The 57,671-nt window shown below is 51.2% G+C and carries 48 protein-coding genes and 5 pseudogenes (2 of these 53 running past the window's edge); 27 read left to right on the top strand and 26 right to left on the bottom strand.

All coding sequences use genetic code 11. The features are described from left to right. The 8 genes and pseudogenes from AC0L73_RS05960 to AC0L73_RS05925 all read right to left on the bottom strand — a co-directional run. Positions 1-346 carry the 5' portion of a DsbA family protein gene (locus AC0L73_RS05960; RefSeq protein ID WP_473655113.1) on the bottom strand. 254 nt of this gene lie to the left of the window's left edge, so only the first 346 of its 600 coding nucleotides appear in the window; its start codon is at positions 344-346; the stop codon falls past the left edge of the window. A gap of 22 nt (positions 347-368) precedes the next feature. Beyond that, a pseudogene (gene glpK, locus AC0L73_RS05955) lies at positions 369-1,861 on the bottom strand (glycerol kinase GlpK). Between the two features lie 93 nt (positions 1,862-1,954). Next, a complete protein-coding gene (locus AC0L73_RS05950; RefSeq protein ID WP_473655112.1) occupies positions 1,955-2,803 on the bottom strand; it encodes a class III extradiol dioxygenase family protein in 849 nt (282 codons plus the stop codon). Beyond that, complete coding sequence (locus AC0L73_RS05945) at positions 2,796-3,161, bottom strand: protocatechuate 4,5-dioxygenase subunit alpha (RefSeq protein ID WP_227949347.1); 366 nt, start codon at positions 3,159-3,161, stop codon at positions 2,796-2,798. Before AC0L73_RS05945 ends, AC0L73_RS05950 begins: the two co-directional genes overlap by 8 nt. Positions 3,162-3,174: 13 nt before the next feature. Further along, positions 3,175-4,062: an amidohydrolase family protein gene (locus AC0L73_RS05940; protein WP_473655111.1), complete on the bottom strand. Its 888-nt coding sequence runs from the start codon at positions 4,060-4,062 to the stop codon at positions 3,175-3,177. 10 nt (positions 4,063-4,072) lie between these two features. Beyond that, positions 4,073-5,127: pseudogene (locus tag AC0L73_RS05935) on the bottom strand (4-oxalomesaconate tautomerase). Continuing rightward, positions 5,120-5,791 (bottom strand): 4-carboxy-4-hydroxy-2-oxoadipate aldolase/oxaloacetate decarboxylase, encoded by a 672-nt coding sequence (locus AC0L73_RS05930; RefSeq protein WP_227949354.1) that lies wholly within the window; start codon positions 5,789-5,791, stop codon positions 5,120-5,122. Before AC0L73_RS05930 ends, AC0L73_RS05935 begins: the two are co-directional and overlap by 8 nt. Next, entirely contained in the window at positions 5,791-6,528 is a 738-nt protein-coding gene (locus tag AC0L73_RS05925) for a PIG-L deacetylase family protein (protein ID WP_227949356.1), read from the bottom strand. Before AC0L73_RS05925 ends, AC0L73_RS05930 begins: the two co-directional genes overlap by 1 nt. Before the next feature lie 155 nt (positions 6,529-6,683). Here AC0L73_RS05925 and AC0L73_RS05920 point away from each other — a divergent pair, with 155 nt between their 5' ends. From AC0L73_RS05920 to AC0L73_RS05890, 7 genes and pseudogenes are all read left to right on the top strand, one after another. After that, positions 6,684-7,901 carry a LysR family transcriptional regulator gene (locus AC0L73_RS05920; RefSeq protein WP_227949358.1) on the top strand — a complete coding sequence of 406 codons (1,218 nt, stop codon included), beginning with the start codon at positions 6,684-6,686 and terminating at the stop codon, positions 7,899-7,901. 117 nt (positions 7,902-8,018) lie between these two features. Further along, the gene (locus AC0L73_RS05915; RefSeq protein WP_473655110.1) at positions 8,019-8,933 is read left to right on the top strand and encodes an NAD(P)-dependent oxidoreductase; all 915 of its coding nucleotides are present in this window, start codon (positions 8,019-8,021) and stop codon (positions 8,931-8,933) included. Continuing rightward, positions 8,930-9,877 (top strand): Gfo/Idh/MocA family oxidoreductase, encoded by a 948-nt coding sequence (locus AC0L73_RS05910; RefSeq protein WP_473655109.1) that lies wholly within the window; start codon positions 8,930-8,932, stop codon positions 9,875-9,877. Before AC0L73_RS05915 ends, AC0L73_RS05910 begins: the two co-directional genes overlap by 4 nt. 74 nt (positions 9,878-9,951) lie before the next feature. Beyond that, positions 9,952-10,704, top strand: a pseudogene (locus AC0L73_RS05905) (MFS transporter); the annotation flags it as partial. Continuing rightward, positions 10,589-11,170, top strand: coding sequence for an MFS transporter (locus AC0L73_RS05900; protein ID WP_473655418.1), 582 nt, complete (start codon positions 10,589-10,591; stop codon positions 11,168-11,170). The pseudogene AC0L73_RS05905 and the gene AC0L73_RS05900, both read left to right, overlap by 116 nt. Before the next feature lie 241 nt (positions 11,171-11,411). Beyond that, positions 11,412-14,054 carry a VWA domain-containing protein gene (locus tag AC0L73_RS05895; RefSeq protein ID WP_473655108.1) on the top strand — a complete coding sequence of 881 codons (2,643 nt, stop codon included), beginning with the start codon at positions 11,412-11,414 and terminating at the stop codon, positions 14,052-14,054. A 145-nt stretch (positions 14,055-14,199) separates the two neighbouring features. Further along, positions 14,200-14,745 (top strand): hypothetical protein, encoded by a 546-nt coding sequence (locus AC0L73_RS05890; RefSeq protein ID WP_227949369.1) that lies wholly within the window; start codon positions 14,200-14,202, stop codon positions 14,743-14,745. A gap of 14 nt (positions 14,746-14,759) precedes the next feature. Here AC0L73_RS05890 and AC0L73_RS05885 read toward each other — a convergent pair whose 3' ends face one another. Continuing rightward, positions 14,760-16,376: a helix-turn-helix domain-containing protein gene (locus AC0L73_RS05885; RefSeq protein WP_473655107.1), complete on the bottom strand. Its 1,617-nt coding sequence runs from the start codon at positions 16,374-16,376 to the stop codon at positions 14,760-14,762. A 205-nt stretch (positions 16,377-16,581) separates the two neighbouring features. Here AC0L73_RS05885 and AC0L73_RS05880 point away from each other — a divergent pair, with 205 nt between their 5' ends. The 9 genes from AC0L73_RS05880 (at position 16,582) to AC0L73_RS05840 (ending at position 27,412) form a co-directional block, all read left to right on the top strand. Continuing rightward, positions 16,582-17,934, top strand: coding sequence for an ABC transporter substrate-binding protein (locus AC0L73_RS05880; protein ID WP_227949373.1), 1,353 nt, complete (start codon positions 16,582-16,584; stop codon positions 17,932-17,934). Between the two features lie 109 nt (positions 17,935-18,043). Continuing rightward, entirely contained in the window at positions 18,044-19,060 is a 1,017-nt protein-coding gene (locus AC0L73_RS05875; protein ID WP_227949376.1) for a branched-chain amino acid ABC transporter permease, read from the top strand. Further along, a complete protein-coding gene (locus tag AC0L73_RS05870) occupies positions 19,053-20,210 on the top strand; it encodes a branched-chain amino acid ABC transporter permease (protein WP_227949378.1) in 1,158 nt (385 codons plus the stop codon). Before AC0L73_RS05875 ends, AC0L73_RS05870 begins: the two co-directional genes overlap by 8 nt. An 11-nt stretch (positions 20,211-20,221) precedes the next feature. Next, a complete protein-coding gene (locus tag AC0L73_RS05865) occupies positions 20,222-20,980 on the top strand; it encodes an ABC transporter ATP-binding protein (protein WP_227949380.1) in 759 nt (252 codons plus the stop codon). Next, on the top strand, positions 20,980-21,705 hold the full coding sequence (locus tag AC0L73_RS05860) for an ABC transporter ATP-binding protein (protein WP_227949382.1): 726 nt from the start codon (positions 20,980-20,982) through the stop codon (positions 21,703-21,705). Before AC0L73_RS05865 ends, AC0L73_RS05860 begins: the two co-directional genes overlap by 1 nt. 130 nt (positions 21,706-21,835) lie before the next feature. After that, positions 21,836-23,776, top strand: coding sequence for an acetate--CoA ligase (gene acs / locus AC0L73_RS05855; protein WP_227949384.1), 1,941 nt, complete (start codon positions 21,836-21,838; stop codon positions 23,774-23,776). Between the two features lie 182 nt (positions 23,777-23,958). Continuing rightward, on the top strand, positions 23,959-24,351 hold the full coding sequence (locus AC0L73_RS05850; protein WP_227949387.1) for a response regulator transcription factor: 393 nt from the start codon (positions 23,959-23,961) through the stop codon (positions 24,349-24,351). A 41-nt stretch (positions 24,352-24,392) separates the two neighbouring features. Further along, positions 24,393-24,662, top strand: coding sequence for a hypothetical protein (locus AC0L73_RS05845; RefSeq protein ID WP_473655106.1), 270 nt, complete (start codon positions 24,393-24,395; stop codon positions 24,660-24,662). Further along, positions 24,662-27,412, top strand: a complete 2,751-nt coding sequence (locus AC0L73_RS05840; RefSeq protein WP_227949389.1) for a sensor histidine kinase — start codon at positions 24,662-24,664, stop codon at positions 27,410-27,412. Before AC0L73_RS05845 ends, AC0L73_RS05840 begins: the two co-directional genes overlap by 1 nt. Before the next feature lie 6 nt (positions 27,413-27,418). Here AC0L73_RS05840 and AC0L73_RS05835 read toward each other — a convergent pair whose 3' ends face one another. Then, positions 27,419-28,261 (bottom strand): sulfite exporter TauE/SafE family protein, encoded by an 843-nt coding sequence (locus AC0L73_RS05835; RefSeq protein ID WP_473655105.1) that lies wholly within the window; start codon positions 28,259-28,261, stop codon positions 27,419-27,421. 69 nt (positions 28,262-28,330) lie between these two features. On the opposite strand from AC0L73_RS05835, the gene AC0L73_RS05830 reads away from it, so the two are divergent. The 4 genes from AC0L73_RS05830 (at position 28,331) to AC0L73_RS05815 (ending at position 32,420) form a co-directional block, all read left to right on the top strand. Next, positions 28,331-29,335: a zinc-dependent alcohol dehydrogenase family protein gene (locus AC0L73_RS05830; RefSeq protein ID WP_227949393.1), complete on the top strand. Its 1,005-nt coding sequence runs from the start codon at positions 28,331-28,333 to the stop codon at positions 29,333-29,335. A 29-nt stretch (positions 29,336-29,364) separates the two neighbouring features. Beyond that, positions 29,365-30,210 carry a fumarylacetoacetate hydrolase family protein gene (locus AC0L73_RS05825; protein ID WP_473655104.1) on the top strand — a complete coding sequence of 282 codons (846 nt, stop codon included), beginning with the start codon at positions 29,365-29,367 and terminating at the stop codon, positions 30,208-30,210. A gap of 32 nt (positions 30,211-30,242) precedes the next feature. After that, positions 30,243-31,460: a serine hydrolase domain-containing protein gene (locus tag AC0L73_RS05820; RefSeq protein WP_227949398.1), complete on the top strand. Its 1,218-nt coding sequence runs from the start codon at positions 30,243-30,245 to the stop codon at positions 31,458-31,460. A 123-nt stretch (positions 31,461-31,583) separates the two neighbouring features. Further along, complete coding sequence (locus tag AC0L73_RS05815; RefSeq protein WP_227949400.1) at positions 31,584-32,420, top strand: GNAT family N-acetyltransferase; 837 nt, start codon at positions 31,584-31,586, stop codon at positions 32,418-32,420. On the opposite strand, the gene AC0L73_RS05810 is transcribed toward AC0L73_RS05815, so the two are convergent. The 11 genes and pseudogenes from AC0L73_RS05810 to uraH all read right to left on the bottom strand — a co-directional run bounded on the left by AC0L73_RS05810 (position 32,417) and on the right by uraH (position 45,982). Next, a complete protein-coding gene (locus tag AC0L73_RS05810; RefSeq protein WP_473655103.1) occupies positions 32,417-33,616 on the bottom strand; it encodes a urate hydroxylase PuuD in 1,200 nt (399 codons plus the stop codon). The two genes, AC0L73_RS05815 and AC0L73_RS05810, sit on opposite strands and share 4 nt — an antisense overlap. Before the next feature lie 9 nt (positions 33,617-33,625). Then, positions 33,626-34,873: a cysteine desulfurase family protein gene (locus tag AC0L73_RS05805; RefSeq protein ID WP_227949404.1), complete on the bottom strand. Its 1,248-nt coding sequence runs from the start codon at positions 34,871-34,873 to the stop codon at positions 33,626-33,628. Positions 34,874-34,876: 3 nt separating this feature from the next. Then, a pseudogene (locus AC0L73_RS05800) lies at positions 34,877-35,883 on the bottom strand (adenosine deaminase). 86 nt (positions 35,884-35,969) lie between these two features. Next, positions 35,970-37,046 carry a BMP family ABC transporter substrate-binding protein gene (locus AC0L73_RS05795; protein WP_227949409.1) on the bottom strand — a complete coding sequence of 359 codons (1,077 nt, stop codon included), beginning with the start codon at positions 37,044-37,046 and terminating at the stop codon, positions 35,970-35,972. 33 nt (positions 37,047-37,079) lie between these two features. Beyond that, on the bottom strand, positions 37,080-38,009 hold the full coding sequence (locus tag AC0L73_RS05790) for an ABC transporter permease (RefSeq protein ID WP_227949411.1): 930 nt from the start codon (positions 38,007-38,009) through the stop codon (positions 37,080-37,082). Next, positions 38,009-39,085, bottom strand: a complete 1,077-nt coding sequence (locus AC0L73_RS05785) for an ABC transporter permease (RefSeq protein WP_473655102.1) — start codon at positions 39,083-39,085, stop codon at positions 38,009-38,011. Before AC0L73_RS05785 ends, AC0L73_RS05790 begins: the two co-directional genes overlap by 1 nt. Then, positions 39,075-40,628 (bottom strand): ABC transporter ATP-binding protein, encoded by a 1,554-nt coding sequence (locus AC0L73_RS05780; protein ID WP_227949415.1) that lies wholly within the window; start codon positions 40,626-40,628, stop codon positions 39,075-39,077. Before AC0L73_RS05780 ends, AC0L73_RS05785 begins: the two co-directional genes overlap by 11 nt. A 76-nt stretch (positions 40,629-40,704) precedes the next feature. Further along, a complete protein-coding gene (gene xdhC, locus AC0L73_RS05775; RefSeq protein ID WP_227949418.1) occupies positions 40,705-41,766 on the bottom strand; it encodes a xanthine dehydrogenase accessory protein XdhC in 1,062 nt (353 codons plus the stop codon). After that, complete coding sequence (gene xdhB / locus AC0L73_RS05770) at positions 41,763-44,177, bottom strand: xanthine dehydrogenase molybdopterin binding subunit (protein WP_473655101.1); 2,415 nt, start codon at positions 44,175-44,177, stop codon at positions 41,763-41,765. Before xdhB ends, xdhC begins: the two co-directional genes overlap by 4 nt. After that, positions 44,110-45,576, bottom strand: coding sequence for a xanthine dehydrogenase small subunit (gene xdhA / locus AC0L73_RS05765; RefSeq protein WP_473655100.1), 1,467 nt, complete (start codon positions 45,574-45,576; stop codon positions 44,110-44,112). Before xdhA ends, xdhB begins: the two co-directional genes overlap by 68 nt. A 52-nt stretch (positions 45,577-45,628) precedes the next feature. Further along, a complete protein-coding gene (gene uraH, locus AC0L73_RS05760; RefSeq protein ID WP_473655099.1) occupies positions 45,629-45,982 on the bottom strand; it encodes a hydroxyisourate hydrolase in 354 nt (117 codons plus the stop codon). Positions 45,983-46,144: 162 nt separating this feature from the next. On the opposite strand from uraH, the gene AC0L73_RS05755 reads away from it, so the two are divergent. The 5 genes from AC0L73_RS05755 to AC0L73_RS05735 are packed head-to-tail and all read left to right on the top strand — an operon-like array spanning position 46,145 to position 49,871. Next, positions 46,145-46,900 carry a GntR family transcriptional regulator gene (locus tag AC0L73_RS05755; protein ID WP_473655098.1) on the top strand — a complete coding sequence of 252 codons (756 nt, stop codon included), beginning with the start codon at positions 46,145-46,147 and terminating at the stop codon, positions 46,898-46,900. Then, a complete protein-coding gene (puuE, locus tag AC0L73_RS05750; protein ID WP_473655097.1) occupies positions 46,897-47,829 on the top strand; it encodes an allantoinase PuuE in 933 nt (310 codons plus the stop codon). The genes AC0L73_RS05755 and puuE overlap by 4 nt, the downstream gene beginning before the upstream one ends. Beyond that, positions 47,826-48,338 carry a 2-oxo-4-hydroxy-4-carboxy-5-ureidoimidazoline decarboxylase gene (uraD, locus tag AC0L73_RS05745; RefSeq protein ID WP_473655096.1) on the top strand — a complete coding sequence of 171 codons (513 nt, stop codon included), beginning with the start codon at positions 47,826-47,828 and terminating at the stop codon, positions 48,336-48,338. The genes puuE and uraD overlap by 4 nt, the downstream gene beginning before the upstream one ends. 34 nt (positions 48,339-48,372) lie before the next feature. Beyond that, a complete protein-coding gene (gene alc, locus AC0L73_RS05740) occupies positions 48,373-49,386 on the top strand; it encodes an allantoicase (RefSeq protein ID WP_473655095.1) in 1,014 nt (337 codons plus the stop codon). Beyond that, positions 49,383-49,871 (top strand): ureidoglycolate lyase, encoded by a 489-nt coding sequence (locus tag AC0L73_RS05735; protein ID WP_473655094.1) that lies wholly within the window; start codon positions 49,383-49,385, stop codon positions 49,869-49,871. The genes alc and AC0L73_RS05735 overlap by 4 nt, the downstream gene beginning before the upstream one ends. On the opposite strand, the gene AC0L73_RS05730 is transcribed toward AC0L73_RS05735, so the two are convergent. Beyond that, a complete protein-coding gene (locus AC0L73_RS05730) occupies positions 49,866-50,612 on the bottom strand; it encodes a GNAT family N-acetyltransferase (RefSeq protein WP_473655093.1) in 747 nt (248 codons plus the stop codon). The genes AC0L73_RS05735 and AC0L73_RS05730 overlap by 6 nt on opposite strands. Before the next feature lie 86 nt (positions 50,613-50,698). On the opposite strand from AC0L73_RS05730, the gene AC0L73_RS05725 reads away from it, so the two are divergent. Together AC0L73_RS05725 and hrpB are read left to right on the top strand one after the other, a co-directional pair. Then, positions 50,699-52,822: an efflux RND transporter permease subunit gene (locus tag AC0L73_RS05725; RefSeq protein ID WP_473655092.1), complete on the top strand. Its 2,124-nt coding sequence runs from the start codon at positions 50,699-50,701 to the stop codon at positions 52,820-52,822. Beyond that, on the top strand, positions 52,819-55,338 hold the full coding sequence (gene hrpB, locus AC0L73_RS05720; protein ID WP_473655091.1) for an ATP-dependent helicase HrpB: 2,520 nt from the start codon (positions 52,819-52,821) through the stop codon (positions 55,336-55,338). Before AC0L73_RS05725 ends, hrpB begins: the two co-directional genes overlap by 4 nt. Positions 55,339-55,351: 13 nt before the next feature. On the opposite strand, the gene cobS is transcribed toward hrpB, so the two are convergent. From cobS to AC0L73_RS05700, 4 genes and pseudogenes are all read right to left on the bottom strand, one after another. Next, positions 55,352-56,140 (bottom strand): adenosylcobinamide-GDP ribazoletransferase, encoded by a 789-nt coding sequence (cobS, locus tag AC0L73_RS05715; protein ID WP_227949444.1) that lies wholly within the window; start codon positions 56,138-56,140, stop codon positions 55,352-55,354. Positions 56,141-56,146: 6 nt separating this feature from the next. Further along, entirely contained in the window at positions 56,147-56,659 is a 513-nt protein-coding gene (cobU, locus tag AC0L73_RS05710) for a bifunctional adenosylcobinamide kinase/adenosylcobinamide-phosphate guanylyltransferase (protein ID WP_227949447.1), read from the bottom strand. A gap of 1 nt (position 56,660) precedes the next feature. Next, entirely contained in the window at positions 56,661-57,179 is a 519-nt protein-coding gene (locus AC0L73_RS05705; protein WP_473655417.1) for a hypothetical protein, read from the bottom strand. An 11-nt stretch (positions 57,180-57,190) separates the two neighbouring features. Then, positions 57,191-57,671: pseudogene (locus AC0L73_RS05700) on the bottom strand (cobyrinate a,c-diamide synthase) (its annotated part continues 305 nt past the right edge of the window); the annotation flags it as partial.

The raw sequence follows: 57,671 nt of genomic DNA, 5'->3' as shown, positions 1-57,671 counted from the left end.
GCATTTCATGAGAAAGCCTGTCAATGTTGAATCCCTGGAGCAATCCGGCGATGAGCATGCAATTAGACAGAGTGATATCATGATGGTGATAGGTCGGAGTGTGATCTAGGACAGGGATATTTCTGTACTCTGCCCATCGGGCAATCTCTCGCCCGAAGAAATAGTCTTTGTGCGCTTGTGACCGATTCCCGAATGCGGTTGTTCCGGTCGCCTCTATCAGTTTGCGTAAATCGAACGGACGGTGATCAATCTCTCTTCCCGCGGCTTTTGCAATCCGCAATAATTCGGCATGTCCTAGGTAGGCGTAAGCGGAATAGCCAGCGTAAAAATATTCAATTGTCGCCATGATGTTTTAATCTTTCTTCGTTCTACGGGTAACTTGTTAAAGTACGCCGAACGGCATCTTGCCAGTTGGCATAAGCTGTGTCCCGTTCCGTCGCAGTGATGGCCGGGGAAAAACGTTTGTCGCGGTGCCAGCTTTCAGAGAATTCGTCAATACTGGGGTAAAATCCTGTCTGCAGGCCCGCGAGATAGGCAGCGCCAAGCGCCGTGGTTTCCGCTGAAGCGGGGCGATCGACAGGCGCGCCCAGAATATCGGCAAGCCGTTGCATCGTCCATTCGGAGGCAACCATTCCGCCATCAACACGCAAAACTGTTTCATGACCGTCTGTGAAATCGGCTTGCATGGCGGTGAGGAGGTCGCGCGTTTGAAAGCAAACACTCTCCAACGCGGCGCGCGCAAGTTCTTTTGGTCCGGTGGCGCGGGTTAGGCCGAAGATAGCCCCCGGCAATCTGTATCCCAATAAGGGGCGCCAATCCCAACGAAGGCGGGAACCATGATGACATTCTGACCCTGGTCTGCCAGTTCCGCAAGCTCGCCCGACTGCGCCGCATGTTCAATTATGCCAAGGCCATCGCGAAGCCATTGGACGGCCGCGCCAGCAACGAAAATAGAGCCTTCCAAAGCATAGGTTGGTTTGCCGTTCAACTGATAAGCAATTGTTGTGAGAAGTTTGTTCTGGGATTTGACCGGATCGTGTCCCGTGTTCAGAAGAGCAAAGCAGCCAGTTCCATAGGTGGATTTCATCATTCCAGGCTGGAAACAGGCTTGTCCGACGGTTGCTGCCTGCTGGTCCCCGGCGATCGCAGCAATTTTGGTGGAGCCGCCTAGAATACCTGGATCCAACGCGCCGTAATCAGCGGCGCAATCGCGTACTTCAGGCAGCAGTGATTTAGGAATTCTCAGGATATCCAGAAGGTCATCGGACCATTCCCCGCGGTGGATATCGTAAATCAGTGTTCGGCTGGCATTTGTTGCGTCGGTTGCATGAATCTTGCCATCTGTCAGTCGCCAGAGCAGGAAACTGTCAATGGTCCCGAAGGCAAGTTTGCCCTTCTCCGCTGAGGCGCGTGCACCCTCAATATTATCAAGAAGCCACGCAATTTTAGTGCCGGAAAAATAGGGATCGAGCAGCAATCCGGTTTTTTCAGAGAACGTCTGCTCCAGACCAGCTTGCTTAAGTTTGCTGCACAAATCGGCCGTCCGCCGATCCTGCCAGACAATAGCGTTGTGGATGGGCTTGCCGGTCTCCCTGTCCCAGATAACAGTTGTTTCCCGCTGATTGGTGATGCCGATACCGGCGACGTCGCTGATCGTTGTACCCGCTTTCGCCAAAGCTTCCTTTGCCGTTGCGACGGTTGTAGTCCAGATTTCTTCAGGATCGTGCTCAACCCAGCCCGAGGTCGGGAAGTATTGAGTGAATTCCTGCTGACCAACGGTAACAGGTTGGTAATTTTTATCGAAGAGAATAGCCCGGCTTGATGTCGTGCCTTGATCAATGGCGAGGATATACCCTGTCATTTCGTTACCCGTTCGTCAGATAGTTTCTTGTTCCCTGCCGCGGAATATTGGCATGAGAGAACGGGATACGCCAGCCTGTTTTAACCGGAGCCTTCAGATGGCATCATTTTCAAACAGTATGACACCGGCCGCGGTGTTGGATATCGGGATATGATAGTTGCGCGATAGTTCCCGGATATCGTTCCCGAGTGCCCCGCGCATGATCAGCCACATGATCATTTCCACGCCCTGCGGTCCGACAATTTCCGCCAGTTCATAGTTTGAATATTTGAGCAGCCATTCCGGCTCACTTTTCAGTTTTTCAAGAAATTCTGTATCGAATGCCCGATTGGTATGGCCAGCTCGCTCCCCATCAAGTTGATGGGAAAGGCCACCTGTTCCAAGGATTACAACATCGAGGTCTTTATCGAATGAGGCTACCGCCTTACCAATTGCTTCGCCAAGCTTGAGGCAGCGCCGCGCTGTGGGGAAGGGGTATTGCACGACATTCACACAAAGCGGGATGACCTTAACTTGATCACGAGCTTTTTGGTTGGGCCACATCAGAGACATGGGCACGGTGAAGCCGTGATCCACTAGCATTTCCTGACACATGGTGATATCGAACTCGTCATGCACAAGACTGTCGATTAAATGCCATGAAAATTCAGGATCCCCTTGAAATGGATCGAGTGGTTTCAGGCCCCACCCCTCATCCGCATTTTGGTATTCTGACGCTGCTCCAATGGCGAACGTTGGCATGGTATCAAGAAAGAAGTTCAGGCCATGGTCATTGTAAACGAGGATTGCTACGTCGGGCTTTTTATCCTCCATCCAGTTCCAGACGGGCTTGTACCCATCGAAAAATGGCTTCCAATAGGGATCAGATTGCAGGCCTTGCTCCAGTGCATTGCCAATTGCCGGGACATGAGAACTACCGACACCCCCGATTAGTCTAGCCATTTTTCGTCTCCCCTGCGGCGAGTAGCCTCGCTTTGAATTCTTCCAGGCTGATGCCCGCCTGTTGCGCGCCGATATCCTGCATATTGAGGCCGAACATACCGGTCAATTTTGCGAGATAATAGATATTCCCGCCAAGGCTCAGTAAGGCCAGTACGTCGCGACTTTTGACGGCGGTGCGTTGTGCTTCGGTGAGTCCGTACCTCGCGCAGTAAGCATCTTCGTTCGCCATGAAAGCTTCCCGGTTTTCCGCTTTGTTGAAGGAAAAGCACATTTTATTGAGCTCATACCCCTTCATCGCCATGCGACCTTCAAAAATTGTGGTGCCGGGAATGGGCTCTTTGCCTGCCAAGCTTTTCATTCAATTTCTCTCTTCAAGATGGGTTCGTTTCGTTTGGCCAATAGAGCCGCATTGGATTATCGACAAGTAGTTTTTGTTGTGCCTCTGTGGTTACCGCGATGCGGGGGATAACGTCGACGAGAACACCTTCATCGGGAACATGGGACTTCATGTTCGGGTGCGGCCAGTCCGTTCCCCAAAGGACACGATCCGGAAATCGCTCCACAAGATATTTTCCGAATGGAGTGACATCATCATAGGGTGGGCCGGCGACTGTCAACCGCTCTGGGCAGCTTACTTTGGTCCAGAAATTTTCATTTTCCTTGAGCAAATTTACGAAGCATTGAAAATCAGGGTGGTCGACTCCCTTGGTCACGTCCGGTCGTCCCATGTGATCAACAACGACAGTGGTGGGAAGCTGTTTCAGGAAGGGGATCAGTTCTTCAAGGTCCGGTGCTTCGAAATAGACTACGATATGCCAGCCAAGCTTGGCGATACGATTTGCAATCTTGAGAAAAACGTCTTTCGGTGTGGCATCAACCAGCCGCTTTACAAAATTGAAGCGGACAGCGCGGACGCCCGCGTCATCCATTTCCTTAAGCTCTGCATCGGTCACATCCGGGTTAATCACAGCGACACCACGCGCAAGCCCGTTTGATGATTTCAGCGCATCAACAAGGGCATCGTTATTTCTGCCGTGACAAGACGCTTGGACAATTACATTGCGTGAAAAGCCAAGATAGTCGCGAAGTTCAAACAGTTTTTCTTTAGGGGCATCACAGGGTGTATATTTCCGCTCCGGTGCGTAGGGAAAGCTGTCGGCGGGGCCAAATACATGGCAATGGGCGTCGACCGCGCCATTTGGTGCCTTGAATTTAGGCTTTGACGGGTTGGGATGAAAGGGAAGGTAGTCGGGGTCCATTATCTCTTCCTTATTGGGCAAAAATCATACCATCAAATAGCTTTCGCGCAGTGCGCAGAATGCCGGCGCGTTCAACAGCACCCTTTTCATCCATCTCCAGAACCACAGTTGTCTCGCCAATGGGATGTTCGATCTTTAGTTCTTTGCGCTTCCCTTCTGGTATGATCGCAAGTTCGGCGGCGGGGGAGCCTTCAAGCGCTGCGGCTGTCGCCACTGTCACCGCGCCCAGCACCCCGATGGAGGCATGGCAGCGATGCGGAATAAAGGTGCGGGTAGAAATCGCGCCTCCAGAAAACGGTATACTGACCATACACATTTTCGGAACCGTCTTATTCGTAACATCGCCCAAATTCATTATCGGTCCCGCTTGCAGGCGAATGGCCTCCAGCCGCTCTTTAAGAGGTTTGTTCGCCTCTAGCTCCTCACGCGATTCACGGCCGGTAATTCCCATATCAGAGGCACGCATTATCACCGAGGGCATGCCGTTATCAATCATCGTCACCTCGACGCCATCGACCATGTCGCAGGTATTTCCGGTCGGCAACAACGCGCCGCAGGTGGAGCCAGCCGTCTCCGTAAAAGTAATCGGGATCGGTGCGGCGCTGCCCGGAACGCCGTCAATCGTCGCGCCTCCTGCATAAGAAACAGCGCCATTTGGTGTAGGGACGCGGGCAATGGCCGTCTGGCCTGTATTTTCCATGTAGATGGTTACATCTGTTTCTTCACCTGCAACCGGCACAAGGCCTCGCTCAATCGCGAAAGGACCGACCCCGGCGAGGATATTGCCGCAATTCTGAGCGTCCGTAACAATCGGCTGATCGACGACAACTTGCAAAAAAAGATAATCGACATCAATAGCTTCACGCGATGACGGGCGGACAACAGCGACTTTGGACGTCAGGGGGTCTGCGCCGCCCATGCCATCAATTTGTCGTGGATCGGGGGAGCCCATGACCCCTAACAGAAAGGTATCCCGTGCTGTACCATCAGAGGGTAAATCACTTTCAAGAAAATATCCCCCTTGGATGTGCCGCCGCGCATCCACATGCAGGGGGCACTAGACATACTTCAGGCCCTTCTCGGCAAGCCGTTCGCGCATCTTGTACATATCAAGGCCCAATTCACCAGCCGCCAGTCGCTTGCGCTTCTCTTCTTCGTTGGCTATCCGGGCCTCCGCATTGTCCGCAACCTCGGCGGCTTCTTCCCGACGTACAACGCAAACTCCGTCATCATCCGCGACTATTATATCGCCAGGATTGACCAGTTCATCCGCACAAACGATGGGGATATTGACTGACCCCAAGGTTTCTTTCACGGTTCCTTGCGCACAAATCGCTTTTGACCAGACAGGGAAATTCATTGCTGTCAGGTCGCGAATATCCCGAACACCCGCATCGATAATTAGGCCGACGCCACCTCTTGCCTGCATTGATGTTGCTAGCAGGTCGCCAAAATAACCGGCATCTGATGGGGATGTGGGCGCGAGAACCAAAATATCGCCCTGTTTCACCTGCTCTATTGCGACATGAACCATCCAGTTGTCAGCGGGCGGAGCGGAGATTGTCACAGCGGAAGCGGCAATGGATGCGCCGGAATATATTGGCCGCATATTGGAGGCGAGCAATCCTTTTCTTCCTTGTGCTTCATGAACGGTGGCAACGCCGCATTTCGCAAGACGTGCGATAACACCGGCATCAGCACGCTCAATATTTTGAACAACGATACCCATCAGAGTTCGTCCACAGTGCGAGGATAGATTGATTGGAATCCTTCGGCGTATCGTGCGGATCTGCCGCCCGCCTGACCTCCGGAATTGCGCCGGAAATGGTTGCCACGGTTTTCTGCAACATTTGTATAAAAATCCCAGAGATGCTCTTGCCCCTGCATACATTCGATGGCGGCGCGCTTCTTGTCCCAGACCGAAGTGATATCGAGAAAGACATCTGGCTTCCATCCCATCTGCTCTGTTTGGTGCGGTTCGAACAGGTATAGTTGCGGCGCGCCCAGAACTTTCTCCCCCGGATTATGGCCCCAGGCCTGTGCAATCATGCGGCATTCCATGGTGAGCCGTGTCGCAAAGCTGTGGTCAGTATTATAAGGATCATATTGCGAATGGCTCATCATGAAATTCGGTTGAACCTTGCGGATTAGGTCGACAAGCTTGAATTTATCATCGCGCGTTACTTCCAGCGGATAATCCCCAAGATCGAAAAATACGATGTCGTGGGCATCTAACGCCGTGGCGGCATTTTCGGCCTCAATCCGACGTGCCTTCTTCACCTCTTCAAGTGTGGCGCCGCCTTCCTGTTTCCATAGTTTCGCGCTTTCCCCGCGTTCACCAAAAGAGAGGCAGGCAATTGTCACGTCATATCCCTTTTCCTCATGTAGGGCGATAGCACCTGCGCATCGCCAGACAAAGTCAGCGGCGTGAGCACTGATGACAAGGGCAGTTTTATTTTCTGACATTCTCCGTTCCTCGTTTGCGAACCGTTTGTGCGATCCTTGTATTCATTCTATTCGTACCATCTTCCTGTTAGTGCGAATTTTCTATTTCAAATTCGCATTCGTGGTATAATTTTTTCCTATAGCCCGGCGCGTCATGAGGGAAACATTACAGCGACATGGACAAAATGGCTCCAAATCTGCGGCACTTACGCGCCTTCTGCGTGGTGGCCGCACATCAGAGTATCAGCCGTGCGTCGGAAGAAGTATTCCTGTCTCAACCTGCGATCACTCAGGCGATTGCAAAGATCGAGATGGCGCTTGATGTGGAGCTTTTCACTCGGCGTACCGATGGGGTTTTCATTACCGAAGTGGGCAAGCTGTTCCTGGCTCGAGCGACGCGCGCGCAGGAATTTATCCGGACCGGAATTGAGGAAGCACGGCGCATTGCCCAGGTTAAAGCTGGTAGCGGCTTTGACAACTTGGATCAGCTTGTTTCCGGTGTTCAACTGCGGGCCCTGATCGCAATTGCGAAGACCGGTAATTTCAGTCTTGCCGCCAAGCGCGTCGGGATTTCCCAACCCTCTCTTTATCGCGCGGCGCGAGATCTTGAGCGTCTTTCAGATATGACCTTGTTTCGCAAAACCGGTCAGGGGATTGAACTGACGCCTGCGGCGGAAGTATGTGCGCGATATGCGAAGCTCGCCTTTGCCGAACTTATGCAAGGTTATATGGAAATTGAGGAATATAAGGGAATTGATAGTGGGCGTATCGTAATCGGTACGATGCCGCTCGCCCGGACCTATATTTTGCCGACGGCCATAAACCGGGTGCTGGAGAAACGTCCCGGTGTTCAGATCAGCGTTATTGATGGCCGGTATGAGGACTTGCTCCATGGATTGCGGTATAGCGAAATAGATATACTTATTGGCGCGCTGCGAAATCCTGCACCAATTGATGACGTGGTGGAAGAGGCTGTGTTCGAGGATGAACTTGCGTTGTTCGTACGGGCCGATCATCCGCTCACAAAGAAGAAAACGATCACGATTGAGGAACTTGCCGCCTATCCATGGATTACGCCGCGTGAAGGGTCGCCAACTCGCAACAGGTTTGAGGAACTCTTTTCAAAGCAAAAGCAACCTTTGCCCGAGGGTCTGATAGAAGCGAGCTCCCTTATTTTAATCAGAGGCCTGCTGATGGACAGCGATCGGATTACAATTCTCTCCGCGCATCAGACCAGACACGAACGGGAACAAGGATTGTTGGTGCCGCTTCCCTTTGATATTGGCGATACCCGGCGGCCCATAGGGCTGACCACCAGATTGGATTGGCATCCAACGACCACACAGGCGGAACTAGTCGAAGCTCTTCGGATGGCCGGCTGCAAGTTGACGTAAGAGCTTGAGTGTCCGTTATTCAATAATTGAATGAAGGAGCTGACTTTTTAATTTCCTGCAACCGTTACGGACGGGTAGGAAGTGCAAAGTGCTCAGTAAATGATTGGAACATTCACAATGCAGAAAGACAATCGGATCGCCCTCGTTGGATTTGGAGAGGCCGCTATGGCCTTTACTAAGGGATGGCTGGATGGTGATGAGTTGCTTCTGCGTGCCTTTGATATCAAGACGCAGGATTCAGATAATTGTATCGCCTCTGCAAAGCGTGAAGACTTTGCGCACCATCAGGTTGAAGGCGTGGAAAGCCTTGCCGACGCGTTAAAAGGGGCGTCCGTTGTATTCTCTCTCGTCACGGCGGATCAGGCACATGCGGCGGCACGGGCTGTGACGCCCCATATTGAAAAAGGATGTCTCTTTCTGGATTGTAACTCCTGTGCGCCGGGAACGAAACGTCGCTCTGCGAAATGTATTGAAGGAGCGGGAGGCCGGTATGTTGATGTGGCCGTTATGTCGCCGGTCTATCCGAAACTCCATAAAACACCGCTTTTGATTTCCGGGCCGCACACACAGGTCGCCAAAAAAGTTCTGGAGATGCTCCAGATGGACGTAAAAATTATGGCAGGGGATATTGGCGGGGCGTCTTCGGTCAAAATGGTGAGAAGCATCATGATGAAGGGGCTTGAGGCGCTTTTTGCGGAATGCGTTCTGGCAGGCCGTCAGGCAGGCGTTGACGAAGAGGTTTTGGCATCTCTTGATGTGACTTATCCTGGCTTTAACTTCAAGGATCGCGCCGCTTATAGCTTTGAGCGGATGACGGCTCACGGTAAGCGCCGATCTGAAGAAATGAAAGAGGTCGCCCTCACCATTGAGGAATTGGGTCTTCCCAATGATATGGCGCAAGCGACCGTGAACTGGCAGTCGCGCATTGGTAATCTTGGTATGACGGTGGGTAAAGATAACTATCAGAGCCGGGCAGATGAATTGCTGGCGCGGTTCAATAAGAATACTGAAAAAATGGAGACGGAAGAATGAGAGTTTGTGTTGCGGGCGCTGCTGGTGCCTTTGGGCAAAAACATCTGGATGCCATCAGCAAGATCGACGGTGTAGAGGTAACTTCAATCGTTGGCCGGGAAGATAAGAGTACACAAGAGGCGGCAAAAGCACGCAGCATTGGGCATTGGACACTTGATCTCGCCGAGAGCCTCGCGCGGGATGATGTGGATTGCGTGATTTTATCGACACCTACGCAAATGCATGCGGATCAAGCAATCCAGTGTCTGCAAGCCGGAAAACACGTTCTTGTCGAGATCCCCATGGCGGACAACCTTGCAGATTCCCATCGGTTGGTTGCGGCTCAACAGGAAACTGGTCTGATCGCAATGGCCGGGCATGTCCGCCGTTTTAACCCTAGCCATCAATGGATTCATAACAAGATCACTGCGGGCGAACTCTCTTTGCAGCAACTTGATGTGCAAACATACTTTTTCCGCCGGACTAATACCAACGCGCTTGGGAAACCAAGAAGTTGGACAGATCATCTTCTTTGGCATCATGCCTGCCATACTGTCGATCTTTTCCAGTACCAAACCGGAGCCGCGGCGGCGCAAGTCTATGGGTTGGAGGGGCCGCACCATCCGGAGCTTGGCATTGCCCTTGATATGAGTATTGGAATGAAGGCGCCATCCGGTGCGCTCTGCACCTTATCTCTCTCGTTTAACAACGACGGGCCGCTGGGCACCTTCTTTCGCTATATTTGCGATAAGGGTACTTATATCGCGCGATATGATGATCTGGTGGATGGTTATGAAAATCCGATCGATCTGTCGGATGTTGCGGTTTCAAATAACGGTATTGAATTAATTGACCGGGAATTCTTCTCGGCAATCAAGGAAGGACGCGAGCCCAATAGCTCAGTGGCGCAATGCCTTTCGGCGATGGAAACGCTGGATCGTATCGAGAAAAGCTTCAACGGTTAGTTTGATTGGTTGACTTCATTATCGAGACGTGACGCAATGACCGGCGTTACTTTTTGCCAACGCCGGTCAAGTTTATGTTGCGTCTCCAAGGCACCTTGCCTTTTGTTCGTCAGGAATGGCGGTTCCTCCTCTTCGGTATGCTCTTGGCCTTCTGGTCCGGCCCGGGCCAGACCTATGTCATTTCGGTCATCGGTGGAGATATCCGGTCTGACTTTAACCTTAGCAATGGTGAGTTTGGTACGATTTACACAGTGGCTACGCTTGTTTGCGCAGCAATTTTGTGGAAGGCGGGGCCGCTTGTCGACCGGCTACCTCTAAAAAGCTTTGTTGTGAAAGTTAGCCTTCTGATGGTTGCGGCGACTATGGCGTTCGGGTTTGTCCAAGGGCCCATCACGCTTTTCTTTGGCATTATTGCAATTCGCTTTATGGGGCAAGGAATGATGACGCATATTGCGCTGACTTCCATGGCGCGCCGGTATGAAGCGGAACGTGGCCGCGCGGTTGCTGTCGCCGGACTGGGCTTCCCGCTTGGACAGGCATTGTTCCCCCCGCTAATCGTATTGGCGCTCGGGTTTGTTGACTGGCGATTGGTTTGGCCAGCTATGGGTATTCTTGCGGCTTTTACCTTGCTACCAGTGGTGCCGTTTCTAATCCGCCATACCAGCCATCAGGACGGTGCCGGTGCAACGGTTCTGCAGGCGGCTGATGAAGATGCAAAACACTGGACTCGGGCGGAAATGCTCCGTGATAAGAAATTCTATTTTTTGGTTCCGACCGCAATGGCGCCTTGCCGCGATAGTCACCGGCCTTTTTTTCCATCAGGTTTATTTAGTCGAAATGAAAGGCTGGAGTTTCGAGTTTTGGAGCTTTTCCTTTATTGTTTTCGCTTTTGCGTCGTTGTTTGGCGGGGTAATCTCAGGGTTTCTCGTGGACATGTATCGAGCAAGGCGGTTAGTCCCATATGTTCTACTTCCGATGTCTCTAGGAATTCTTCTGTTCGCATATGCGCATACGCAGACCTACGCCCTTCTTGTAATGTTTTTTCTAGGGATTGGGTCCGGCGGTACAAATCCTGTGCTGTCGTCTCTTTGGCCGGAAATATACGGAACACGCCATCTTGGTGCCATCCGTTCAGTGGCGACAGTTGTTATGGTATTTGGCTCTGCGCTCGGGCCAGTGTTTATGGGATGGGCTCTTGATGCGTCGATATCTCTTGAAGCCATTATCATAGCCTCAGTCATAATTACTTTTATTTCTGCCTTTCTTGCCAAATTAGCGTTTTTCATCAAATAGACCCTTAGCATACCACGTATTGCTAATGCAGCGCGCAGATTTCCTGCCGAGTTAATTAAAATTTTCCTAACTTTTTCACCTTTATCCCTCGTTTAGGGGATGTGGGGTTCTCTTCTGTCATAGTAGGTTTGCTCCATAATTGAGAAAAATAAAGACAGATTGATCGAATCTGGCTATTTTTTTAACGGGTTAGCTAAATTAGCTTGGCCACAGTATGGTAAAGTGAGTGGAGTAAGGCAAAATGGCGACGTCTAACGGCAGCAACGGTAGCGGTTCCGGAAAAGTAATGGGGCCCGAAATAATTATCGAGGCAACTCCGGGAAAAACAATCAAGTTACCTGTTGAGTCACTGGCAAATATTCAGTTTGTTCAGGATGCAGGAAATCTACTTGTCGTGCCGATTGATGGTGGAGATACCTATTTGCTGCAAGACTTCCTGACATTTGGTGCCACTGAAAACCCTCCTCAGATTGAGCTGGAGAATGGTGAAGTCGTCGAAATCGGAGAAATTACGCCGCTTGTTCAAGGCTTTTCGATTGCGGACATAAATCCAGAGGCTGGTGATGATAACAGTGATGGTGGCGGTGCGAACTTCCGACCCTTTACCGAAGGCGATATAGGTGATCCACTCGACATTTCCGGGTTGCTCGCTGGAACCGAGCTTGCGTTTGGACGCGATGAAATTGAAGAAATCATCGGAGAGAATGAGAATTTTCCTTCAACATCAACGCCGACGGATGATCCAGGCGGCATTGTTACTCTGACTTTCTCTACACCCTTAGGGGCAGCCGCTCCGGCAGCCGGAGGGTACGAAGATTGGCAGCCTAATCAGAATGTTGGGGATACGACTGAATTCCCGATGCAGATGCTTGTTGATTTTGCTCCCGAAACGGACGAAGAATTGACGTCCATAGATATTTCCGGCTTTCCAGACGGTACGCGTTTCTTCGTTGGCGGCGCAACGCCGGGCGATGAAGTGGATGTGACTGGCGGGAGTTTTGCTGTCGTGGCGGCAGCGGGTGTATTGCCGACCATGTATGTTTTGCCGCCGGCAAACAGCGACGCAGATATCACGCTTAATGTCCTCGCAAACTATGTGAATGGTGGTGGTGAAGTCGGAGCTTCGGAAGTTTCGGGAACGGCCGTAATCGACGCGGCTGCCGACGCTCCCACGCTCGCGGGTGGAGATGCCAGCGGCGATGAAAATACAGCAATTTCTATCCCTGAAGTCACGGCCGCGCTTCAAGACACGGATGAGTCAGAAACTCTGGCCGTGTCGATTGGCGGCGTTCCCGTTGGTGCTACGCTCACTGATGGGGTGAACAGTTTTACGGGCGATGGTTCAGACGTAGATGTTTCCGGATGGGATCTGGCCGCGCTGACCATCACTCCGCCAACGGATGACGATGCGGATTTCTCTTTAACGGTAACTGCGGTTGCCACTGAGACTGCAACAGTTGCTGATGGCGGTGAGTTGACAGAAGCGAATAACACGGCAAGCAGCAGCTTCACCATTGACGTAACGGTAAATGATGTTCCTCCGGGTGATGACGGTCCGACGGCGGTTGATGATGGTCCGGTAATTAAGGTGGAGCCAGCGGATGTTCATGCTGTTCTCGTAATTGATACATCGGGAAGTATGAATGCGACTGAGTTGGGCTTGATGAAAGAGGCACTGATAAATTTGGCGTCGACACTGTTCGAGCAAAACCCGGATGGCACGGTGATTACTCTGATAGATTTTGATGAAACGGCGCGGTTTATAGGAGATGGAACTTTCACAACGCTGGACTCCATTTTGGTGGCATTGGAGCCCCTAGACGCCTGGAGCGGAGGGAACACAAACTACGAGGATGCACTCAATCTTGCGAGTACTGTAGATTTTGTTCCGGGGTACGATCAGGAGATCTATTTCATTTCCGATGGTCAGCCAACCATAGGAGACACTCAGACCGGTATTGACGATTTCAATAATTGGGTGACGAATGACCTGAGCGGCGCCAAGGTGTACGCCGTCGGCTTGGGTGGAGATGCGGATAACAGCGCATTCCTAGGCCAGATAGACAATACTCCCGATGATAATAATCTCGATCCAGCTGCAGGTGATCCGTATCTTTATGTGGAAGATCCGGAAGATCTTTCGGCGAGTATTCAGCCAAGTGATGCCTGGGTGACGGGTAATGTCCTTGAAAATGACATTCCTGGAACTGATCCACTGGCGGATGTCCCTATCATCTCCTTCATCTACAATGGGGTGACGTATGATTTGTCGACCCCCTCAGGGCCAACCGTTTTTGTTGATGGCACATTTATAGCTATTGATACGGAATTTGGTGTTTTTGAGCTGGACTTTGAAACTGGTGAATATGCTTATTTGGTTCAGTCAGATGTTGCTAATACCGAGACTGAAGTGTTTTCTTACACCATTTCAGACAATGACGGTTCAACCAGTTCTGCCGACCTTACCTTTTCCATTGTTCCTGAGGATACGTTTACAGGAACTGCGGCGGCAGAGGTAATCGAGGGTGGCTCTAGCAATGACTACATCATCGGAGCTGGTGGAGACGACACGCTTTCTGGTGGAGATGGTGATGATCGATTTGTTTATCAGAATGTGGGTACCGACGGGATTGATACAATTACAGACTTTGGTGTCAACGGAGACGCAGATATCATCGATCTGACGGCATTGTTCGATGAACTTGGCATTGCGGCAGCTGATCGGGCGGGACATGTTAACTTCGCAGAAGTGGGTGGTAACACAACGATTACCGTTACGGATGCAGCAGATGCGGAAATCGCCGGATTCTCGATTGTTGTGGAAAATGCATCGCTTAACAACGCCGATATTACAAATGGAAAGATAGTCGTCGACGAAAGTTAGTTCGTTGCTGACAGGAGGGAAAGGGCCGCATTTTTGCGGCCTTTTTCTTTTGTGAAACAGGTTAAATGACTGGAAGCCTTGGATGGCTTGCCTTACTATACCTCTGCCGATGCGGGATTTGCTCGGGTGAAACAGGGGTAGTATATTGACCAGAGTAAATTATTTTCTGATTGTTATGGCTGTTATGATAGCAGCGCCCATCATCGCGAACGCGAAGGATTTGTCCATTGCCGCGTTCAAGGGGGATTGGCGGGGTAATGCCATTTCTGAAAGTAACGTCAGCGTCAATTTTGCGATCACGAGCCGCGATATCGACGTGAGCATCAAGCCGGACGAGAGTGGTAATTTTACCATTACATGGCGGACGCTTTTGCGCCAGAAGGGCGCGCCGGAAAGCCCGAAGGAGTCCTTGAAGGAAACCACTCTTACTTTTGTCAAAACAGATAGCCCGAATGTCTGGAAGGACAGCAAGGGCGGTGATGCCTACGCGGGTGAAAGCATTTCCTGGGCGCGATTGAAAAAGCAGACCTTAACTGTTTATGTCATGGCAATCAGCGATGCCGGTGACTATGACATGCAAGTCTATAAACGTACCCTGACTGGTGTAAATATGGAGCTTGATTTCACGGCAATTCGTGATGGTGCAATACGGCGAACCGCGAAGGGCCGGCTGATCCTCAACAATTACTAAGCACTGGCGCTGATTTAGAAATCTCCAATGCCTGGCGAAATATTGCGTTTTTGTGGCGTAATCTGACGGGTTTGCGATGGTGGTGGTGCAGCGCGCTGTGCACAGTTTGCCCGTTCGCAAAGGCGGCAAGTTATGCCGACAGGCATGACTGTCTTAGGGGCGGCCAGATTGAGGCCATCGGCGTAAATCACTCGGTTTGCTTCTGCAATGTCACAGCCAATGCTGATGGCATAATGCCGCTTCGGTTGGGCATAGCCTAAACTCGGTTTGGTTACGGTGCGCGCGATAGAGAAGAACCGCTGCCCATCAGGCATTTCAGAAATTTGTGGGCAAAGCGTGCCGGGGGTTAGAAAGGCTGCATGAAGAACCCAGCGCGGACAAGAGTTGCCATAACGTGGAATGCGCAAACCCGACGCACTGTATCGTTTTGAGATATTTCCGGCAATGTCACTACGGATCAAATGGAAAGGAACGCCGCTGCTACATGGCCGCACTAAGGTGGTCAGGCGATGGCAAATCTGTTCAAAACTTGCATCAAACTGCTGCTGTAGCAATTCAATATCATACCGCAGATCTTCTGCTGATTGAAAGAAAACCTCATAGGGGAACAGAAAGGCTCCCGCGAAGTAATTTGCAAGCGCCGAAACGCCCTTTTGTTTCGCCGCCTCAGTCGGAAGTTCAGGAGCATTCACAAGCTCCTGAAAGAGGTCTGTATATTTAAGTTGCCCGCAAAGAAGCGCAAGGTGGAATTTGACGCTCGACTGCGGTAGTGATTTTGAAAGTACGAGCGTGTGGTCCTTTTCATCATACAGGGTCGCCTCGGTATTATGACTTTCCCGAGAGGCAAACTCGATCTGAATGCCGTGTTTCTCCTGCAGGTAATCCATCATGATAGGGGTCGACAGGAGATCGTGATCATTGAAGGAGGCGCGAAACTCTGCTGCCGCCTGTTCTATCGGGTCAAAATAATTATTTCGGGCCTGAATAAAATCCGATACCGCTTCATTCGGTGATGGCGCCCAGGCTTTGCCTGTCAGGCTGCCGTCGCCGACAACACCGAGCATTTCGTTCACTGTATCATTAAGAGCCTCGCTGTCCTTAAGCGCGATTTGAAGGAATTCTCTGCGTTCCTTTGGGCCAAGGTCATCATTGTCATGTACGATTTCGGTCGACGACATAATAGATGTTACGAGAGTACGCAGCCGAAAGGAGGAGCCTGCGAAAAGAAAATCCTGTGAGAGCCGCTCGCTCAATAATTGTAAATCCGTTTGGGCGGTTTTAAACGCATCATATGCTTTCTTGAAAGCTGAGCTGAGAGCGGGTGCATCTGCCGCCATTTCCGCAATTTCTTCGTCAGTAAAATTATCGTCCGTAAAAAGCGGATCTTTTAGGGCGTCTGTAATTTCACCGATTAGATAGCCTTCTTCTTGTGGTGAGAAAACCTGTGGATCGACTTTTAGGATCTTGCTGAGATGCAGCAGCAATGGAACCGTGATGCTACGCCTGTTATGCTCAAGTAAATTAAGATAGCTGGCTGAGATGCCGAGGCGATCAGCTAAATCTACCTGAGTCAGTTTTTTCTCCTTGCGCAATCGCCGTAAACGATTGCCAAGTAGGGGTGATTTGGCCATCTTCCTATCCGAAACTTTACAAAGATTTACAAATTTACAAATTAGATTAGTAATTGTTTACATAAAAAACCGATGTTTTACAAGGTTTTGATGGGAAAAATAGCGAAAATGTGAAATTTTTACATGGCAGGGAGAAGTTTGCGTTGAAAAATATAACACAGACATCTTGCCCGGGGATGATCCACTAGAATATGGGAGACAATTCATGAGCGATATCAAGAAATCAGGCGTGTCGCGTCGCGGCCTTCTCAAGGCTGGCGCTGTTGGCGGCCTGGTCGCCGCTACTCCAAGCATCTTTATAAAGAATGCCTGGGCGGAAGAATTCCGTAATAATCCGGAAAATTCAGGGGAGTTGAAGCTTGGCTTCAACGTACCGCAATCAGGTCCTTATGCGGACGAGGGAGCGGATGAACTCCGCGCTTATAAGCTGGCTGTGAAGCATCTGAATGGTGAAGGTGACGGCGGTATGCTGAACACTTTCAAGCCATCCATGCTGACCGGGAATGGCGTTCTCGGCAAGAAAGTTACTTATTCAACTGGCGATACGCAGACGAAATCTGATGCTGCGCGCGCATCAGCCAAACGCATGATCGAAAAAGATGGCGTGCTGATGGTTACTGGCGGTTCTTCTTCCGGTGTTGCTGTCGCGGTGCAGTCGCTCTGTCAGGAACAGGGTATCATCTTTATGGCAGGCCTGACCCATTCCAATGATACAACGGGTAAAGACAAGCGTCGCTATGGCTTCCGGCACTTCTTCAATGCCTATATGTCCGGTGCGGCACTGGCGCCTGTGTTGAATAAGGAATATGGCTCTGACCGTCGGGCATACCATTTGACGGCGGATTATACTTGGGGCTGGACGCAGGAAGAATCTATCAAAAACTCGACTGAGGCCCTTGGTTGGGAGACAGTCAATGCGGTCAAGACCCCGGTTGGTGCAGGTGACTTCTCGCAGTATATCACGCCGGTTCTAAACTCAGGTGCAGATGTTCTTATCCTCAACCATTATGGCAAGGATATGATTAACTCACTTAGTCAGGCTGTCCAATTCGGTCTGCGAGACAAGCAGGTCAACGGCAAGAACTTCGAGATTGTGGTGCCGCTCTTCTCGCGTCTGATGGCGCAGGGTGCTGGTGATGCGATCAAGGGAATTCTTGGCACGACGAACTGGAACTGGTCGTTGCAGGATGAAGGATCGAAAGCTTTTGTTCAGTCCTTCGGTGCGGAATATGGCGCACCGCCTTCCATGGCTGCGCACACCTGTTATGTTCAGACATTGCTGTATGCGAATGCCTGCGAAATGGCCGGTACATTCTATCCGCCAGAGGTCATCAAGCAGCTTGAGGGTTTCAACTTCGACGGTATGGGCAATGGCCCGACACTGTATCGCGCAGAAGATCACCAATGCTTCAAAGATGTCCTTGTGGTGCGCGGTAATGACAACCCGTCAAGCCAGTTCGATCTCCTAAAGGTGGTTGACGTTACGCCACGGGCCCAGGTTGAGTATGACTGGACCATCTTCGGCGGCGAGCTTGGTCCGTACGAAGTTAAGATGTAAAATCTGAGACATCACGCGGGTTGGCGTTTGCCGAGATGGCGCCAACCCGTGTATCATCGAAGCGGATTAGCCGGCAACACAGTTTGCGCGGTTGTTTGGGGTAGATTTCATGGATGCCATATTTATTCAAATATTGAATGGTCTGGATAAGGGGGCGGCGTATGCCCTGATTGCACTTGGCCTGACATTGGTGTTTGGGACGTTGGGAATTGTGAACTTTGCTCATGGAGCCTTGTTCATGCTCGGGGCGTTTTGCGCTGTTACCTTTCAGAAACTTGTCACCATATCAGTTAAGGTTCGGGATGAGGGGGTAACTGCATTCGTTGCCTATAAGGAACAACCCTATCTCGAAACATGGTTTGGCGACACGGGCCGGATTATCATTGATTATTCTGTGCCACTCTCAATTCTGTTGGCCATTCCGTTTATGCTGCTGGTCGGCTATGTCATGGAACGAGGCTTGATCAAGCATTTCTACAAACGCCCCCATGCAGAGCAGATTTTGGTCACCTTCGGCCTTGCGATCGTTATTCAGGAAATTATCAAGGCGTATTTCGGGGCTAACCCGATACCGCAGCCCGCACCGGAAATCCTGGCGGGTAGCGCGAATGTTGGGGCTTGGGTCGGGCTTGGCAACAATCTTGTCTATCCATGGTGGCGCCTTATCTACCTTTGTTTTTCCGGATTAATTATATTTTCCGTGTTCGCCTTTTTGCAATTTACGACTTACGGCATGGTCGTGCGCGCAGGTATGCGTGATCGGGAGACTGTTGGGCTTCTCGGTATTAATATCGAGCGGCGCTTCACTATTGTGTTTGCCATTGCGGCTGTCGTTGCGGGTGTTGCGGGCGTGATGTATACGCCGATCCTGCCGCCTGATTACCATCTCGGTATGGATTTTCTGGTGCTTTCCTTCGTTGTTGTTGTTGTGGGTGGCATGGGGTCTCTTGGTGGCGCGGTGCTCGCCGGGTTCCTGTTGGGGATTGTACAATCTTTCGCCTCGATGAATGAAGTTAAGGAGATATTCCCTGGGATCGACCAGATTATTCTATATCTCGTCGCCGTTGTAATTTTGCTGGTCTTACCACGCGGTCTTATGGGCCGGGCTGGAGTGATGGATGACTAATACCAAGAAGCCGCTTCTTAATGATGCGTTTGTCGTAATCATTTTTGCCGCCGCCATCTTGGCGATGCCGATCTGGCTTGATCCGATTGGCGGCAATTATCCGGATCTGCTGCAGAAATTTGCTATTTATGGAATTTTTGCCATTGGATTTAACATCCTTTTTGGCTTGACCGGCTATCTATCTTTCGGTCACGCAGCATTTCTCGGTGTTGGTTCATATGCCGCCGTATGGTCGTTCAAGCTGTTGACCATGAATGTCCTTCCGGCAGTGGTTTTCGGGGTTTTGTTTGCAGGGATACTTGCTGCAATCATCGGCTTTCTGAGTTTGCGCCGGACGGGGATTTACTTCTCGATCCTTACGCTGGCCTTTGCGCAGATGTCCTACAACCTCGCTTATTCGGTGCTCACGCCGATAACAAACGGGGAAACAGGATTGCAATTGGCCCGTTCCGATCCACGCATCCTTGATAGTCTGTTCTCAGATGGTTCGGTAGGAGCGGGACTTCCGAGTACGGATCTCTTCGGTGAAACGATGAGTGGCTATCCCGGCTTTTATTTCTGCGCCGTTCTGCTGATTATCTGTTTTTATATTTCCTTGCGTATTTTCCGGTCTCCTTTCGGATTGATGCTGAAAGGGATCAAGTCTAACCAGAACCGGATGAAATATACGGGATTAAACACGCGGCCCTATATGCTGACGGCGTTTATCATTTCCGGCATGTATGCCGGATTGGCAGGTAGCCTGCTCGCAGTAACTGATCCACTGGCCGGTGCGGAGAGAATGCAGTGGACAGCTTCGGGCGAAGTTGTCCTGATGACCATCCTTGGCGGTGCCGGAACACTTGTCGGACCGATGCTCGGTGCGGGTTTGATAAAGTATTTTGAAAATATCTTTTCCTCCTTCGATGATAATGTGCTGACGCAGGCCTTCTCCTTCCTTCCTGACAGCGTTGTTGAGTTTGTGGTGCCGGTCGTCGGCCTTTTCGTTGGCAGTGGTTGGCATCTGACATTGGGATTATTGTTTATGATCATTGTGATTTTCCTGCCCGGCGGGCTGGTGGAAGGTTTCCGCCGTATCGTCAATTATTTCAGGTCTGGCGGGAAAACGAAGCCGCAGTCCGTAGAAGCGCATAATCAGGCTGGCGAGTAAAAGGGTAAATCATGGGCGATCTCGTTCTTCATCTGGAAAATATCAATAAAAGCTTTGGCGGACTTAGTGCGCTTTCTGATGTCAATTTGCATGTGGAGGAAGGGACGACGCATGCCATTATTGGCCCGAATGGCGCGGGAAAATCGACGCTACTGAATGTTTGTATAGGTCGATTAAAGCCCGATACCGGGGCTGTGACTTTCGGAGGCGAGGTTTTGACGGGCAAGCAGCCCCATGAAATCGCCCAACTTGGTGTTGCCCGGGTTTTTCAGACACCAGAGATTTTTCAGGAAATGACACTGATTGAGAATGTCATGATCCCGGCCCTTTCTCATCGCGATGGCGCGTTCCGGTTAAATGCCGCCGAATTATTGAGCCGGCAAGGGGAACTCCGTGATGAGGCGGAGCATATTCTAGAAGATGTGGGACTAAAAGACATGATGAGGACTGAAGCCGGAAGCCTCAGTCGCGGAGATAAACGTCGGCTGGAGCTTGGCATGTGTCTGATATTGCGGCCACGGCTTTTACTTCTCGACGAGCCGACTGCGGGCATGGCGCGCCATGATACAAACCAAACAATAGAACTTTTAAAGAAGATTAAGTCACGTGGCATGACAAAAGTCATTATCGAGCATGACATGCATGTTGTTTTTAGTCTGGCGGATAAGGTGAGTGTTCTGGCGAGGGGACAGATCATTGCTGGTGGCGATCCTCAGAGCGTACGCGAGGATCCGAAGGTCAAGGAAGCGTATTTGGGAGGGGCAAATTAATGTCTGAGACATCGGAAAAAATGCCCTATTTTAGTGTGAAAGATATCCATGCTTACTATGGCGAATCCTATATCGTGCAAGGTGTTTCCTTTGATGTTGAGGAAGGGGACATCGTCGCTTTGCTTGGCCGGAACGGTGCCGGAAAAACGTCCACTTTACGAGCGCTTGCCCGGGTTGACAGCCCGGCCTTGAAGCGGGGGGAGATCTATCTCAATGGTGAGGCAATTCACCCTCTCAAGGCCTATCAGGCCGCACGCGCCGGTATCCAGCTTGTGCCAGAAGATCGTCGTATCATTGGCGGGCTGACTGTAGAAGAGAATTTAGAGCTTTCGCAGGTGGCAGAACCTAAGGGATGGGAAATAGAGCGTATCTATGATCATTTCCCGCGGCTCGGTGAACGGCGAAATCAGGATGCGATAACGATGTCTGGTGGGGAGCAGCAAATGCTGGCCGTTGCGAGGGCGCTCGCGCGGGATGTGAAATTGTTGTTCCTAGATGAACCATATGAGGGCCTCGCCCCGGTTATTGTTCAGGAAATTGAGAAAATTCTGCTCGAAGTCAAAAAGCTGGGTATTACCACGATTATCGTCGAACAGAACGCAGTTGCGGCATTGCAGCTTGCTGACAAGGCGCTTATTCTGGATATGGGGCAGATTGCGTTTCGTGGAACGGCGCAGCAGGTTTTGGACGACCAAGAGTTACGGCATGAATATCTTGCGATCTGAACGAGAGAGTTTCAGAATTTTCTGACATTTAGGTTGTATTTAGGTGGAGACGACCGCATAAATATCCTGTCGATTACCGCCGATACTTTGACGTTGAAAAACTGTATGTTGGGTGAAAGGACTTAGAAGGATGTCAGCAAAGGATCTATATCCCGTACCTGAGGAACTTGCGAAAACAGCTTGGGCCGATAAAACGAGTTACCAGGCGATGTACCGCGCATCGGTTGAAGATCCCGATGCCTTCTGGGGTGAGCATGGAAAACGGATTGACTGGATCAAGCCGTATACAAAAGTAAAAGATGTCTCCTTTGCCAAGGACGACTTGCATATCAAATGGTTCTATGACGGGACGTTAAACGTCAGTTACAACTGTCTCGACCGTCATCTGGAAAAACGCGGCGACAGCCCTGCCATTATCTGGGAAGGGGACGATCCGAATGACGACAAGACCCTGACTTATCGCGAATTACATGCTGAGGTATGTAAATTCTCGAACGTGCTTAAGGCTCAGGGCATCAAGAAAGGGGATCGCGTTACGCTCTATATGCCGATGATCGTCGAGGCGGCGGTGGCGATGTTGGCCTGCACGCGCATAGGAGCGGTTCATTCCATTGTGTTTGGCGGGTTCTCTCCAGATGCGCTCGCAGGACGAATTCGGGATTGTAAATCAAATTGTGTGATTACTGCCGACGAAGGAGTTCGAGGGGGGCGTCCAATTCCCCTGAAAGCTAATACAGATGAAGCGCTGGCGGAATGTCCAGATTGCACAACCTGTATTGTTGTCAAGCGCACCGGCGGAGACGTTGAGTGGGTTGAAGGTCGGGATGTTTGGTATCACGAGGAAATGGACAAGGTTGATGCAGACTGCCCGCCTGCGGAAATGAACGCGGAAGATCCCTTGTTCATTCTGTACACCTCCGGTTCGACAGGCCAGCCAAAGGGTGTGCTACATACCACTGGCGGCTATATCGTTTACGCGGCGATGACCCATCGCTATGTATTTGACTATCATGATGGCGACATTTACTGGTGTACGGCGGATGTCGGCTGGGTAACGGGACATAGTTATATCGTTTACGGGCCGCTTGCCAATGGTGCGACGACCTTGATGTTCGAGGGTGTGCCGAACTATCCTACGGTCTCGCGTTTTTGGGAAGTATGCGACAAGCATAAGGTCAATATTTTTTATACGGCACCAACGGCGATCCGTGCGCTGATGCGCGACGGAGATGAGCCAGTCAAGAAAACCTCACGGAAGTCGCTTCGTCTGTTGGGATCAGTAGGGGAGCCTATCAACCCGGAAGCTTGGCGTTGGTATAATGACGTTGTCGGCGAGGGGAGATGCCCGATTGTTGATACCTGGTGGCAGACGGAAACGGGGGGCATTTTGATCTCGCCTCTGCCGGGGGCAACCGATTTGAAACCGGGGTCTGCAACACTTCCGTTCTTTGGCGTAGAACCGGTTATGGTCGATAACGACGGTGTTGTTCTGAAGGGGGCCTGTGAAGGCATGCTCTGTATCAAGGATAGTTGGCCCGGCCAGATGCGAACAGTATACGGTGACCATGAGCGGTTTATTCAGACCTACTTCTCTCATTTTGATGGCCTCTATTTTACAGGCGATGGCGCGAGGCGGGATGAAGATGGATACTATTGGATCACCGGACGCGTTGACGATGTGATCAATGTATCCGGCCACAGAATGGGAACCGCGGAGGTGGAAAGCGCTCTTGTGGCACACGAGCTTGTCGCAGAAGCCGCAGTCGTAGGGTATCCGCATGATATCAAAGGGCAGGGGATATATGCCTATGTTACCTTGACGGCGGGTGTCGCACCGTCGGAGGATTTGCGTTCTGAACTTGTCAAATGGGTTCGTCATGAAATTGGCCCTATCGCCACTCCGGATCTGATCCAATGGGCGCCAGGATTACCAAAAACCCGTTCAGGCAAGATTATGCGGCGTATCTTGCGTAAAGTGGCAGAGAATGACTACGGCAGCCTCGGCGATACATCGACATTGGCTGAACCCACGGTTGTTGAGGAATTGATTGATAATAGGATGAATAAGTAAGCGTCTGCTTGTCTGCAAGAATCCTGCAAGATTGACCGATGACAATATCCTAACAAATGGGGTATCTTTAACTAGCAGGAACCGAAGAATATCGGCTCCGATATGAGAGAGCTTCATCAGAAGCCGGAAAAAGTCGCGAGCCATCATAAATTCTCGGGAAAATCGAGGGAGCATACCGCAGCATGACGCATACAGTGCTTGTAGTGGAGGACGAGCCGAATATAGTTTTGTCCTTACAGTTTATCTTAAGGCAGGCGGGTTTCACCGTGCGGGTTGCACGCGATGGGGATCAGGCGTTGCGGGCAATAGAGGACTATGTGCCCGATCTGGTGATACTGGATATTATGTTGCCCAAGCAGGACGGATTTTCCGTATGCGAAGCCATTCGTGCCAACGCTGCCTGTGCCAATGTAAAAATAATCATGCTATCGGCGAAAAGCCGGGAAGCAGACAAAGAGCGAGCCATTGCGCTTGGCGCTGATGAGTTTGTTACAAAACCCTTCTCCACGCGCGCGTTGGGTAAAATGGTAAAGGAAATTGTCGCCCCTGCGAGTTCGTCATTGCACGCTAAGTAAGCGCTAACAGTGAATGTAGGCGATAAGACGGGTATAGCTGGATGATAAGAACAGGACGGAAAAAAGAATGGTCAATTCTTCTGTTTGTCGTCTGTTTTGTCAGTCTGATGCCGCCGGTTATTTCGCTCTTTGATATTCCGCTGCTTGTGTTCGACATTCCCCTCATCTTTCTGTTCATATTTGGGGTTTGGGCCTTTGCAATTGCAATGACAGCGGTGGGCGCTCGACGAGGTCCGGAGAAGTCCATTGGTCCCCCCGAGGCCGAAAGGGGCATCGCCAATGCAGCCGACTCTGTCCGAGGAAAGCAGTAATGTCAGGCGGGCTGGTACTGACTGTTTCCATTTTATATCTGGGCCTTTTGTTTGCCATCGCACAATTTGTCGATCTGCAATCCGCGAAGGGTCGTCAACTTACCAGAAATCCCTTTATCTATACGTTATCAATCGGTGTGTTTTGTACGTCCTGGACATTTTATGGCAGTGTTGGGCTGGCTGCCACACAAGGTCTTAATTTTCTGCCGATTTATCTTGGCCCCACACTGGTTTTTATTCTCTGGTCAATCGTCTGGGTTAAAATTATCCGCATTTGCAAAGTGCACCGGATCACGTCGATTGCGGACTTTATTGCCTCGCGATACGGCAAGCAGGCGCGGTTGGGCGGGCTCGTCACGATAATCGCGGTGGTCGGTACGATGCCGTATATTTCGTTGCAGCTTAAATCCATTGCAACCAGTTTCCGGATTCTTGTCAGCTCTTCTGAAACAGCCCTTTTGCATGCCCCGAATGAGCCTATTTTCTTCATCGATACGACTTTGATTGTGGCCATTGCGCTGGCACTATTCGCTATCCTTTTCGGAACGCGCCACATCGACGCGAGTGAGCATCATGAGGGATTGGTCGCGGCTATCGCCTTTGAATCGGTGGTGAAGCTGGTTACGTTTCTTGCCGTTGGGTTCTTCGTGACATTCGGACTTTACAACGGATTCGGCGATCTTTTTTCCACCGCCGCAGACAGTGGGCTGGATGCACTTTTTACCGTTTCCAGCGATAATGACTACAGCCTCTGGATGACAATGACGATCCTGTCCATGGCGGCCATCATTTGTCTGCCACGGCAGTTTTATATGACAGCAGTGGAAAACCCGGACGAGTCATTTTTGCGAAAGGCAACCTGGTTGTTTCCGCTCTATCTTCTGGTGATCAACATTTTTGTCTTGCCGATCGCGCTCGCGGGCCGCATGTCCTTTGGGGGAGCCTCTGCCGATGCGGATATGTTCATGCTGACAGTGCCGCTGTTTCATGATCAGGCTTTTTTGGCACTTATCGCCTTCATTGGTGGATTATCGGCAGCTACGTCAATGGTTATCGTTGCTTCCATTGCATTGGCGACCATGGTCTGTAACGATCTCATCATGCCGCTCCTGCTCCGTTGGCGCGGTCTGAATATCAACAAGAATGACGACCTGACCGGGCTGCTGCTCACAATTCGACGGGTGAGTATTCTTCTGATCCTGATCCTAGGGTATGTTTATTATCTCATCGCGAGCGAGTCATATTCCCTTGTGACCATTGGTCTTGTCTCTTTTGCGGCGGCAGCGCAATTCACCCCGGCCATTATTGGCGGAATTTTCTGGAAAGGGGCATCGTATCGAGGGGCAATGACGGGCTTAGCGCTAGGCTTCATCGTCTGGCTTTATACTTTACTTCTCCCGTCGTTTGCTCAATCTGGATGGCTACCAATCAGCTTTATCGAAAATGGGCCTTATGGCGCGACACTTCTCAAACCCTATGCGCTGTTCGGTATGGACGGGTTTGATCGCCTCACGCACGCCCTGTTCTGGAGCATGCTGGCGAATATCGGTGCTTACTGGATCGTTTCGTTGCTTTCGCATCAGACCGCTATTGAGCGTATTCAGGGGACATTGTTTGTTGATGTATTCGGGCACACGGATGATGACCGTGATAGTCGGTACTGGCGCGGCTCCGCGACGGTTGCGGATTTGCAGCAGCTTGTGGGTCGGTTTGTGGGCGTACAACGAGCAGCGCAGGCTTTCTCTGATTTCGCTGCGGAACGAGATATAAACCTTCGTAAGATCCAATCGGCCGATGCGGCCCTGCTCGACTTTGCCGAGAAGATGTTGGCGGGCGCTATTGGATCTGCAACCGCGCGGGTGATGGTAGGATCCGTGGTCAAGGGGGAGATTGTCGGCCTTGAAGAGGTGTACCGTATTCTCGATGAAACCAGTCAGGTAATTGAGTACAGCCATCGGCTGGAACAAAAATCTGCCGAGCTCGAACAGGCAACAGCTCAGCTTCGCAATGCCAATGAGCGGCTGAAAGAACTGGATTCCCTGAAGGATCATTTCCTTTCTATGGTCAGCCATGAGCTCCGTACACCATTGACATCACTTCGTGCTTTCGGGGAAATTCTGATCGATAACCCGGAGGTGTCACCTGAAGAACGGGAGCGCTTTTTGAATGTCATTATCAAGGAAAGCTCACGTCTGACCCGTCTCATCGATCAGCTTCTTGATCTTGCTCGCATGGAAGCGGGACAGATGGACTGGTCTCTGGATACAGTAGACATTGCGGCCACAATACGCGAGGCAATGGCAACGCTTGCCGGCCTTATCCAGGAAAATGAAGTCGAAGTGGAGGTGCGAATTCCGGAAAACCTGCCGATGGTGCGGGCGGACCGGGACCAGCTCATTCAGGTGGTTATCAATCTGGTGTCAAACGCCATCAAGTTCTGTGACAAGGAAAAGGGGCGTATTGATCTTACGGTTTCTGTACGAGATGACATGCTGGAAGTCAGCGTTGCAGACAATGGCAAAGGGATTCCTGTTGATATGATGGAGCTGATATTTGAAAAATTCCATCAGTCGATTGGTCGTGATGAAGATAAACCGCAAGGGTCCGGCCTCGGATTGGCAATCTGCCGCGAGATTGTGTCTTTTCTTGGTGGTCACATATGGGTTGCAAATAAGGAGAAGAGCGGGGCTATTTTTGCCTTTACTGTCCCACGCGCGGATCGACAGGATGTCAGACTTTCGGCTGAATAGAAGATATCAACTGAAAGCTCTGTAGATCATGATAAAGCCAATCAGCACGACCAGTCCCAGTACAAATTTCTTAAAAGTCTTTTGATCAATGAGGTGGCGCACCTTGGTTCCGACCCACATTCCCGCGAAGAGCGGACCCAGGCCGATCAAACTGTAAACTGCTTCCGTAGGTTTCAGAAAGTTCATGCTTTGCAGACTGAGTAGCAGGAAAATACTGCCGCCAAAAAGCATGACACTGACCGCCGCGACGAATTTTTCCTTATCCAGACCAAGAGCAATAAAGAAGAAGACGGGGAGTGTTCCGAACAGCGTTGTTATCCCTCCGATAATGCCAGCGGCAAGGCCAACTGTTGGGCCGGAAATTTTTTCATGTGAGCTGAGGAAGGAAAAGGAAACACCGAAATATTCCAATCCGGAAATAAGGATGAGAAAACTACCAACCGCGATGAGAAGATACTTCGTGTCTACAGTAGAGAGCATGAACACGCCGATCGGCAGCCCAATAAACAGCCCGAGTAGCAGTAGCCAGTGCCGGGCGATCGAGGACTTGATCTGACCGGAAATGACCATCTGAACAAAATTAGTGATAACCATCGGTAAGGTCATTATGGCAACTGCGGAGGGAAGGTTCATAAAAAAGACGATGATGGGGACCGCGATTGTCGGCAGGCCGAAGGCAGAGATACCTTTAACAACACCGCCTAGCGCAAAGGCAATACATACCACGAGCAAATGGAAAAGATTGAAATCCGGAAGATATTGAGTGATCATGGCAAGGGCCGCATTCAGAACAAAAAATCCAGTCAGGGTGGAAATCGACCCTGACAGTCTCAGAAAACTATGGACCATAAAAACACATCGCCGCCAACCACTTTATTTAGTTGATGGCGATATAATATCTAACTCGGAGAAAAAATCTTGAAAGCTTGGGTAATTAGTGGAGAGGGCGGTATCGACGGCCTGCAGATGATCGAGCGGGATATCCCAAAGCCCGATCCCGGAGAAATTCTGGTGCGCCTGAAGGCAAATTCCATCAACTACCGCGATCTGTCCACTATAAAGAATGCTGGTGCACGCGGCATCACGGGAGAGCGAATTCCGAATTCCGATGGTGCCGGTATTGTTGAGGAGGTCGGATCGGGTGTGACAGCCTTTAAAACAGGTGATCGCGTTGTTGGCACCTTTTTCCAGAACTGGCTCAGCGGCGGAATTCATGACGATGTTATGCCGAGTGCACTGGGCGGTCCTATCGACGGGCTGCTGTGCGAATATGCTCTGTTGAAGGAAACAGGCGCACTCCCCATTCCGGAGCATCTTTCCTTTGAAGAGGCGGCAACACTGCCTTGCGCGGGCCTTACCGCATGGCATTGCCTAATAGACGGCGGCAAGGCGCAGGCCGGGCAGACGGCTTTATTGCTGGGCACGGGTGGCGTGTCAATTTTTGCACAACAGATTGCCAAAGCCTCCGGCATCCGGACGATCCTGACTTCCAGCAGTGATGATAAACTGGCACGTGCCAAGACGCTTGGTGCTGACGTGCTGATTAACTATCGGGATCATCCGAATTGGGAAGAGAAAGTGATGGAGGCGACCGACGGTCAAGGCGTTGATCTTGTGGTCGAGGTTGGTGGCGCTGGAACATTGGAAAAATCAATTGCTTCCGTTCGGGTTGGCGGGCGGATTTCGCTTGTGGGTATCCTCACAGGTGGCCAGATGGATCCGACGTCCATCATGCGAAAATCTATCACGCTTCAGGGGATTTATGTCGGCCCGCGAGATATGTTTGCGCGAATGAATGCGGCCCTTCAGCAAAGTAAAATTCATCCTGTCATCGATGCGACCGTTGACTTCACAGATGCGAAAGAGGCTTACAGGATGATGGAAAAGGCCGGCCATTTTGGCAAGATTGTTGTCACTATTTAAGTGCGCATAGAACGTAACAGGAGAAAATTATGAAATTAGTTAGATATGGCGAATTTGGTGCGGAAAAGCCCGGAATTATTGACGAACAGGGGAACATAAGGGATCTGACCGGCATTGTTCCGGATATTTCAGGAGATGTCCTCTCAGATGAAGGGCTTGCTAAATTGAAAGCTTTGGATTTTGGTGCCCTACCAAATGTAGAGGGAGAGCCGCGAATTGGTGCTTGCGTTGGAAATATAGGAAAGTTCGCTTGTATCGGACTTAACTATTCTGACCACGCCGCGGAAGCGGGACAGCCAGTCCCAAGTGAGCCCATTCTCTTTATGAAGGCAACATCGGCCGTTTGCGGGCCGAATGATGATGTGGAAATCCCTCGTGCCTCAAAGAAAACGGACTGGGAGGTTGAGCTTGCAGTCGTCATCGGCAAGCGTGCTAAATATGTGACGGAGGAGGAAGCCCTCGACCATGTCGCCGGTTATTGTGTGGCCAATGATGTGTCCGAGCGGGAGTTTCAGTCCGAGCGTGGTGGCAATTGGACCAAGGGCAAGAGCCACGATACTTTCGGCCCTCTCGGTCCGTGGTTGGTGACGCGCGACGAAGTTCCGGACCCGCAGGCGCTTAACCTCTGGCTCGACGTGGATGGGGTTCGGCAGCAAGATGGCACGACGGCAACCATGATATTTGGTGTCGCCAAGATTATTTCCTATCTCAGTCAATTTATGACTCTGAATGTTGGGGACGTCATTTCCACCGGCACGCCTCCTGGTGTTGGCATGGGAAAGAAGCCAAGTCCTGTATTCCTCAAACCCGGACAGGAAATGAAGCTGGGTGTAGAAGGCCTTGGCGTACAGCAGCAGAAAACCGTTCAAGCATAAATAATTTAGACCCAGGAAAAGGAACGCATGTCGTGAAACCCGTTCATCAACCCGAAAGTCTTGGCTTTGAACCCAAGCGTCTTGAGTATATTACCGACTGGATGAATAGATATGTCGACGGCGGAAAGCTCGCGGGGGCGCAAACGCTAATCGCCCGAAGCGGCAAAATCGCTTATTCGAAATCTGTTGGTCAAGCAGATCGAGAAAATAATAATCCATGGACTGACGATACCATGGCGCGGTTCTATTCCATGACCAAGCCGATCACATCTGTTGCCTTGATGATGCTGTATGAAAAGGGATTGTTTCATCTGGATGATCCGCTGGAGGAATTTATTCCGGCCTTCAAGGACATGCAGGTTCTCAGGCCTCAGGCCCGCAGTATTGACGATACCGAGCCGGCAACCAGTAAAATCACGGTGCATAACCTGCTGACCCACATGTCTGGTATGACTTACGGGTTTAATGAAGGTGTTCTCGGCAAATATTATAATGCCAATAAGATGGATTTCGGAACGACGCGGGGTAGCCTGGAAGGCCAAATCCAGCAACTGTCGGAGATGCCGCTGCAATTCAATCCGGGTAGCCGCTGGAACTATGGCGTATCGACTGATGTTGTCGGTCGACTGGTTGAGATTATTTCAGGTCAGGATCTCAAATCATATTTTCATGAGCATATTTTCAAACCGCTTGGAATGGTGGACACCGATTTCGGGATACCGGAAGAGAAAATAGATCGTTACGCTACCGCATATGGTGCGGATGATACCGGTGCTATGACGGTGCTGGATTCCGCGGCGAAAAGCGCGTTTCGAATGGAGAAAGTCGCCTGCTATTCCGGCGGTGGCGGACTGATTTCAACGGCGTCCGATTACCTTAAGTTCGCGGAGATGCTACGTTGCAAGGGTGCCTATGAGGGTGGCCAGCTTTTGGGACCACGTACTGTCGATTTCATGATGGAAAATCATCTGGATGGCGACCTTGCTCAATATGGTCAGGCGGTTTTCTCCGAGGTGTCATTCGTGGGGGTCGGTTTTGGACTCGGTGGATGGGTCATGATAGATCCGGCGCTGTCACAGATGATGGGCTCTCCCGGTGATTTTGGATGGGGCGGTATGGCAAGCACAGTATTCTGGGTTGATCCGATAGAGGACATGACTGTTGTTTTCCTGACCCAATTCATTCCGAGCAGCCATTATCCATTACGGAAGGAACTGCGCGCGCTGGTTTATCAAGCAATAATGGATTGATGGTGGGGTGTCGTAAAACTGACATGAAATAGCAAATTTTGCGTCACGGATCGGACATTTAGCTGCAACAATCATTTGAGATGTTCTCCCTAAATCTCTCGAAAGAGTAATTAGGAGTATGTCTTGGAACCGTTACGATTTAATAATCTGGAACTTCGTCTGGCAAACAGTGCCGCAGATCTGGATGCGGCGCAGTCTTTGCGCTATCGCATTTTCTATGAAGAAATGGGGGCGAAACCGTCGGTTCTTTGTCAGGAAAAATCTCGTGATGTGGATCGGTATGACGCGTTTTGCGATCATCTACTCGTCATTGATCTTGAAAAAGGCACGGAGGCGGCGCCTTGCGTTGTCGGAACCTATCGTTTCCTTCGGAGTAGCGTTGCTCAGAAGCATGGCGGCTTTTATTCACAATCAGAATTTGATCTTTGTAATCTGACGATCTTTCCGGGCGAAATCATGGAGTTGGGCCGTTCTTGCATCGACGCGGCCTATCGCCGACGCGGTGCGATGCAGCTTTTATGGCGTGGTATTGCGTCCTATATCCATATTCATGACGTTCAGATTATGTTCGGCTGTGGCAGTATTCATGGCACGGATCTGAAAGAGCAGGCGCGAGTACTTTCCTATCTGCATCATTTCCATAAGGCGCCGGGACATCTGCGTCCGCGCGCCCTCGACAAACATTATATCCCGATGAAAATGATGAAACGCAAGGAAGTGGATATCGAGCTTGCACAGCGTGAATTGCCTCCGCTTCTAAAAGGTTATTTACGCCTTGGCGGGTATATCGGAGACGGTGCCGTTATTGACCATCAATTCAATACCATTGATGTGTGCGTTATCGTGGAAACGGAAAATGTAACGAACAAATATATCCGTCATTTTTCGCGGGACAGACGGGAAAAGGAAAAGGTGCCTGCCCCTGTGGCAACGGGAAATCCGGTTCAGATTTATTCTTAATCCGTTGACGCACCCTGTGAAATCCACCAGCCGATAATCTTTCGCTCCTCATCCGTCATCTGGGTGAGGTTGCCAAGTGGCATGGTTTTCGTATCGACGGTTTGTTGCTTGATGCGGGTCTTCTCACGGGCGATTTGCGCAGATGTTTCCAGTCTGACACCTTTGGGAGGGGTCTCAAAATCCGTATTCGTCGGCTTGGCGGCATGACAGCTTGTGCAGCGTTCATGGATGATGGTCTCAACCGTCGCAAAAGAAATCTTCTCGGTGGGCGCATCCTCGGACTTAGGGGCGGCCGCATAGGCAATGGCGAAGAAAAGGACAAAGGCGATGGGTAGCAGAATAAACCCTTGCTTCGCACGCCCCTGATTTTTCATATTGAAAAAATGCCTGACCAATACTCCAACAAGGGAGATGCCTGCCAGCAGCAACCAACCGTATGGGTTGCCGTAGGTCATGGGATAATGGTTGCTGATCATGATGAACAAAACCGGCAGGGTGAAATAATTGTTATGCAGCGATCTTTGCTTTGCCCGGAGACCATAAACCGGATCGGGGGGCTCGCCCTTTTTTGCAGCGGAAACAAGCGCGACCTGCCCCGGAATGATGATCATCAAAACGTTCGCGACCATGATCGTTCCCATGATTGCCCCGACGTGAATATAGGCGCCGCGGCCGCTGAATACCTGCGATAGCCCGAATGACGCCAGAGTGAGCAAGGTAAACAGGACAAGGCCGAAGATCATTTGATTGTTAATCAGGGGGGACTTGCAAAGGAGATCATAGATGATCCAGCCACCAATGATGGAACCCAGACCGATCAGGATGGCGGCATCAGTGGAAATATCTGCAATACTCCTATCGATGAGATAGATGTCTGCGCCGAAATAATAGAGGATCGTCAGCAGAATAAACCCGCTGATCCATGTGAAATAGGCCTCATACTTGAACCAATGGAGCGTTTGTGGAATTGCGGGCGGGGCCATGCGATATTTTTGAACTTCATAAAATCCACCGCCATGCACGGCCCATAGTTCCCCACCAACACCTGCTTTGTCTTTGCATCCTTCTTTCTCCGGCGGTGTAAGGTTCATATCGAGCCAGACAAAGTAAAAGGATGCCCCGATCCAGGCAATGCCGGTGATCATATGGATCCAGCGGACAGCGAGTTGAAACCATTCCATCAATTCAAATTCCATCAACTTCCCCTATGACACCCTGTTATGCTGGATGGTTTTTCCCAGAATTTCGGCTGTCTCATTGCCGGCGGTGAGACGGCGGTATGCGGTGATGATTTGTGCGGCAGCATATCTTGCCTCGGCCTCAGTTGTTGTGCGCCCAATCCCCAGCCGGAATGTTGCCGCGGTTTCGACAGCGCTCCTTCCCATCGCTTTCAAGACATGTGACGGTTCCCCAGCCATTGTGCTGCAGGCCGATCCCGTGCTGACGGCAAGGTCTGGAAGCTCGTATAGGAGGTTTTCCGCGTCCATGTCAGCAAAGCTGAGACTGAGACATCCGGGTATATGAGGTACTTCCTCCCCATTTATCTCAACCGCATTTACCAGCTCAGTAGTTAGGTGATGCGTAATGATTGAGCGCAGCCGTTGGAGATGATTATGATCACTTGATCTGTTTTCGGCGATTATCCGGCAGGCTTCTCCAAGCCCAACGCAAGCAGCCGTGGGAAGGGTTCCTGGGCGAATGGATCGTTGCTGTGCCCCACCGTAGAAGAGTGGGGCAATGTCTGTTCTTTCCCGCACATAAAGGGCGCCAATGCCCATTGGGCCGTATAGCTTGTGACCTGACAGGCTGAGGAGGGATATGTCTTGCGCGATCACGTCAATTTTTTCTGTCGCGAGCGCCTGTACTGTGTCCGTATGAAAAAGAATATCACGTTCCGCGCAAATCCGACCAATGGCGGAGATGTCCTGACAGATACCGGTCTCGTTATTGGCGGCCATGACCGAAACCAGAATTGTCTCGGGTCGTATGGTCGATGTGAGAGCATCAATATCTATCAAGCCGTTTTTATCGACCGACAGAACTGTGACATCGATATCTTCGTATGCAGCAAGATATTCGAGTGGTTGCAGGATGGATTCATGCTCTGTTCGAACGGAGATGATATGGCGCGGACTGCTTAGGGCGTTGGCAATGCCGAGTAGCGCAAGATTGTTGGCTTCTGTCGCGCCAGAGGTGAAGATGATTTCATGTGGCTGCGCATTGATCAGCCCCGCAATATGACCTTGGGCCTCTTCAATTTTGCGGCGGGCCTTATGGCCAAAACTATGTGTATTGCTGTGCGGATTGCCGGGTAAGTATTTCTGACAGTCTGCCATTGCTTTTTCCACCTGAGGGTCGAGCGGTGTCGACGCCTGGTAATCCAGATAAATGGGGAGTGTCAGGATTTCCCCTGCGAAGGTTATTTGGCGGTGCTCTGTTGTTGGGCTGCGCATGGCTCAGGCCCCATACGCCTCAAGCCGGGAAATCATCGCCTGCTTCTCCGTGTCGCTGCAGAAGCTTGCTTCAAAACCGTTTCTGGCGAGGTTGAGAATTTCCTCTTTTGTAAGGTTGAGGCTTTCGGTGATTGCCTCGAAATTTTCGTTCATATAGCCCCCGAAATAGGCGGGATCATCAGAATTAACAGTCGCCTTCAACCCAAGCTCCAGCATTTTCTTTATGGGGTGCGCACGCATGTCGGTGACCCCCGCGAGCTTGTAGTTGGAAAGTGGACAGACTGTAAGGGCAATTTGGCTTTCTGCCAGCCGCATCACCAGCGCAGCATCTTCAAGCGCCCGGTTGCCATGGTCCAGCCGATCAACCTTGAGCAGGTCGAGGGCTTCACAAACATATTCCGGCGGTCCTTCCTCACCGGCATGAGCAACGGCAAGAAATCCTTCTGCCTTTGCCTTTTCGAAAACGCGTGCAAATTTGGAAGGGGGATGACCCATTTCCGAAGAATCAAGACCAACGGCAATGATCCGGTCGCGATAGGGAAGTGCCTCGGCAAGGGTGGCAAAAGCGGCGTCTTCGCTTAGGTGCCGGAGAAAGCTCATAATGAGATTGGAGGTAATACCGTATTTTTCAAGCCCATCGCTCAGCGCCCGGGTGATGCCCGCGATGACCGTTGCGAAAGTAATACCTCGGTCTGTGTGACCTTGCGGGTCGAAAAAATCTCTACATGGATGACATTCTGCTCGTGCATCTTGGTGAGATAAGCAAATGTCAGGTCGTAAAAATCCTGCTCTTCCAGCAGGACACTCATACCCTGATAATAAATATCCAGAAAATCCTGCAAGTTCGAGAATTGGTAGGCATCCCGGACTTCCTCCACCGTTGCGAATGGAATTTCAACTTTATTACGCCGGGCAAGCGCGAACATCAATTCCGGTTCCAGACTGCCCTCTATATGTAGATGCAACTCTGCTTTCGGCATGTTCCAAATGAATTTTTTTAGGTCATCCATGGATGGATCCATTCAAATCATCTAGTGAAAATATATCTCCGCCGAGGGTGTCAATTCCGGCGGAGATATGTGCTCGCTGAACCAATTTATTTTGGTAGCTGTCCTTCGACGCCTTCTACGTACCAGTTCATGCCAAGAAGGACGCCATCATCAAGTGACTCGCCTTCTTTCGCGCCGACAGAGCCATCCTGTTTGGTAATGGGTCCGGCAAAGGGCATGATCGTGCCAGCTTCGATTCCTTTTCTGGTTTCTTCCGCAAGTGCAACTACGTCAGCAGGTATAGCGTCGTTATAGGGGGCGAGTTCGACCATTCCTGATTTGAGGCCACCCCAAGTGTCTTCAGACTTCCAGCTTCCATCAAGTACCGCTTTTGTCCGCGCGACATAGTACCCATCCCAATTGTCGATAATAGCGGTAAGCTGTGCCTTGGGAGCGAACTTTGTCATATCTGAAGCCTGACCCACGGCCCAGACACCGCGATTTTCAGCAACCTGAAGAGGGGCGGGACTATCCGTGTGTTGCAGGATGATATCTGCGCCCTGATCAATGAGGGCCTTTGCGGCATCACCTTCCTTGCCCGGGTCATACCAGGTATTTACCCACGCAACCTTTACCGTGACATCGGGGTTAACGCTGCGGGCGGCAAGGGTCATCGCATTGATACCGCGAACCACTTCCGGGATCGGAAACGACCCGATATATCCGATGACGTTTGATTTCGTCATTTTCCCGGCAATCTTCCCGACGACATAGCGACCTTCATAGAACCGAGAGGAATAGGTGCTGACGTTGTCTGCCCGTTTATAGCCTGTTGCATGCTCAAACTTTACATCCGGGAACTGCTTGGCGACTTTCAGGGTTGGGTTCATGAAGCCAAAGGAGGTTGTGTAAATCAGTTTATAGCCATCTGCAGCCATCTGCCGGATGACCGGTTCGCTGCTTGATTCCTTGACGCTTTCGACATAGGTCGTTTTGACTTTGTCACCAAATTCATTTTGAACGGCCTGCCGACCCAGTTCATGGCGATAGGTCCAGCCGTGATCGCCGATTGGCCCGACATAGATGAAACCGATTTTATCTTCTGCGGCGGCCGTTCCGCCCATTAGTAATCCGCCAGCCAGTGCGACAGCGCTAACCAGGCCTGAGAGTTGTTTTCGTGTCATTACTTTCTCCTTCTTAAACTGAAAATTTTAGCTTCATGCCGCCGGATGAAAAATCTTGCCTATGCAAGCCGGCGCATGTTTTCGAATTCGGGATTCATCTTTCGATATCAGGACGAGAACTATTATGGTCGCGAGATACGGCAGCATCGAAAGGACTTGTGAGGGTACGTTAAGTCCGGCGGCTTGTGCGTGCAACTGCAAAATGGTAATACCGCCAAACATATAGGCGCCAACCAGTACCAGCCCGGGTTTCCAGGTTGCAAAGACGATAAGCGCAAGCGCGATCCAACCTCGCCCCGCTGTCATGTTCTCCGCCCACATCGGTGTGTAGGCGAGTGACAGATAAGCGCCGCCGATCCCCGACATTGCACCGCCGAACATAACCGCCAGATAGCGGATTGCGATGACCGGATATCCAATTGAGTGCGCCGCATCATGAGAATCGCCAACGGCACGCAAGACAAGGCCGGCCTTTGTCTTATACAGAAACCAGCTGACAATCGCGACCATGGCAAAAGAGAGATATACCAAGGCATCCTGCGCAAATAAGATGGGCCCGATGAACGGCAGGTCGGACAAACCGGCAATGTTGAGCTTGTTCAGTGCGGAGATAGGTTCACCAACGAATTCCTGACCCATCAATGCACTGAGGCCAACGCCGAAAAGGGTAAGGGCGAGGCCGGTTGCCACCTGGTTCGCCATGAGCGAGAGGGTGAGAACGCCGAAAAGGAATGCCATCACCGCACCGGCGAAAGCCGCCGCACAGACAGCCAGAAAGTAATTCCCTGTCACGAGGGCGGTGATAAATCCGCTGACGGCGCCAACCAGCATCATCCCTTCAACGCCAAGATTGAGTACCCCTGATTTTTCCGTCACGAGTTCGCCGATCCCGGCGAAAACAAGTGGGGTCGCTGCCGTAATAACGGTAAGGATAACCGGCACTATCCAATCAAATCCGCTCATTATGACGTGGCCTTTCTTGCAATATTCAGACGGAACCGATAGTGGACGAGCACATCGCAGGCAAGCAGGAAGAAGAGCACCATTCCCTGAAACACACCAGTGACGGCAACCGGTAAGCCGAGATTAATCTGCGCGGTCTCGCCACCGAGATAGGTGAGTGCCATCAGCAGGCCCGCGAAGAAAATGCCGACAGGGTGAAGCCGACCGAGGAAGGCCACGATAATCGCCGTGAAGCCATATCCCGGCGAGATGGAAGGAACAACCTGATCGATTGGGCCGCTTACCTCCGACAGTCCGGCAATGCCTGAGAGGGCGCCGGCAAAAAGAAGCGTGAACCAGATAATTTTCTTCTGGCTGAAACCGGCATATCCACCGGCGCGCGGTGCCTCCCCGATGACCTTTATCTGAAAGCCAATAAGGGTGCGCGCCATCATGATCCATGCACCGAAAACAGCGAACAGTGCCAAAAGGGTGCCGAAGTGCATTCTCGTGCCTGATATCAGAATGGGCATGTCCGCACTTTCACTGAAAGTTTGGGATTCAGGAAAGTTGAAGCCTGCCGGGTCTCGCCATGGCCCGTGGATCAACAGAGATAGAAGCAGTAGTGCTACATAGACCAGCATCAGGCTGGTCAGAATTTCATTAGCGTTAAAGCGGGTTTTAAAGAACGCGGGGATCGCGGCCCGCGCGGCGCCCCCCAAGGCTCCCATGATAATCATCGCAGGAAGTAGAAAAACGCTGTCGGTTTCAGGAAAATAGATAAAAAGGCTACTGCCCACGATTGCTCCCATCGTGAGTTGTCCTTCCGCGCCGATATTCCAGACATTTGCGCGAAAGCCGACTGACAATCCGATTGCGCATAATATCAGCGGTGTTGCTTTAACGAATAACTCGGAGAATTCATATTGCGTATCAAGTGGAGCAATGAAGAATTGGTACAGCGCCTCGATCGGATTGACCCCAAGCGATTCAAACAGCACGATACTGGTCAGCACCGTCAGAACAAGGGCAATAATCGGGGTCAAATAGACCATCGACTTCGAGTATTCGGCCCTTTTTTCAATTTTAAGCAACATCGGAGACCCCCTCAGTTTCACCCATGCCATGGGTGCCCCCCATCAGGAGCCCGATTTCCTCAATTGTTATTTCGCTCAATTCCCGCCCGACGGACAGACGGCCTTCCGCGATGACGGCAATTCTGTCGCTAATCGCGAAGAGCTCATCTAAATCCTGACTGACCACAAGCACGGCCGCGCCATTCTCGGCAAGATCAATAAGCGTCTGATGGATGAAGGCCGCAGCCCCGGCGTCAACACCCCAGGTCGGGTGGGCGACAATGATAACATTCGGTTGTTGCAGGACTTCACGTCCGACAATGAATTTCTGTAGATTTCCACCTGAAAGGCTGTTGGCTGTATGATAGATTCCAGGAGTTCGGACATCAAATTTCTGCACGATATCCGAGGCATAATCGGATGTGCCCCCATTATTAATAAAGCCGCCATTCAACAGAGACATGCGACGAAATCCGCTTAAAAAGGCGTTTTCTGTCAACATCATTTCAGGCACCGAGCCATGACCCAGCCGATCTTCGGGGACGAAAGCGAGGCCGAGATCGCGCCGCGAGTTCGGACCGAGTTGACCGACTGCCTTATCATCTAATGCAATGGTTTCCGCATCACGGCATGTGGTTTCTCCGCTTAAGGCCGCGAGAAGTTCAATCTGACCATTTCCGGCAACACCCGCGATGCCCAGAATTTCGCCACCGCGAACATCGAAGTTAATGGCGCTAAGGTTGATCCCAAATTCCACATCTGCGTCAATTGAAAGATTGCGGACCTTCAGCCGGATTGGACCCTTCTTCGATGTTTCATGATGTTCAGGCGCTTGAAGGTTCGTGCCGATCATCATCTCTGCAAGGCTTTTTGCGGTTTCCTGGGTTGGATCGCATTCGCTGATATATTTGCCGCCGCGGAGGATAGTTGCCTTGTGGCAGAGCGCCTTTATTTCATCGAGCTTGTGACTGATATAGAGAATGGAGACGCCCTCTTCAGACAGTCGGCGAAGAGTTTCAAACATCTTCTCGGCCTCCTGCGGAGTAAGGACAGAGGTCGGCTCATCCATAATCAGGAGTTTTGGTTTTTGCAACAAGCAGCGGACAATTTCAATGCGCTGCTTCTCACCGACCGAAAGCGTATGGACTTGGCGGTTTGGCTCAAGCGGTAGCCCATAGCTGTTGGAGACTTCGATAATATTTTGTTCGAGAGCCTTCATGTTTTGACGACCAGACATACCCAGAGCAATATTCTCGGTGACAGTCATGGCCTCGAACAAAGAAAAGTGCTGAAAAACCATTCCGATACCGGTTTTGCGGGCGCTATGGGGGTTGGCTATGGAGACGGGAGCACCAGCCCAGATAATGTCACCTTCATCTGCCTGAAGAACACCGTATATAATTTTGACAAGTGTGCTTTTCCCCGCGCCATTCTCCCCGAGCAGCGCATGAATTTCGCCCGGCATGATTTTAAGATCGATATGATCATTGGCAAGGCATCCGGGATAGGCCTTAGTTATGCCGCGCAATTCAAGCTGCGGCGTTACCCCCTCGTTTCCACTCATTTTACTATCCCCGAAATTGTAGGCTCCCTCATATTTGCCGTATCTTCCGTCGTTGTTTCTATCTGGTAAAGCTTTTTCAAGATGAGCTGTTTGCCTCGTTCCGATTGCGTGGCGATATACGCGCCCGTGTTTGCTGATGGCGCCGTAAAAGATCTGTCGCAATACTAAGGGCAATTTCCACCGGGCGTTTTCCGCCGAGTTCCTCGATCCCGATCGGGCATGTTATGCGGGAAATCGCTATGCGATCAAACCCCCGCACAGCCAATCGTTTTTCAAACTTGGACTTTTTGGTTTTTGATCCGATCAAACCGATAAAAGCGGCATCCTCTTTAGTCGACAGTAATTTTTCGCAGATTTCAAGATCGAGCTGGTGGCTATGTGTCATGACGAGGAAATAACTTCCTGCCGGACAGTCGGCTATTGCACTGGCTTCACTTTCCGTAACGACTTTAAGGATGTTTTTCGGAATTTCCGCCGGAAACTCTGATGCACGTGAATCGATCCATTTAATCTGGCAGGGAAGGGGAGTGAGTGCGGTAATTAACGCCCGGCCGACATGACCGGCACCGAATACCGTGACGTTAAATTCTGCATCATGAAGTGACTGAACGAGTGTAAAGTCGGTATTGTGGGATTGCCGGTTTTCAACAATTTCTGTCCCCGGCGAATTGAGCTGCCGTTCAATCGCGGCCTGCAATGGCTTATTCAGGTATATCAGACTGTCGCTTTCACTAACAATCTGATGGCGGCATTCAGTCTCTGACCAGTAAAGCAAAATGGTCGATTTCTCTTTATTTTCATTTAACTGGTTAATTAATATTAATGCGTCATTTTCCTGAAGCTTGTACAGTAGCAACTCAACATAGCCGCCGCAGCATTGCGCAAGTTCCGGCCCAAGCGGCAGCTCATGTATTTCGGAAGATTTGGTTTCATTACTTAGGAGGTCGCGGGCCTTTTCAATGGCAGTATACTCAAGTCTCCCGCCACCAATAGTACCGATACATCTTGTTGTGGTGATCAGCATATTCGCACCAGTATCGCGTGGTGTTGATCCTTTGATCCGTCCGACAGTAACCAGAACAGCGGCGCCGTCACGATCCGGACAATAAGCTTCAGCTATTTCTGACCAGTTGCTCATTGAGCCGCTTCCGTCAGTTTATGCGTCTTTGCGGTTTCTGAAATATTCTGGACTGCCATCAAGACCCTTTCCGGCGTCGCTGGTGCATTCAACTCCGGATAGAAGCGGTAATCCGTGACACTGGATATCGCATCGGCAATCGCATTAAAGGCGGAGATGGCGAGCATTAGCGGTGGTTCTCCCACTGCTTTTGAGCGGAAAATCGTTTCTTCGACATTCTCGCCCTGTTCAAATATCTTCATATTAAAGATAGCGGGGCGGTCACTGCATGCGGGGATTTTGTAGGTCGACGGGGCATGGGTTTTCAAGATGCCCTTGTCATCATAATAAAGCTCCTCCGTCGTCAGCCAGCCCATCCCCTGAATATAGCCGCCCTCAATCTGACCAAGATCAATCGCCGGATTGAGGCTCTTGCCCGCATCATGAAGGATATCGACCGCAACAACTTTGTTTTCCCCTGTCAGTGTATCAATGATCACCTCTGATACGGCGGCGCCATAGGCGAAATAATAGAAGGGGCGCCCACTTAATGTTTCCGCGTCGTAGTGAATTTTTGGAGTGCTATAAAAGCCAGTAGAGGAGAGTGATATACGGCTCATATAAGCAAGTTGCACCAGATCTCGGAAGGAAACAACATGCTTTCCTATACGAATGCGGTTCGGTAGGAATGTAATTTCTGAAAGCTTCACGCCATAATACTCAGCCGCGAATTTTGCCAACCGTTCCTTGATCGCAATGGCGGCGGCTTCTGCGGCCTTTCCGTTAATATCCGCGCCGGAGGAAGCGGCGGTTGCGGATGTATTCGGCACTTTATCGGTACGTGTTGCCGTTATTTTTACCCGCTCAATATCAATCTGGAGAACTTCCGCAACCACCTGCGCGACCTTGATATAGAGACCTTGCCCCATTTCTATGCCGCCATGATTGATCATCACGCTGCCGTCCGTGTAGACATGTAGCAATGCGCCAGCCTGATTTAAATGAGTGGCGGTGAAGGAAATGCCGAATTTCACTGGGGTGAGAGAAATCCCCTTTTTGAGATAAGGACTGGCTTTGTTAAAGGCACGGATTGCTTCGCGGCGTGCGGCGTAGTCAGAGCTCTTTTCAAGCTCGGCAATTATCTCCGGCGCGATGTTATCTTCAACAGTCATTTGATAGGGCGTGACATTGCGCGATTTTTTGCCATAGAGGTTAGCTTTTCGAACGTCAATTGGGTCCTTGCCAAGGTAGCAGGCGATTGCGTCCATCATCCGCTCCGGTGCGAGCATTCCTTGCGGGCCGCCGAAACCACGGAATGCGGTGTTGGAGACCGTGTGGGTCTTGCAGCGGTGGGAGATTATCGTCACATTTTCAAAATAATAACAATTATCCGCATGGAACATCGCACGATCATTGATAGAGGCTGATAAATCTGCGGACCGTCCACAACGGGAGGCAAAGATAAACTCTGCGCCGCTGACGCGCCCGTTATCATCAAAGCCCATTTCAACAGTCACGACAAAATCATGCCGCTTGCCGGTCATAATCATGTCGTCGTCCCGGTCTAGGCGAATTTTCGCGGGACGCCCCGTCAGCTTTGTCGTGAGGCCAGCAATGGCCGCAAACCAGGCACCTTGAGTTTCCTTACCGCCAAAGCCGCCCCCCACGCGCCGAACCTCGACGGTGACGGCGTGATCTGACAAGTTCAGGAATTTTGCGACATTATGCTGTACTTCTGTCGGATGTTGAGTTGAGGAATAAATGAAAATATCACCGTTCTCTCCCGGCAGGGCCAGGGCAACGTGACCCTCCAGATAAAAATGGTCCTGACCGCCGATTTCAAATCGCTGCGTAAGGCGGTGTTTTGCCGCCTTTATCGATGCGGACGCATCACCGCGCCGGATTTCCCGCGTTGGCAGAACGAAGGAGTTGGCGGCCATCGCCTGTTCAACAGTGACAATCGCGGGCAGTTCTTCATACTCAATAATGGCGAGCTTTGCCGCCGCTCGCGCTTGATCGAGCGTTTCGGCCGCCACGGCAAAAAGAGATTGCCCAGCATACTCGACAATTTCTTCCGCGAATACCGGATCATCACCCGCAATGGGGGAGGCATCATTGATCCCCGGCACATCATCCGCCGTTAGCACGACAACGACACCCGGTGCTCGTCGCACAGCCGAAACATCCAACTTCAGGATTTTTGCATGGGCCTTCTCGCTTTGGGCAATATAAAGGTTCAAGAGGTCTTTTGGCTCGGCAATGTCATCAATATAGAGAGCCTCGCCGGCGACCTGCTTCGCGGCGCTATCGTGGTGTCTGGGCGCATGAACCGTGCCCCTGATTACATTCCGGCTGAGTGGCGGGTTACGCACAGGCGAGCCCTCCTTCTCCAAGCAGTCGCGTGGGAACCTCAGGCGTCGCTGTTTCAACATAGAATTTGCGAAGCAGGTTTTGTGCGGCGAGCATCCGATATTGATTGCTGGCCCGCATATCGGAGAGCGGCTGATAGTCCTCCTCCATTAGAGGCAAGGTGTCTGAAATCGTAGTTTCGTTCCAAGCCTGACCGATAATTGCCTTTTCCGTGAGATGCGCACGCTTCGGGATGCCAGCCATGCCACCATAGCAAATTCGAATATCTTCGACAGTATCTCCCTTAAGAGTGAGATGAAAGGCCGCGCAAACGGCTGAGATATCCTGATCAAACCGCTTGGAGATTTTATAAGTTGCAAATTTCGCATCTACCTTCGGGAGAGGGACGGTAACCGCCTCGACAAATTCTCCGGGTTTCAAATCCTGATTGCCATAGTCGATAAAGAAGTCTTCAATCGGAATATCGCGCGGGCCATCTTTGGAGCGCAAATGAAGCCTCGCATTCAACACGATCAAGGCGGGTGGCGTATCTCCGATGGGTGAGCCATTGGCAATGTTGCCGCCAATGGTGCCGCTGTTGCGGATTTGGGTTGACGCAATGCGGCGGATCAACTCCCCGAAGTCGGGGTAAAGCTCTGCAAGTGGGGCCCATGCATCACTATAGGTTACGCTTGCGCCGAGTTTCAGACCACCTTCCTGCGTCTCAATTTCTTTCAGTTCTTGAATCTGCCCAAGATAGATAACCGTCGTCAATTCCCGGTGTTGTTTCGTGATCCAGAGGCCGACATCCGTTGCCCCGGATAGAAGGATTGCATCCGGATAACGGGCAAGAACATCGATTAATTCGTCAACCGTCTTCGGTGCAAAGTAATGACGATCAAGCCATGTCAGGTGAAGTCCGGAATCTTTTTCAAATGCCGCAAGCAGCGCGGAGGTCGCTGTCATCTCAGTATGGAACTTGTCCTTTTCGCTCGATTGAGCAACCGCAACCGCGGCATCAACGATTGTTCCGTAGCCAGTGCAACGACAGAGATTGCCCGCCAAAACATCATTGATATGGGATCTGTCGGTTTTCGGGGTCGAATGCATTTCGGCAAAGAGGGACATGATAAAGCCGGGCGTGCAGAAGCCGCATTGTGTTCCATTGGCATCCACCAGCGCCTTTTGTACCGGATGCAGGGCGCCGTCTTTTTCCTTCAGATCTTCAACAGTGATGAGTTCCTTGCCATCAAGGGTAGGGAGGAACTGAATGCAGGCATTGACGGCCTGATATTTAAGTTTTCCATCAACCAATTCACCGAGAACGACAGTGCAGGCTCCGCAGTCCCCTTCGGCGCAGCCCTCTTTCGTGCCGGTCAGTGCTTTCTCATACCGAAGATAGTTCAGTACCGTCTTCGTCGGATCGATATTCTCCAACTCGACAATTTCACCCCGGTGAACATATCTTACTTTTTGGCGCATGGGAGATGTCCAATCGTGCGTTTTGCCATCATATCATTTCTTCCCATCGCCTTTAACTTCCCCGATAGGTGGAGTAACCATAGGGGGAGATAAGCAGAGGAACGTGATAATGCGCCTCCGTGTCGGCTATGCCAAACCGGAGAACCACCTCATTAAGAAACTTTGGTTCTGGTAGGGCAATGTCTTGGCGGTCAAAGTAATCCCCGGCATGGAAATGAAGCTCAAACTCCCCTTTAGAAAAGGAGTCTCCTTCGATAAGGGGGGCATCGCACCGCCCATCGGCATTCGTATGAGTTGTTTTGATCAGCTTCCACTCATTGCCAGATTGCCGATAAAGCTCAACCCTAATTCCCTCCCCGGGGGTTCCGGCGGCAGTATCGAGAACGTGCGTTGTCAGTTTGCCCATAGCTGTCCTTAAAGAATGGCTTCTGCCCTGCTCCTCCGCAGAACAGTCAAAACTTTGCATTACACAATCTCGATTGTCCACATAATTTATTATTTTTGTATACAATAATTTTCTATATTGTATAAATATGGGGAGGGAATTTAAAAGATTTAAGGAAAACAAATGAGCCGGACTGCCCCAACAGCCGCTTTGACCGAAAGCAATAGTGACTCTCGAAAAACCTCTCAGAATGATCATATTTATGAGGAGATGCTAGACGCCATTCTGGAGCAACGCCTTGCTCCCGGCACCAAGCTCTCCGAAGATACTTTGGGCGAAATATTCGGTGTCAGCCGGACGGTGATCCGCACCGTTTTGCAGCGCCTCTCTCATGAGCGTATTGTTCGAATTCAGCCTAATCGGGGAGCCTTTGTTTCGGAGCCGTCTCCGGAAGAAGCAAGAGAAGTTTTGCAGGCGCGACGCTTGATCGAGGAGGGGATTATTCGTGCGGCCGTTCGTAAACAATCTCCGGCGGATATAAAGGACCTTAAGTGTGCCATTGCCGAAGAACGTCTCAGTCTTGAGACGGGAGATCATGAGGCCTGGGTTCGTTTGTCTGGTGACTTCCATTTGAAGCTGGCGGAGATTGCGGGCAATCAAACGCTGTCGGCATTTTTAAGAGAGCTTGTTTCACGTACCTCCCTTATTATTGTCCAATATCAAAAGGGTACGCTTTCACCTTGTAGCTGCGATGAGCATGCGGAAATAATCAAGGCCATCGCCGCGCGGGATGAAGATCGCGCAATTGCGCTTATGAATGCGCATTTGCAGGCCTGTGAAGATCAACTAAATCTTCGTGAAAATGATACAAAGGCGGATCTCTATTCAATTTTTTCAAAACCCGTTAAAACAGCTGGAAAATCACGGGGTGCAATGTGAATGAGGCGCAGGAATATCCTCGTGATTTGATAGGATACGGGCGAACTCCACCTGATCCGAAGTGGCCGGGAAATGCCCGCGTTGCAGTTCAATTTGTCCTGAATTACGAGGAAGGCGGGGAGAACTGCATTTTGCACGGGGATGATGCGTCCGAATCATTCTTATCCGAGATTATCGGTGCTGATCCCTTGCCCGGAAAACGCCACGTCAGTATGGAATCGCTCTATGAATACGGCAGTCGTGCGGGCGTTTGGCGGATACTGAAACTGTTCGAAAAGTATGATGTGCCAATGACCATATTTGGCGTTGCCATGGCGCTGGAACGAAACCCGAATGTGACCCGCGCATTCGTCGATCTCGGTCATGAGATTTGCAGCCATGGTTATCGTTGGATTAATTATCAGGATGTGCCGGAAGCGGTAGAGCGCGTGCATATGCAAAAAGCAATTGAGATTATTGAACGCATGACCGGAGAGCGTCCTCTTGGGTGGTATACGGGGCGCACAAGTCCGAACACCAGCCGTCTTGTCGCGGAAGAAGGTGGCTTTCTTTATGATGCCGATGCCTATGGCGATGATTTGCCCTACTGGAATTATGAGGCCGGGCGTCATCAATTGGTAATCCCCTATACGCTTGATGCGAACGACATGCGCTTTGCATCTCCGCAGGGCTTTAACAGTGGGGATCAATTCTATGCCTATCTAAAAGATAGTTTTGATACTTTATATGAGGAAGGGGAGGCGAGTCCTAAGATGATGTCAATCGGCTTGCATTGCCGTATTGTCGGGCGGCCAGGGCGGATTGCGGCGCTGAAGCGGTTTATCGAATACGCCCGTGAGCATGATAGGGTTTGGTTCTGTCGCCGCATTGACATCGCTCGGCACTGGCATGAATATCATCCGCCATCCCAGAAAATAGAGCTGCTGTGACAAAGTTTCGATCTTTGCCCAGAAAAATGAACTTCGTTCAATTTATTGAAGTATTTGGCGAGGTTTATGAGCATTCCCCGTGGGTGGCGGAACGTGCCTGGGCCGCGGGTATTTCCGACAAACATGATGAAATTGAAGAATTGGCCCGCCTGATGGCAAAAATTGTCGCGGCGGCAAGTGAGAAAGAGAAACGCGCTCTCATTCACGCGCATCCGGATCTCGCAGGTAAGGCTGCTGTGCAAGGGGAATTAACAGCGGCCTCTACGTCTGAACAGGCAGGGGCCGGGTTGGATAATTGCTCACCAGAGGAATTCGAGGCAATTCAGAATTATAACGCGGCCTATAAGAAAAAATTTGGCTTTCCCTTTATCATGGCGGTGAAGAATAGCAATCGCCATAAAATCCTTGCCGGATTTAAAGCGCGGCTTCAAAATTCGCAAGAAGAAGAGTTTGCCACTGCCCTTGCGGAAATAGACAAGATTGCCCGATTTCGTCTGGCCGAGCTATAGAATTGGGGTCTTCGGATCGCATATGGAGAAATAAATGAGTTTACCAACCGATGATGTTGCCAGCTTCATCCAGAAGTATATCGACCTTGCCTCGTCGCGTCTTGGGGCGGAAGTGATCTTTGCAACGGATGATTTTTTTGCGGATAAATCCCGGCTGATCGATCCGGCGGCGCCGGTATTTATCGCCGATAAATATGATGAAAACGGCAAGTGGATGGATGGCTGGGAAAGCCGCCGAAAGCGTGGCGAGGGATATGATCACTGCATTGTTCGTCTTGGCCTGCCGGGTGTGATTTATGGTGTCGATATTGACACCAGCCACTTTACGGGAAATTTTCCGCCCTCTGCGTCCATCGATGCTTGTCTAGTGGTGGGGGAGCCAGGTTCTGATACGGAATGGACGGAAATCCTCCCCGCCGTCGGTTTGGAAGGCGATAGCCATCATGCGCATGCGGTTTCGAATTCCCGCACCTGGAGCCATTTGCGACTCAACATATACCCTGATGGCGGTGTCGCCCGACTTCGCGTCTATGGGCAGGTCCAATGTAATTGGGATCAGCGTGATCCGGATGAGATGATTGATCTTGCGGCGCTGATCAATGGCGGGCGCGGCATTGCCGCAAGCGATGAACATTATGGCACACCATCGCAAATTCTCTCACCAGGGCGCGGGATCAATATGGGCGATGGTTGGGAGACACGTCGACGGCGAGAGCCCGGCAATGACTGGGCGTTGATTGCTTTAGGTCATCCCGGGGTTATTTCGAAAATCGAAGTCGATACGGCACATTTTAAGGGAAATTATCCTGATCGATGCTCAATTCAGGCGGCGTTGGTATCAGGCGGAACGGACCAATCACTCGTCACGCAAAGCATGTTCTGGAAGACGCTGCTGCCAGAACAGAAGCTTGAAATGGATGCAATCCACAGCTTTGAAAAAGAGGTGGCAGATATTGGCCCTGTGAGTCATGTCCGGCTTAACATTATTCCCGATGGCGGGGTCAGCCGTCTGAGGCTTTATGGGCACATTAGCCGGGACGTAAAATGACCATCAAGATAGAACCGTTGACGAGGGAGGCTTTTGCGCCTTTCGGTGATGTGATCGAGACTGATGGTGCGGAAAATTTTCCAATCAATAATGGATCAACGACCCGCTTTCACGACCTCGCGAAAATAGAGACTGATACCGGCGGGCACGTTCTGGTAAATATCTTTCGCGCAACCCCGCTTGAATATCCGCTGAACATTCGTTTGGTAGAGCGGCACCCGAGAGGAAGTCAGGCTTTTATTCCGCTCAACAATCGGCCCTATCTCGTTCTGGTCGCTCCGAAAGGGGAGCAAGTTCGACCGGATGACTTGCGGCTATTTCGAGCGGAGGGGTATCAGGGGGTCAATTATCGCGCTGGTACGTGGCATCATCCGGTCATGGCACTAGAGGAGGTCAGTGATTTTCTGGTGATCGACCGGGGTGGAGACGGCGCCAATTGCGATGAGATCTATTTTGACGATCCAAACCTGATCCTTACTTTATAGCTTGCTCCGATAGTGATAGCGGTAGAGCACATCACGAAAACCGATACGGCTCCAGAATTCCCGCGCAGCTTTATTTTCTGTCACAACTTGAAGGTACGCCATTGTGACACCTGACTTTTTAGCCGTATGGAGCATATGCCGCGCAATGCGCGCGGCAAAACCCCGTCGGCGAAAACTTGGGTGGGTCGCAAACTCGAAAAGGCCAAGATAGTTCTTGGATTGAACCCCCATACCGCAGGCGACGATTTCTTTCCCGCACAGAATGGCGATAGCCTGAATGTCGAAATTAATCAAGGACAGCATTTCTCGAAAAATATCCTGTTTCGCCATATCCTGCCCCGTTAACGCCGCAACGCCATTCAACCAGACTGCCGAGTTAGAGTCATATATGATGAGATCCTCGCCGGTGTCAGCGTGAATATCTTTCTCAAGTGTCTGCATGCGCACCTCTGTCTCACCGAAGGAGCCATAGTCCCGCGCCGCTAGCATATCATCCAACACTTCATTGGCGAGCGGAGTCAGGCGAAAATGGCAGGGTTGTTCTTCTTTTGCATAGGCCGCTTCGCAGTGATCTATTTTTTCGATCAGCGGTAGCTTCCCTTGCGATACAACATTGACCGAATTGGCGCGACGTGTATGGTTTCGCGCAAACCGCAAGTGCCAACCGTCATAGATTTCGGTTTTGAGCGCCGGGATGGCGGAAAGGGAATGGGCTTCTATTTCAGCAATCCGATGTAACATAAGACGCCATAAAGTTTATTTGAGTTGGTATTCCTGAGAGGGCCCAGAATAGTTACCCATACTGCCACAGGAGCATTGGTCTGCCCATGAGTTCTTTTTTCAAGCCGCAGAAAGTTCGCCTGATGGCGACGTGTGTGCTGGGAATGATCTTGATCACAGTACTGTTTTTGCGGTTCGTTGATCTGCGCCCCGAGGTGTCGCCAGATTTCTTCTTTAGCTCAAATGATCCAGAGCTTGCTCAGTCTGCAGCCATTCATGATCTCTTTCCTTCTGATGAATTCCTGATTATCAGCGTTGCTGGACGAGATATTTTTTCTCCTCGATATTATGCGCGGCTAATAAATTTGTCGGAGGATCTTGCCAAGATCCATGGAATAACTCGCCTGATAAGCGTTGCCACAGGCCCAGAGGACGTCAAGGCGGCAAGCGAAAGCCCCTTTTGGCGACCGCTTCTAATCGGCGAAGATAACAGTGCTACATTGATTATTGCCTTTGTCGGTACAAATTCCCCTAATGGTCTGATTGGCGAGATTGAGGCAGCATCAGCGCTCTTCAACGACGGAGACGCGTTTCATATTCGTTTGTCCGGGATGCCCTACATTGTCGAGCAAATACGTCGAAGCTTGATATATGATCTGCAAGTTTTCAGCACAGCATCACTAGTTATTTTTGTCTTCATCCTGTTGATCGTTTTCCGCTCACCGGTGATTGCGCTGGGGGGCTGTGTGAGCGGTATTACTGCTATATTTCTGACTCTGTTGATCTTGCAATTGCTCGGTCAGTCCATCGGTATTCTGACGGCAAATCTCGCCATTATTGTTTTTGTGCTGGTTCAGTCCCAGGCGATTTATTTGACGGCTAATTGGCGGCAAGTAAGTGATCTGGGGGAGCTTGATGCAGTAAGGTATGCCGTTTCGCAGACTTTCCGTGCGTCCTTCTGGTGTATGGTGACGACGCTTCTGGGCTTTGCCGCCCTCCTCAATGTAGCAGCGGAGCCATTGAGCCAGCTTGGAGCTGGGGGCATCGTTGGCTCTTTTGCGGCGCTTCTGTGTTGCTATCTGATCTATCCCGCATTCTTACTCTTCGCGGTCAGGCGATCGACGGAAAAACATGCTGCGAGCGACATTGCAAATAGAAAACCAATAGTTGTCATTCGATACGGAATTGGCGCCTGTTTGATATTGATTGCAGTTGCCTCTGTGCCGGGTCTTTTTCGGTTGAATACCGATCCGAGCCTTCTAAACTATTTTGAGAAAGATTCCGACCTTTTTGAAGGGTTGGCTTTTGTTGATCGAAACGGGGGGAGTAGTCCGCTGAAGCTCGTTGTTCGTCTGAAAGATGGCGGCAGGCTCGACACCGAAGCAGGTTATGAGGCCATGTGGAACTTGCATAACGACTTGCTGGCGGAGAAAAATGTCGGCACTGTCATTTCCCTTCCGGCGCTATTGGCGGAGGCCAACTCACATCCGTTGGCCTTTTTGCTGCCATGGCGGGAAATCGTGAGCCTTTTGTCCCTTGGCATTAATGATAACGTAGCGGATAATTTCCTGAATGATGACCGGAACCAGACATTATATCTACTTAGAATGAAAGAAACGTCACGGAACGAGTCTCGCAATACGGTTACACAGCGTCTTCAGGAAATTGTTGCGGCGGCGGGGTTTGAATCGGCCTTGACCGGAGGGGTCTATGCACTACAGGGACGCCTCTCCGATCTTGTGACGCGGAGCCTTATTACCGGAACATCCATGTTGCTTTTGTTGTTTGGGCTGATTGCCTGGATAGTTAGCCGGAGTTGGCAGGTGGCGCTCGCGATGATCCTGACGGCCGCGCTCATCCCCTTGACAGTGCTGGGCAGCGCGGGTTGGTTTAACGTGCCGGTGGATGTTATTTCCGCTCCCGCAGTTAGTGTCTGCTTCGGCATTGCTGTGGATGCGTTGATCCATCTGGCCTTGGCACTTCGGCGAGATGGGTTTCCCGGAAAAGGTGCGGCGGCGATCACGCGAGCACTACAGGAACAATCAGTGGGCATTGTGACGTCCAGCGGTATCATTGCGATTGGTTTCCTGATCTTTTCAATCTCAGCTTTTCCGCCGACCGTTCGGTTCGGCGGCGAGATTGTTTTGGGCGCTCTTTTCGCAGGGGCGGCAACTCTCACTCTTTTCCCATTGTTGGCGAGATTTCTCACTAGAGGAACGAGAGTTGAATGAGCATTGATTTTACAAAAACCGGTTTGCCGGTTGTCGATATTCTGGAGGATGTCGCATCGGCGTTGGAAAATTCTCCGTCGGCCATTCTGGAGGCTGCGCCCGGTGCGGGTAAGACGACGCTGGTGCCGCTCTATTTGCTGCAAAAGGGATTAGTCGGCAGTCAAAAAGTTATCATGCTGGAACCGCGCCGTCTCGCGGCCCGCGCAGCGGCGCGCCGAATGGCGGACCTTCTAGGTGAAGACGTTGGGAAGACGGTTGGTTATCGCGTGCGACTCGATAGCAAGGTCAGCCACCAGACACGGATCGAGGTGGTGACGGAAGGGATATTGACCCGGCGCCTGCAATCTGATCCGGAACTCGCGGGCGTTGGGCTGATTATTTTCGATGAGTTCCATGAACGCAGCCTGCAGACTGATCTGGGTCTCGCTCTGGCGCGACAGGTTCAGGAAGTTTTGCGCGACGATCTGAAGTTACTCTTGATGTCCGCCACGATTGAAGGTGAGCGTCTATCCAATGCCTTGAGTGGCGCACCTGTGATCAAGAGCGAAGGCCGTCAGTTTCCGGTTGAAACAAGGTTTTTGGAGCGGCCTTCTACCAAACGAGTTGAGCAAACTGTAGCGGCGGTCATTGAAGATGCAACGCAGCAAGATGAAGGCGATATTCTTGTCTTCCTGCCCGGCGCTGGGGAGATCAAACGAACAGAGAAGTTGTTAGCAGGATCAGCCAAGCTGAAAGACTCGCTGGTTATGCCGCTTTATGGCAATTTGCCCGCCCGGGAACAGGACCGAGCCATTCAGCCTGACCCGGAGGGAAGACGAAAAATAGTTCTATCGACGGATATTACGGAAACAAGCCTCACTATTGAAGGGGTGAAAATTGTTATCGACGCGGGTTTGGCCCGTAATCCCATGTTTGATCCAAATAGCGGAATGACGGCGCTGGTAACCCGGCGCGTCAGCCGCGCATCGGCGGATCAGCGCCGGGGTCGTGCCGGCCGGTTGGGACCGGGAATATGCTATCGCCTCTGGACGGCGGCGGAGGATCGGGGGCTGATTGATTTTACCTCCCCCGAGATCATGAATGCGGATTTGAGCTCACTTGTTCTGGAGCTTGCTAATTGGGGTGTAAAGGACGTTACGGAGCTATATTGGATGGATGCTCCGCCGCCCGGGCCTTGGGCGCAGGGTCAGGATCTGCTTCGTGCACTTGGTGCCCTTGATGAGGAGGGGAAGATCACTGCACTGGGGCAGGAAATCGTTAAGTTACCACTCCACCCTCGGCTTGCCGGCATGCTTTTGTGCGCTCAGGATATTAACGCTGAGGCTCTCGCTGCCGATATCGCGGCACTCCTTTCGGAAAGAGATATTATGCAGCGTGATCGTGAATTCCCTAATTCCGACATTCGCGCGCGTCTGGAAATTCTCGAAGAGGTAAGGAGAGGCAATGCAAAAAAAGGAAGTTTTGGTTCTTCTCAGCAGGTTTTGCGCGTGAGTAAGGATCTGACCCGAAGACTTTCTATCAAAGATGCTGGAAGAGAAATCGGACTTGCCGGACAATTGCTTGCTTTCGCCTATCCTGACCGCATTGGTGAATTGCGAGAGGGGAGTGAAGTGCAATATCGCCTTAGCGGAGGGCGCGGCGCGCGCCTCGCAGAGAATGACAGTCTTAAAGGAGAGCCCTACATAGTCATCGCTGAGTTGGATGGGAGGGGAAGAGATGCGCGAGTTGATCTTGCCGCGCCGATTACGTCCGAGGAAATCGAGGACAATCTCGCGGATCAGATTGTATCCGTGCGCCGGGTTTACTGGGACGAAAAGAAAGAGCGGGTTATCGCCGTTGAAGAGCGAAAGCTAGGGGCTTTGATGTTGGAAAGCCAGCGTATCAAGAATCCTGCGCCGGAAGAAATATCTACGGCTCTACTGAATGCCATACTTGGAAGGGGGTTGAAGGTCCTCCCGTGGAGTTCTGAAAGCAAATCCTTTATCGACCGTGTCAATTTCGCACGGCATCATGATCCGGAGGGCGGCTGGCCGGATTTATCCCCAGAGGAGCTGGAGGAAACGCTAGATATATGGCTCTTACCCTATCTTGCCGGGCTAACATCCCTTGCAGATATAAAGCAGTTAAACCTGCTGGAGATACTCAAAAACTATTTAAGCTGGGAACAGCTGACGCATCTGGAAAATTTCGCCCCCGCAACGATCAGGGTGCCGAGCGGCTCTGATATTCGCCTTGATTATTCGAATCCAGATACGCCGGTTCTTGCCGTGCGCCTGCAGGAGGTTTTTGGCCTGAGCGATGTTCCAAAGCTGGCGGAGGGACGTGTTGCGGTGTCCGTTCATTTACTGTCCCCAGCGCGACGGCCGGTTCAGATTACGCAGGATCTGGCAAGCTTCTGGCAAAAAACCTATTTGGAGGTGAAAAAGGATTTGAAAGGCCGATATCCTAAACACTACTGGCCCGATGATCCGATGCAGGCCGAAGCAACCCATCGCGCAAAGCCGCGCAAAGCATAGTTTGATATTCTGATCAGATGGCCGCGAGGCAGGCGATCAATATAAAGATTTCCGCCACCTGCTGAATGGCACCCACTACATCTCCTGTTTGCCCACCGATCTGGCGTTTTGCTATCATACCCATCAAGCTGGCACCGATAATCCCGGCCATGAGGGCAATAGCTCCGAGTTGCGGCCCGAGAATAAAAATAGCAATAAGGATACAGATAATTGTGCTGACCAGCGGTGCCTTCATATCTGGCCTTCCTACGCCATGTCCAAGCCCATCCTCTCGCGCGGCGGGCATAAGATAAAGTGCCCATGTCATCAGACCCCGACTAAGCGCAGCGGCCACTATTAATAAGGAAAAGCCAAAGAGCGGATCGGGCATGCCGCCAAGAACAGCAATTTTCAGGCCGATAAAAAGGATAAGAGCCACAACGGCATAGGTGCCGACGCGACTGTCCCGCATGATCGCCAGCTTTTTCTCTTTATCTGCTCCGCCGCCGAAACCATCCGCAACGTCTCCGATCGCATCTTCATGCAATGCGCCAGTGACGATGATCTGTGCGCCCACCGCGAGGATAGCAGAGACATAGAGAGGCAATCCCAAATACGCAGCAAGGATATAAACTGTTCCTGATACACCTCCAACAATCAAGCCGATCAGTGCGAAGGCCCGACAGGCGGTCTTAAGGGCGGACACGTCAAAGGTAAACCCCGGCTGGATTGGCAGGCGTGTCAGAAAGACAAGCGCCACCATGAAGTCCTGCACCCAGCCGCCTTTGTAAGCCATATGGTTTTTGGATTGAGGATCGGTCATGTCAGCCTATTTAAGTTTCTGTGGAAGCCCGGCGGTTATAAAATATACCTCATCGGCGATTTCCGCTATCTGTTGATGAAGCCGACCCGCATGATCCCGAAAGGCCCGCGATAACGCATTATCGGGAACGATGCCTTGACCGACTTCGTTCGAGACAAGGACTAGCGGTCCCGGAAGGGCCTTTATCGTATCAATCAGTTGTTCGAACTCTTCTTTAATGGGTCGGTTACTTGCCATCAGATTACTGAGCCAGAGGGTAAGACAATCCACTAGAATGATCCGCCCCTTCGCAGAATGAGTAATTATTGCACCTGACAGATCAAGGGGTTCTTCAACTGTTTTCCAACCGCTTCCCCGGTCTTCCTGGTGGCGGGCAATACGGTTTTCCATTTCGCTATCAAAGGCTTGGGCCGTCGCCAAATAAAGGCGGGACAAACCGCTTTCAATCGCCAGATTTTCTGCACAACGGCTTTTGCCGGATCGAGCACCACCAAGGACAAGAGTGATTTTGCCGCCCATTTTACCTCCGATCAATTAGATGAATGAATGATCCGGCAACAGACCCGACCACTGCTCCAGCGGACCCAAGGTCTTTGCCCGTTGCGTCTGATATGTTGAACAGGGGCGGCACTTCTCCTGATTTGGTAAGCGTTGCATAATGGAATTCATGGGCCGCTAAAGCGTCATTTGAATTCCCAAGAATGCACTTTGACGTGAGGCGCGCATTGCGATATCCGAGATAGAGTTTCGGTTCCGCGAAAGTTGTTTCAATGGGTAGCAACCCCAGCATCTTGTGGCCCGCACCTTGCCTGTCAGTGAGCTCTTCGCCGAGGACCATAAAGCCCCCGCATTCGCCATATACCGGTTTGTTTTTCGACGCAATGGCGCGGACACCCGCCTTGAATGTTTCAGATGCGGCAAGAGTGTCACCATAGAGCTCTGGATATCCGCCGGGTAAAAAGACAGCGTCGGAGGTTTGATCCGGCGCCTCATCTGCAAGGGGAGAGAAAAAGTAATTTCCGCTCCAGATTGTTGCCATCCTGCAAGAATATGTGGATACGTAAATGCAAAGGCATCGTCCTCGGCTATGGCGATCCGCTGTGCCAGTGGTGGAATGAACGAATTTGGGGTTTCTTTCATTGGCGCATTCGGTTTTGCGATTTTTCGCAAAAATATCAGATCGCAGTTGGTTTCAACAATATCTGCGGCCGTTTCCAGAAATACCTCAAGGTCCGGTTTCTCGCGAGCCTGCACCAGCCCCAGATGTCGATGATTGAGTGTAAGGCTCTCTGATTTTGGTATAAATCCAAGTGCCGGAATACCTGCATCTGCCGCGGCACTTTTGAGAAGATCGACGTGGCCCGGCCCGCCGACTTTGTTGAAAATCACACCTGCGAGAGAGGTATCCTCCCTATGGTTTTCAAAGCCTTGCAGGAGGGCCATAACGCTCGCCCCTTGACCTTTGGCGTCCACCACAAGAATGAGCGGAATTTGCCAATCGGCTGCAACATCAGCCGTTGAGCCTGTCCCG

The sequence above is a fragment of the Sneathiella sp. D3-11 genome (genome assembly GCF_055809395.1).
This window is presented reverse-complemented; position numbering and strand designations above follow the sequence as displayed.

What these genes read in the sequence shown, in the direction of transcription:
- AC0L73_RS05900 (WP_473655418.1), top strand. Translation starts at nt 10,589, where the DNA reads ATGCAAAACACTGGACTCGGGCGGAAATGCTCCGTGATAAGAAATTCT.
- xdhB (WP_473655101.1), bottom strand. Translation starts at nt 44,177, where the DNA reads ATGTTGAAACAGCGACGCCTGAGGTTCCCACGCGACTGCTTGGAGAAG.
- AC0L73_RS05840 (WP_227949389.1), top strand. Translation starts at nt 24,662, where the DNA reads ATGTCAGGCGGGCTGGTACTGACTGTTTCCATTTTATATCTGGGCCTT.
- AC0L73_RS05895 (WP_473655108.1), top strand. Translation starts at nt 11,412, where the DNA reads ATGGCGACGTCTAACGGCAGCAACGGTAGCGGTTCCGGAAAAGTAATG.
- AC0L73_RS05940 (WP_473655111.1), bottom strand. Translation starts at nt 4,062, where the DNA reads ATGGACCCCGACTACCTTCCCTTTCATCCCAACCCGTCAAAGCCTAAA.
- AC0L73_RS05835 (WP_473655105.1), bottom strand. Translation starts at nt 28,261, where the DNA reads ATGGTCCATAGTTTTCTGAGACTGTCAGGGTCGATTTCCACCCTGACT.
- AC0L73_RS05870 (WP_227949378.1), top strand. Translation starts at nt 19,053, where the DNA reads ATGACTAATACCAAGAAGCCGCTTCTTAATGATGCGTTTGTCGTAATC.
- AC0L73_RS05945 (WP_227949347.1), bottom strand. Translation starts at nt 3,161, where the DNA reads ATGAAAAGCTTGGCAGGCAAAGAGCCCATTCCCGGCACCACAATTTTT.
- AC0L73_RS05730 (WP_473655093.1), bottom strand. Translation starts at nt 50,612, where the DNA reads ATGTTACATCGGATTGCTGAAATAGAAGCCCATTCCCTTTCCGCCATC.
- AC0L73_RS05865 (WP_227949380.1), top strand. Translation starts at nt 20,222, where the DNA reads ATGGGCGATCTCGTTCTTCATCTGGAAAATATCAATAAAAGCTTTGGC.
- AC0L73_RS05810 (WP_473655103.1), bottom strand. Translation starts at nt 33,616, where the DNA reads ATGGAATTTGAATTGATGGAATGGTTTCAACTCGCTGTCCGCTGGATC.
- AC0L73_RS05795 (WP_227949409.1), bottom strand. Translation starts at nt 37,046, where the DNA reads ATGACACGAAAACAACTCTCAGGCCTGGTTAGCGCTGTCGCACTGGCT.
- AC0L73_RS05910 (WP_473655109.1), top strand. Translation starts at nt 8,930, where the DNA reads ATGAGAGTTTGTGTTGCGGGCGCTGCTGGTGCCTTTGGGCAAAAACAT.
- AC0L73_RS05925 (WP_227949356.1), bottom strand. Translation starts at nt 6,528, where the DNA reads ATGTCAGAAAATAAAACTGCCCTTGTCATCAGTGCTCACGCCGCTGAC.
- xdhA (WP_473655100.1), bottom strand. Translation starts at nt 45,576, where the DNA reads ATGCGCCAAAAAGTAAGATATGTTCACCGGGGTGAAATTGTCGAGTTG.
- cobU (WP_227949447.1), bottom strand. Translation starts at nt 56,659, where the DNA reads ATGGGCGGCAAAATCACTCTTGTCCTTGGTGGTGCTCGATCCGGCAAA.
- AC0L73_RS05825 (WP_473655104.1), top strand. Translation starts at nt 29,365, where the DNA reads ATGAAATTAGTTAGATATGGCGAATTTGGTGCGGAAAAGCCCGGAATT.
- AC0L73_RS05875 (WP_227949376.1), top strand. Translation starts at nt 18,044, where the DNA reads ATGGATGCCATATTTATTCAAATATTGAATGGTCTGGATAAGGGGGCG.
- AC0L73_RS05705 (WP_473655417.1), bottom strand. Translation starts at nt 57,179, where the DNA reads ATGGCAACAATCTGGAGCGGAAATTACTTTTTCTCTCCCCTTGCAGAT.
- AC0L73_RS05845 (WP_473655106.1), top strand. Translation starts at nt 24,393, where the DNA reads ATGATAAGAACAGGACGGAAAAAAGAATGGTCAATTCTTCTGTTTGTC.
- AC0L73_RS05915 (WP_473655110.1), top strand. Translation starts at nt 8,019, where the DNA reads ATGCAGAAAGACAATCGGATCGCCCTCGTTGGATTTGGAGAGGCCGCT.
- AC0L73_RS05790 (WP_227949411.1), bottom strand. Translation starts at nt 38,009, where the DNA reads ATGAGCGGATTTGATTGGATAGTGCCGGTTATCCTTACCGTTATTACG.
- cobS (WP_227949444.1), bottom strand. Translation starts at nt 56,140, where the DNA reads ATGACCGATCCTCAATCCAAAAACCATATGGCTTACAAAGGCGGCTGG.
- AC0L73_RS05725 (WP_473655092.1), top strand. Translation starts at nt 50,699, where the DNA reads ATGAGTTCTTTTTTCAAGCCGCAGAAAGTTCGCCTGATGGCGACGTGT.
- AC0L73_RS05785 (WP_473655102.1), bottom strand. Translation starts at nt 39,085, where the DNA reads ATGTTGCTTAAAATTGAAAAAAGGGCCGAATACTCGAAGTCGATGGTC.
- AC0L73_RS05880 (WP_227949373.1), top strand. Translation starts at nt 16,582, where the DNA reads ATGAGCGATATCAAGAAATCAGGCGTGTCGCGTCGCGGCCTTCTCAAG.
- uraH (WP_473655099.1), bottom strand. Translation starts at nt 45,982, where the DNA reads ATGGGCAAACTGACAACGCACGTTCTCGATACTGCCGCCGGAACCCCC.
- alc (WP_473655095.1), top strand. Translation starts at nt 48,373, where the DNA reads ATGAGTTTACCAACCGATGATGTTGCCAGCTTCATCCAGAAGTATATC.
- AC0L73_RS05780 (WP_227949415.1), bottom strand. Translation starts at nt 40,628, where the DNA reads ATGAGTGGAAACGAGGGGGTAACGCCGCAGCTTGAATTGCGCGGCATA.
- xdhC (WP_227949418.1), bottom strand. Translation starts at nt 41,766, where the DNA reads ATGAGCAACTGGTCAGAAATAGCTGAAGCTTATTGTCCGGATCGTGAC.
- AC0L73_RS05850 (WP_227949387.1), top strand. Translation starts at nt 23,959, where the DNA reads ATGACGCATACAGTGCTTGTAGTGGAGGACGAGCCGAATATAGTTTTG.
- hrpB (WP_473655091.1), top strand. Translation starts at nt 52,819, where the DNA reads ATGAGCATTGATTTTACAAAAACCGGTTTGCCGGTTGTCGATATTCTG.
- AC0L73_RS05805 (WP_227949404.1), bottom strand. Translation starts at nt 34,873, where the DNA reads ATGCGCAGCCCAACAACAGAGCACCGCCAAATAACCTTCGCAGGGGAA.
- AC0L73_RS05930 (WP_227949354.1), bottom strand. Translation starts at nt 5,791, where the DNA reads ATGGGTATCGTTGTTCAAAATATTGAGCGTGCTGATGCCGGTGTTATC.
- AC0L73_RS05860 (WP_227949382.1), top strand. Translation starts at nt 20,980, where the DNA reads ATGTCTGAGACATCGGAAAAAATGCCCTATTTTAGTGTGAAAGATATC.
- acs (WP_227949384.1), top strand. Translation starts at nt 21,836, where the DNA reads ATGTCAGCAAAGGATCTATATCCCGTACCTGAGGAACTTGCGAAAACA.
- AC0L73_RS05950 (WP_473655112.1), bottom strand. Translation starts at nt 2,803, where the DNA reads ATGGCTAGACTAATCGGGGGTGTCGGTAGTTCTCATGTCCCGGCAATT.
- AC0L73_RS05735 (WP_473655094.1), top strand. Translation starts at nt 49,383, where the DNA reads ATGACCATCAAGATAGAACCGTTGACGAGGGAGGCTTTTGCGCCTTTC.
- AC0L73_RS05920 (WP_227949358.1), top strand. Translation starts at nt 6,684, where the DNA reads ATGGACAAAATGGCTCCAAATCTGCGGCACTTACGCGCCTTCTGCGTG.
- AC0L73_RS05885 (WP_473655107.1), bottom strand. Translation starts at nt 16,376, where the DNA reads ATGGCCAAATCACCCCTACTTGGCAATCGTTTACGGCGATTGCGCAAG.
- AC0L73_RS05755 (WP_473655098.1), top strand. Translation starts at nt 46,145, where the DNA reads ATGAGCCGGACTGCCCCAACAGCCGCTTTGACCGAAAGCAATAGTGAC.